Source organism: Pantoea sp. JGM49 (assembly GCF_018257655.1).
In the GTDB taxonomy this organism is placed as follows: domain Bacteria; phylum Pseudomonadota; class Gammaproteobacteria; order Enterobacterales; family Enterobacteriaceae; genus Pantoea; species Pantoea communis.
Map to the genome: position 1 here is coordinate 1 of NZ_JAERJM010000020.1, position 46,252 is coordinate 46,252.

The 46,252-nt window shown below is 50.6% G+C and carries 46 protein-coding genes; 33 read left to right on the top strand and 13 right to left on the bottom strand.

The window, feature by feature from the left end; genetic code table 11:
- The first annotated feature begins 470 nt into the window (after positions 1–470).
- From JK231_RS23520 to JK231_RS23540, 5 genes are all read left to right on the top strand, one after another.
- The gene (locus tag JK231_RS23520; RefSeq protein ID WP_097119789.1) at positions 471–1,673 is read left to right on the top strand and encodes an AAA family ATPase; all 1,203 of its coding nucleotides are present in this window, start codon (positions 471–473) and stop codon (positions 1,671–1,673) included.
- Between the two features lie 35 nt (positions 1,674–1,708).
- Positions 1,709–2,644 (top strand): ParB/RepB/Spo0J family partition protein, encoded by a 936-nt coding sequence (locus JK231_RS23525; RefSeq protein WP_211729761.1) that lies wholly within the window; start codon positions 1,709–1,711, stop codon positions 2,642–2,644.
- Positions 2,645–3,590: 946 nt separating this feature from the next.
- Positions 3,591–4,643, top strand: a complete 1,053-nt coding sequence (locus JK231_RS23530; protein WP_045816857.1) for a RepB family plasmid replication initiator protein — start codon at positions 3,591–3,593, stop codon at positions 4,641–4,643.
- A 1,283-nt stretch (positions 4,644–5,926) separates the two neighbouring features.
- Positions 5,927–7,555, top strand: coding sequence for an ABC transporter ATP-binding protein (locus JK231_RS23535; protein ID WP_211729735.1), 1,629 nt, complete (start codon positions 5,927–5,929; stop codon positions 7,553–7,555).
- 632 nt (positions 7,556–8,187) lie between these two features.
- Positions 8,188–9,549, top strand: a complete 1,362-nt coding sequence (locus JK231_RS23540; protein ID WP_349291537.1) for a sensor domain-containing diguanylate cyclase — start codon at positions 8,188–8,190, stop codon at positions 9,547–9,549.
- Positions 9,550–9,607: 58 nt separating this feature from the next.
- On the opposite strand, the gene bdcA is transcribed toward JK231_RS23540, so the two are convergent.
- On the bottom strand, positions 9,608–10,321 hold the full coding sequence (gene bdcA, locus JK231_RS23545; protein WP_097119792.1) for an SDR family oxidoreductase: 714 nt from the start codon (positions 10,319–10,321) through the stop codon (positions 9,608–9,610).
- A gap of 77 nt (positions 10,322–10,398) precedes the next feature.
- Here bdcA and JK231_RS23550 point away from each other — a divergent pair, with 77 nt between their 5' ends.
- The 3 genes from JK231_RS23550 to fos all read left to right on the top strand — a co-directional run bounded on the left by JK231_RS23550 (position 10,399) and on the right by fos (position 11,773).
- Complete coding sequence (locus JK231_RS23550; RefSeq protein WP_211729736.1) at positions 10,399–10,989, top strand: TetR/AcrR family transcriptional regulator; 591 nt, start codon at positions 10,399–10,401, stop codon at positions 10,987–10,989.
- A 99-nt stretch (positions 10,990–11,088) separates the two neighbouring features.
- On the top strand, positions 11,089–11,298 hold the full coding sequence (locus JK231_RS23555) for a hypothetical protein (protein ID WP_211729737.1): 210 nt from the start codon (positions 11,089–11,091) through the stop codon (positions 11,296–11,298).
- Between the two features lie 76 nt (positions 11,299–11,374).
- Positions 11,375–11,773: a fosfomycin resistance glutathione transferase gene (gene fos / locus JK231_RS23560; protein WP_097119795.1), complete on the top strand. Its 399-nt coding sequence runs from the start codon at positions 11,375–11,377 to the stop codon at positions 11,771–11,773.
- 20 nt (positions 11,774–11,793) lie between these two features.
- On the opposite strand, the gene JK231_RS23565 is transcribed toward fos, so the two are convergent.
- On the bottom strand, positions 11,794–13,038 hold the full coding sequence (locus tag JK231_RS23565; protein ID WP_211729738.1) for a DUF2254 domain-containing protein: 1,245 nt from the start codon (positions 13,036–13,038) through the stop codon (positions 11,794–11,796).
- Positions 13,039–13,268: 230 nt separating this feature from the next.
- On the opposite strand from JK231_RS23565, the gene JK231_RS23570 reads away from it, so the two are divergent.
- The 4 genes from JK231_RS23570 to JK231_RS23585 all read left to right on the top strand — a co-directional run bounded on the left by JK231_RS23570 (position 13,269) and on the right by JK231_RS23585 (position 14,763).
- The gene (locus tag JK231_RS23570; RefSeq protein ID WP_097119797.1) at positions 13,269–13,544 is read left to right on the top strand and encodes a hypothetical protein; all 276 of its coding nucleotides are present in this window, start codon (positions 13,269–13,271) and stop codon (positions 13,542–13,544) included.
- Positions 13,545–13,755: 211 nt separating this feature from the next.
- Positions 13,756–14,001: a regulatory protein YcgZ gene (gene ycgZ / locus JK231_RS23575; RefSeq protein ID WP_058962457.1), complete on the top strand. Its 246-nt coding sequence runs from the start codon at positions 13,756–13,758 to the stop codon at positions 13,999–14,001.
- Positions 14,002–14,118: 117 nt separating this feature from the next.
- On the top strand, positions 14,119–14,439 hold the full coding sequence (locus JK231_RS23580) for a hypothetical protein (protein ID WP_236699807.1): 321 nt from the start codon (positions 14,119–14,121) through the stop codon (positions 14,437–14,439).
- Between the two features lie 60 nt (positions 14,440–14,499).
- On the top strand, positions 14,500–14,763 hold the full coding sequence (locus JK231_RS23585) for a biofilm development regulator YmgB/AriR family protein (RefSeq protein ID WP_058962458.1): 264 nt from the start codon (positions 14,500–14,502) through the stop codon (positions 14,761–14,763).
- 28 nt (positions 14,764–14,791) lie between these two features.
- Here JK231_RS23585 and JK231_RS23590 read toward each other — a convergent pair whose 3' ends face one another.
- From JK231_RS23590 to JK231_RS23605, 4 genes are all read right to left on the bottom strand, one after another.
- Entirely contained in the window at positions 14,792–14,992 is a 201-nt protein-coding gene (locus tag JK231_RS23590; RefSeq protein WP_058962459.1) for a hypothetical protein, read from the bottom strand.
- A gap of 383 nt (positions 14,993–15,375) precedes the next feature.
- Positions 15,376–16,161 carry a TraX family protein gene (locus tag JK231_RS23595; RefSeq protein WP_211729739.1) on the bottom strand — a complete coding sequence of 262 codons (786 nt, stop codon included), beginning with the start codon at positions 16,159–16,161 and terminating at the stop codon, positions 15,376–15,378.
- A 216-nt stretch (positions 16,162–16,377) separates the two neighbouring features.
- Positions 16,378–16,776 carry an H-NS family nucleoid-associated regulatory protein gene (locus JK231_RS23600; RefSeq protein WP_211729740.1) on the bottom strand — a complete coding sequence of 133 codons (399 nt, stop codon included), beginning with the start codon at positions 16,774–16,776 and terminating at the stop codon, positions 16,378–16,380.
- Positions 16,777–17,402: 626 nt separating this feature from the next.
- Entirely contained in the window at positions 17,403–17,729 is a 327-nt protein-coding gene (locus JK231_RS23605) for a helix-turn-helix transcriptional regulator (protein ID WP_211729741.1), read from the bottom strand.
- A 380-nt stretch (positions 17,730–18,109) separates the two neighbouring features.
- Here JK231_RS23605 and JK231_RS23610 point away from each other — a divergent pair, with 380 nt between their 5' ends.
- From JK231_RS23610 to JK231_RS23630, 5 genes are all read left to right on the top strand, one after another.
- Positions 18,110–18,397, top strand: a complete 288-nt coding sequence (locus JK231_RS23610) for a damage-inducible protein J (protein WP_097119765.1) — start codon at positions 18,110–18,112, stop codon at positions 18,395–18,397.
- A gap of 223 nt (positions 18,398–18,620) precedes the next feature.
- Positions 18,621–19,850: an MFS transporter gene (locus JK231_RS23615; protein WP_211729742.1), complete on the top strand. Its 1,230-nt coding sequence runs from the start codon at positions 18,621–18,623 to the stop codon at positions 19,848–19,850.
- Between the two features lie 26 nt (positions 19,851–19,876).
- Complete coding sequence (locus tag JK231_RS23620; RefSeq protein ID WP_211729743.1) at positions 19,877–20,938, top strand: sugar phosphate isomerase/epimerase; 1,062 nt, start codon at positions 19,877–19,879, stop codon at positions 20,936–20,938.
- Positions 20,939–22,090 carry a Gfo/Idh/MocA family oxidoreductase gene (locus tag JK231_RS23625; RefSeq protein ID WP_211729744.1) on the top strand — a complete coding sequence of 384 codons (1,152 nt, stop codon included), beginning with the start codon at positions 20,939–20,941 and terminating at the stop codon, positions 22,088–22,090.
- A 119-nt stretch (positions 22,091–22,209) separates the two neighbouring features.
- Positions 22,210–23,190 (top strand): LacI family DNA-binding transcriptional regulator, encoded by a 981-nt coding sequence (locus JK231_RS23630; protein ID WP_211729745.1) that lies wholly within the window; start codon positions 22,210–22,212, stop codon positions 23,188–23,190.
- Between the two features lie 4 nt (positions 23,191–23,194).
- Here JK231_RS23630 and JK231_RS23635 read toward each other — a convergent pair whose 3' ends face one another.
- The 3 genes from JK231_RS23635 to JK231_RS23645 all read right to left on the bottom strand — a co-directional run bounded on the left by JK231_RS23635 (position 23,195) and on the right by JK231_RS23645 (position 25,321).
- The gene (locus JK231_RS23635) at positions 23,195–24,040 is read right to left on the bottom strand and encodes a sugar phosphate isomerase/epimerase (RefSeq protein ID WP_211729746.1); all 846 of its coding nucleotides are present in this window, start codon (positions 24,038–24,040) and stop codon (positions 23,195–23,197) included.
- 313 nt (positions 24,041–24,353) lie between these two features.
- The gene (locus JK231_RS23640; protein ID WP_034827637.1) at positions 24,354–24,641 is read right to left on the bottom strand and encodes a DUF1330 domain-containing protein; all 288 of its coding nucleotides are present in this window, start codon (positions 24,639–24,641) and stop codon (positions 24,354–24,356) included.
- Positions 24,641–25,321 (bottom strand): GntR family transcriptional regulator, encoded by a 681-nt coding sequence (locus JK231_RS23645; RefSeq protein ID WP_097119759.1) that lies wholly within the window; start codon positions 25,319–25,321, stop codon positions 24,641–24,643. Before JK231_RS23645 ends, JK231_RS23640 begins: the two co-directional genes overlap by 1 nt.
- A gap of 518 nt (positions 25,322–25,839) precedes the next feature.
- Here JK231_RS23645 and JK231_RS23650 point away from each other — a divergent pair.
- The 14 genes from JK231_RS23650 to JK231_RS23715 all read left to right on the top strand — a co-directional run bounded on the left by JK231_RS23650 (position 25,840) and on the right by JK231_RS23715 (position 40,402).
- Positions 25,840–26,442, top strand: coding sequence for an amino acid synthesis family protein (locus JK231_RS23650; RefSeq protein WP_034827626.1), 603 nt, complete (start codon positions 25,840–25,842; stop codon positions 26,440–26,442).
- Positions 26,414–27,241 (top strand): alpha/beta hydrolase, encoded by an 828-nt coding sequence (locus tag JK231_RS23655; protein WP_211729747.1) that lies wholly within the window; start codon positions 26,414–26,416, stop codon positions 27,239–27,241. The genes JK231_RS23650 and JK231_RS23655 overlap by 29 nt, the downstream gene beginning before the upstream one ends.
- A 3-nt stretch (positions 27,242–27,244) precedes the next feature.
- On the top strand, positions 27,245–28,186 hold the full coding sequence (locus tag JK231_RS23660; RefSeq protein ID WP_211729748.1) for a flavin reductase family protein: 942 nt from the start codon (positions 27,245–27,247) through the stop codon (positions 28,184–28,186).
- The gene (locus JK231_RS23665) at positions 28,183–29,220 is read left to right on the top strand and encodes an LLM class flavin-dependent oxidoreductase (RefSeq protein ID WP_097119756.1); all 1,038 of its coding nucleotides are present in this window, start codon (positions 28,183–28,185) and stop codon (positions 29,218–29,220) included. Before JK231_RS23660 ends, JK231_RS23665 begins: the two co-directional genes overlap by 4 nt.
- Before the next feature lie 11 nt (positions 29,221–29,231).
- The gene (locus tag JK231_RS23670; protein WP_211729749.1) at positions 29,232–30,698 is read left to right on the top strand and encodes an aldehyde dehydrogenase; all 1,467 of its coding nucleotides are present in this window, start codon (positions 29,232–29,234) and stop codon (positions 30,696–30,698) included.
- 273 nt (positions 30,699–30,971) lie between these two features.
- Positions 30,972–32,372, top strand: a complete 1,401-nt coding sequence (locus tag JK231_RS23675) for a cytosine permease (protein ID WP_176505814.1) — start codon at positions 30,972–30,974, stop codon at positions 32,370–32,372.
- An 824-nt stretch (positions 32,373–33,196) separates the two neighbouring features.
- The gene (locus JK231_RS23680) at positions 33,197–33,937 is read left to right on the top strand and encodes a YoaK family protein (RefSeq protein ID WP_211729750.1); all 741 of its coding nucleotides are present in this window, start codon (positions 33,197–33,199) and stop codon (positions 33,935–33,937) included.
- 93 nt (positions 33,938–34,030) lie between these two features.
- Positions 34,031–34,288, top strand: a complete 258-nt coding sequence (locus JK231_RS23685; RefSeq protein ID WP_211729751.1) for a hypothetical protein — start codon at positions 34,031–34,033, stop codon at positions 34,286–34,288.
- Positions 34,289–34,383: 95 nt separating this feature from the next.
- Positions 34,384–35,364, top strand: coding sequence for a LacI family DNA-binding transcriptional regulator (locus JK231_RS23690; RefSeq protein ID WP_211729752.1), 981 nt, complete (start codon positions 34,384–34,386; stop codon positions 35,362–35,364).
- A gap of 123 nt (positions 35,365–35,487) precedes the next feature.
- Complete coding sequence (locus JK231_RS23695; RefSeq protein ID WP_211729753.1) at positions 35,488–36,297, top strand: inositol monophosphatase; 810 nt, start codon at positions 35,488–35,490, stop codon at positions 36,295–36,297.
- Between the two features lie 106 nt (positions 36,298–36,403).
- Positions 36,404–37,762: an MFS transporter gene (locus JK231_RS23700; RefSeq protein ID WP_211729763.1), complete on the top strand. Its 1,359-nt coding sequence runs from the start codon at positions 36,404–36,406 to the stop codon at positions 37,760–37,762.
- A 22-nt stretch (positions 37,763–37,784) separates the two neighbouring features.
- The gene (locus JK231_RS23705) at positions 37,785–39,065 is read left to right on the top strand and encodes a histidine-type phosphatase (protein ID WP_211729754.1); all 1,281 of its coding nucleotides are present in this window, start codon (positions 37,785–37,787) and stop codon (positions 39,063–39,065) included.
- A gap of 125 nt (positions 39,066–39,190) precedes the next feature.
- A complete protein-coding gene (locus JK231_RS23710; protein WP_211729755.1) occupies positions 39,191–39,430 on the top strand; it encodes a hypothetical protein in 240 nt (79 codons plus the stop codon).
- Positions 39,431–39,805: 375 nt separating this feature from the next.
- Entirely contained in the window at positions 39,806–40,402 is a 597-nt protein-coding gene (locus JK231_RS23715) for a DUF2913 family protein (RefSeq protein WP_211729756.1), read from the top strand.
- 164 nt (positions 40,403–40,566) lie between these two features.
- Here the strand turns inward: JK231_RS23715 and JK231_RS23720 are convergent, their stop codons facing one another.
- Positions 40,567–41,355, bottom strand: a complete 789-nt coding sequence (locus tag JK231_RS23720) for a nucleotidyltransferase domain-containing protein (protein ID WP_249221817.1) — start codon at positions 41,353–41,355, stop codon at positions 40,567–40,569.
- A gap of 225 nt (positions 41,356–41,580) precedes the next feature.
- On the opposite strand from JK231_RS23720, the gene JK231_RS23725 reads away from it, so the two are divergent.
- Positions 41,581–42,039 carry a helix-turn-helix domain-containing protein gene (locus tag JK231_RS23725; protein WP_128602179.1) on the top strand — a complete coding sequence of 153 codons (459 nt, stop codon included), beginning with the start codon at positions 41,581–41,583 and terminating at the stop codon, positions 42,037–42,039.
- Positions 42,036–42,611, top strand: a complete 576-nt coding sequence (locus JK231_RS23730) for a PIN domain-containing protein (protein ID WP_211729757.1) — start codon at positions 42,036–42,038, stop codon at positions 42,609–42,611. Before JK231_RS23725 ends, JK231_RS23730 begins: the two co-directional genes overlap by 4 nt.
- 60 nt (positions 42,612–42,671) lie before the next feature.
- Here JK231_RS23730 and JK231_RS23735 read toward each other — a convergent pair whose 3' ends face one another.
- The 3 genes from JK231_RS23735 to JK231_RS23745 all read right to left on the bottom strand — a co-directional run bounded on the left by JK231_RS23735 (position 42,672) and on the right by JK231_RS23745 (position 46,170).
- Positions 42,672–43,709: a tyrosine-type recombinase/integrase gene (locus JK231_RS23735; protein WP_211729758.1), complete on the bottom strand. Its 1,038-nt coding sequence runs from the start codon at positions 43,707–43,709 to the stop codon at positions 42,672–42,674.
- A 473-nt stretch (positions 43,710–44,182) separates the two neighbouring features.
- The gene (locus JK231_RS23740) at positions 44,183–45,061 is read right to left on the bottom strand and encodes an SIR2 family protein (protein WP_211729759.1); all 879 of its coding nucleotides are present in this window, start codon (positions 45,059–45,061) and stop codon (positions 44,183–44,185) included.
- 2 nt (positions 45,062–45,063) lie between these two features.
- On the bottom strand, positions 45,064–46,170 hold the full coding sequence (locus tag JK231_RS23745) for an AAA family ATPase (protein WP_211729760.1): 1,107 nt from the start codon (positions 46,168–46,170) through the stop codon (positions 45,064–45,066).
- Between the last annotated feature and the right edge of the window lie 82 nt (positions 46,171–46,252).

Genomic DNA, 46,252 nt, shown 5'->3' on the forward strand with positions numbered 1-46,252 from the left:
ATTATAGGAAGGGAAGGGAAGGGAAGGGAAGGGAAGGCGTATTTTGTATGACAATCGCATGTGGGTGATAATACGCAAAATCACTGTAGCCTCTACAACCATTTTTATACCAAAGCTCGTGCAGCCTCATATTGTCAACTTCATCTTGCCGATGAAAACGCCGGCCAACCATTTCATCAATCAGCTTGACCATCAACCCTGTTTTTTTCAATAACTCGGCTGAACACCTTTTGTTTAAATATCGTGCTAAGTACGATAGGGTAGAGGAATTGATTGAAACATGACTTTCATGAATTGATTGGTTGGGTGAAAACCTTAACTACATAACCTATTGATTTAATTAAATAATATTTATAAAGGCGAAAATCAGTCAATCATTAAAAAATCCACTTTTATTGATTTTTACCTAAAAACTGGCATGCGGAAGCTTTTTTAGTACAATACAACAAATCATTATTATTGAGGTGCTTATGAAGCGTGATTACGGTGACGTGTTTGACATCGCCAACCGTGCGAATGGCATGCTGCACGGACTCAGCAGCCATATCGAGCAGCAGCGTCAGGAATTTAACCAGCAAGGCTACTACCATACCTTTACTCGTAATGCCGTCGCCAACTTACCGCTGTTGAGTAAACACGCGGTTGCCGCCGCCATCAGTGAGATGGAAGAGGCGGGTTATGAATTCGGCAGAAAGCAGACGGGCAGCACTTCTCAATATGCAATGAGCATTCAAAACGTCGTCGATATCTATAAGCATCGCAAGGTGCCCAAATATCGCGACAAACATAAAGATCCCTTCGTCGTTTTTGTTGTAAATCTCAAAGGTGGCGTGTCCAAAACCGTCACGACCGTTACCCTGGCACACGGTTTACGTGCTCACCCAGGCTTGCTGCATAATGATCTGCGAATTCTGGTGATTGATTTGGATCCGCAGGCCTCCAGCACCATGTTCCTCAGCCATACCAACAGTGTCGGTTCGGTGCTGGAAACGGCTGCACAGGCGATGCTGAACGATGTCAGCACTGAGCAGCTGCGTGAGCAGTTTGTGAAACCCACTGTGATGCCAGGCGTTGATGTGATGCCCGCTTCGATCGATGATGGTTTTGTCGCCAGCGACTGGGATGCACTGGTTGCTGAGAATCTACCTGGGATCGCACCCTCTGAAGTTCTGCGCCGCAACGTCATTGATCGTCTGGCTGAAGATTACGATTTCATCTTTATCGACACCGGTCCGCATCTTGATGCATTTATGCTCAATGCCATTGCCGCCAGTGACTTACTGCTTACGCCGACACCGCCAGCACAGGTTGATTTTCATTCAACGATGAAATACCTGACGCGACTGCCGGAAATGCTTGAGCGCATTGAGAACGAGGGGATAGAGCCAAGATTGAAAGCAAATATTGGCTTTATGTCGAAGATGACCACCAAACATGACCACATTACGTCTCATAGCTATGCACGTGAGGTGTTCACAAAATCGATGCTGGATGCGGTATTACCCCGTTTAGATGGTTTTGAGCGCTGTGGTGAGTCATTTGACACGGTGATCAGCGCAAATCCGACTTCGTATCCAGGCAGTGCCGATGCACTCAGAAAGGCGAAACAGGAAGCCGAGAATTTTTCACGCGCTGTATTTGACCGCATTGAATATATCAGGAGTACCAAGTGACCGAACCCAAATCACTCAAAAGAATTGGCCGCACCATGGGCCAATCCCAGATGTCGAGCTTTATCAACAGCGGCAATCAGTCACGCGTATTCACTCTGAAGTCGGGTAACACAGCGACATTCAGCCGCCAGCTCATTCCCAGCGGTGAAGTGGAAACCAAAACCTTTGTTGACGCGCAGGTGAATGGGCGAGACCAGTCAGCGCTCACTGAAGAATCAGTAAAAGACATTACGCGCACCATTGAGTTGCAGCAGTTCTTTCCGGCAATTGGCCGCCTGGTGGATGGCCGCATTGAAATTATGGATGGTTCTCGTCGTCGTGCCGCTTGTCTGTTTGCCGGTACGGGTCTCGAAGTTCTGGTGACCGAGGATGACATTGATATCAGTGATGCCCGTCAGCTGGCCGCCGATATTCAGACTGCAAAAGAACACAATCTACGTGAATTGGGTCAACGTTTCCTGATGATGGAAGCGCAGGGTATGAACAAGACCGAGATCGCGAAAGCTGAAGGGATATCGAACGCCAAAGTAACGCGTGCATTTCAGGCTGCGTGGGTTCCTGCTGAATTTATCGAGTTAATACCGGTTGTTTCCGACCTCAGCATTCCGGACTACAAATTGCTGCTGGATGTGGCAGAAGAAGCGAAAGCAGAGGGTGTGGCGGTTAAAGAGGTTGTGGCTCAGGTCAAAGCGCGAATGGATGACGATCAGGCGCTGCACAAACTGGCCTCCGATGATCAGAAAACCCGGATCCTGTCGTTTTTCACCACTGCTAAAAAGCAGCTGGTTAAGCCGGTGAAAAACAAAAGTGTCATCACTGAGAAGTTTGGCCATTTCTCAGATCGTACCGCTTACGCTAAGCGCAAAACTAACGCAGAAAAACGCCATGTGCATTATGAATTCCACCGTTTGCCTGCCAATACGCTGGAAGAGATCGATATTGCTATTAAGGCGATCCTTTCTAAGTCTTGATCCGGCTCCTTCATACAACGCAAATCCAAAATGGACGTGATTTTCACGTCCTTTTTTTTACTGTTCCCACTTTTCAGTAAGCCACGTTCGTTTGAATCTGTGCTTCTAAGCGCTTCAGCAGCGTTCTAATCCATTTAAGTTCAATTATCGTATCTGGCAAGCCTAATCCTCTCAACCCGCCAAAAAACCCTGTACAGGCTGAATTTACGAACATCTGATTGATGATTGTGTTTATACCAAAACCTGGGCTCATCCAGGCCAACAAGTTATACAAGTAGATCTTTTCTCGGGATCGACATTCAGAATTGAACGAAATCACCGTATTCCGGCTGAAACCTGCTTAACAGCCTCATTTAACGCTGATTTTTATCCCCTTTATCCACAGGGTAGATCCAATTATTCGATCATAATGAGATCCCATTGAGATCAAAGAAGATCCCGGATCGCTGCAGGCCTTGATATGACTGGTCTGAAAGGACCTTAATAACCGCTATAAGGAGTAAATTAACCGCTGTGGAGAGGAAAATAACCGATGAAATGAGTGAAACAACCGATGAAGAGAGTGACTGATAACCGCTGTAGTGAGCAGGCAAGGATGCAAGCTGTGTGTAACTGATCTCGCTGTGCATAACTTTGATTTCCAGTGACGCGATTGACTGAATTTCAGCGGCCGTTATCCCGTAAAGGTTATCCCCATTATTCACTGACCCGATCCAATAACAGATCCACATAAGATCATATAAGTTCCTAATAGATCCCCACTACGGTTAAAGCCTTGTGCCACATGCCCTGAGGAGATATCGGTAACCGCTATAATGAGTAAACTAACCGCTATAGAGAGTAAATTATCCTCTATAGAGAGTAGTCTAACCGATGAAGTGAGTGCTAGTATCCGCTATAGAGAGTAAACGCGCGATGTCCCTGTGTATAAACCGGATCCTCGAAAATGTCGGAAAATGAGCTAAAAAACAACAAGATAGTTGAAGCCTTTTCAGAAACAGATAAACGAACTGGCGAACTGGTTGTACTTACCCCCAACAGAGATAACACTGTTCAACCGGTTGCTTTAATGCGATTGGGACTGTTCGTTCCTACGTTAAAATCGACCAATAACCGTAAAAACGACACGACAGCCGTTACTGATGTCACGAACGAACTTAAGTTACTGTCGCTCGTTAAATCAGAAGGTTATGAAAGGATCAGGATCATTGGCCAGCGACTCGATATGGACAATGATTTTAAGACTTGGGTAGGGATCATTCACGCGTTTGCGAAGTATAACGTGACGAATGACAAGGTGGTTTTACCCTTCGTCGAGTTCGTCAAACTGTGCGGCATTCCTTCTTCAAGATCTTCAGCCAAGCTGAGGGAGCGACTGGAAGCTTCGCTGATCCGCATTGCATCCAATACCATCCAGTTCGGTACTGCTGACAAAGATGAACTCTATGTCACGCATCTGGTGCAATCCGCAAAATACAGTGTCAAAAAGGATACGGTCGAGCTTCAGGCCGATCCCAAGCTGTTCGAACTGTATCAGTTTGATCGCAAGGTATTGCTGCAGTTACGCGCCATAAACGCTCTGGCTCGTAAGGAGTCCGCTCAGGCGCTTTATACCTTCATCGAAAGCCTTCCTCCTAATCCGGCGCCCATCTCCATGGCGCGCCTGCGACAACGTCTGAATCTGACTTCTCGTCCCATCACGCAGAATGCGACCGTGCGCAGGGCGATGGAGCAGCTCAAAGACATTGGTTACCTTGATTACACTGAGCTAAAACGCGGTAGCTCCGTGGTATTCCACATTCACTATCGCCGGCCTAAACTCAAACCTGCAGAGCTGCCACTCAAGCTGCCGGATATTCTCGAAGATGAGCTGGAGCTGGATGATCCTATCGAGACCAATGATGTTGCTGCAGCCAGCGAACCGCAGGGTGAAATGGTGATGTTGTCAAAAGCGGAGCTGAAGATCCTCGAGGAAATCCGCAAAGGTAAAGTGAAGTAGCCTTCTAAATCAGCCCTCCGTTTGATAACCGCTGTAGAGAGCACTTACTCTCTATAGCGGTTATTTGCTGCTGCAGTCCACGTCGTTCACCTCCCACATTCACTGCTATCAAGACATTTGTGACCCAGTAACCACTATAGAGAGTAGGCTTGTACTCTCTATAGTGGTTATCTGGAAGTCGCTCACAATTTGCACCATTCTCAGCCAAAACCCGCAATGTGACTGCTTTCAGTGTGATAGAAGAGGGGGCTGCTTGTGGTGAGTCGTCATGGAATGATCCAGGATCGTCCCCAGATTTAACAACCACTATAGAGAGTAGGTATGTGCTCTCTATAGTGGTTATTCGACGGAAGTGACGTTATCACTTCTATCTTTTTGAGTTATTTGATGATTATTGAGGGATATTTGTTCAGATAACAGTGTGATTTATGTTCAATACCGCCTAAAACTCAACTCTTATTGTTTTATTATCATAGGGTTATTCTCTTTCACTGCCGGAAACTGCTTTTCCTTCTCTGTATATCCACTATAGGGAGGAGTTACTCACTACAGTGGATAGCGCTGCTGATGGCATTGATGAGTGGCTTAGCCTGAGATCCTGCTAACACGCACTCAATTGCGGGATTTTCGCATCCTGCAATAACCGCTATAGAGAGTGACTTTGCTCTCTATAGCGGTTATTTGGTTTCGTTTAATTATATTAAGTGTTTGATTTATAGGATTTATTTTTGATGTTTGATTTTTTGGCTAACCGCTATAGAGTAAACTTTTAAGCAATGCACATATCGGAAGAACTTGAAGATCCCATATCAATCGCAAGATCGTTGATTTGCAGGGCAGAGGATCAAACATCCACTATAGAGAGTAGAAGCAACCACTATAGAGAGTAACTACTCACTATAGTGGTTATGTTTAATCTACCCCCCTGGTGATTACTAACCTCGCAAGGCTTGCCAATACTGGTGTTGGTAATTACTAACATAAAGGTGATGAGCGCGAGTGCACAGGAACGGATAATTGTCATCATTGCAGCGCGTTAGGGTATGGAGGAGTGGTTTACTCTCTAAAGTGGTTGTTCCACAAGATCGACTCGCTCCACGCGATCCTGATCAGGTGTAGATCCCCTTCATTTCACGTTTGCGCTCGCTCATCATGACTGGCTGGCAATAGATAGACTCAGTGAGCGCTTTGGCCTGCGTCAATATGAGGGGGGAGTATCTCGTATTACTGCACTTATCGCCATCGTCCTTCTTTAGGGCCTGATACCGGCGCTTAATGTCTTCATGACAGGAAAGATAATTAACACACTCCATACGCTTCAAATCAATGATCATGCACTGATGTTCAGTGTTGCCATCTGGTGTCTGTCTTTGCTGGGTATTCAACTGATGACCCCGCTGGTGAATCTCATTCAGGGTGATGTGACGGAAATTTCGACCAGCCATTTCAGCGCAAATATTATGCGGAGAATGAATGAATCTTTTACTCTGAGCCTGTTTGATAACAAGGAGCGTTACGAGCAGCTGGAATTTTTGAAAAAAGAAGCAGCCTATCAACCGCTTAATTTCATCATTTGCATTATTTACGCCTTCAGAGCCGCCGTGATGGCTGGAAGCTTGCTACTGGTGCTAATAGCGTATTCAGGGATTGGGGCGGCCATTTGCGCATTGTCCGTATTACCGATGATTATCATTAATATCCATATCCAGAAAAAATATGTGCACGAGTTATTCAAAAACGCTAAGGACGCAATTGCAATGCGTTACGTCTATGGCGTCAGTATGGATAAAAGCTTTTTACAGGAAATTCGACTCTATGGGCTGGGTAGTTATCTGCTAAAAAAGTTCTCAGGGTCAGCATTTAATACCTATCAACGTATGCACCAGCAACGCGTCAGGGCGCTGATAACGCCCATTCCCGCCATGCTGCTTAGCCTGGTGATGCTATTTGCCGGGGTATATCTTTTCCTGAGCAATCTGCGCAGCAGTGATATCGCGGTGGGCGCGTTAGTGATGGTGTTTCAGTCCATTGTGATGATGAAATCGCATCTGGATGAAATTGCGAATTACGGTGCCAATCTGACATCAATGGGCAGCTTTTTTCATAGTTACCACTCCTTTATGACCGAGGAGATTGAGCCCGTTACCAACGGCCAAAAATTACTCCCCGATAACACGCCGTTCTCACTCAGTATTAAGCATCTTAGCTTTGGTTATGAAGGCCGGAGCAAGAAGGCCTTAGACGGCATTGATCTTGTGATTAGGGCAGGTGAGAAAGTGGCGATTCTGGGGGATAACGGAAGTGGTAAAACCACGCTGATTAAAATGCTGCTGCGGATGTATGCCTATGAACAGGGTGATATCAGCGTATCCGGTGTTCCACTACAAAGTCTGGAGATTGACGGTTACCGCCAGCAGGTGGCAACTGTGTTTCAGGACTACGGCAAGTATGAATTTACCGTCGGTGAGAATATCGCACTGAGTCAGTATGACACAGAAGCGCATTCCACTCAGGTTGACGATTTACTCAATAAAGTCGCGTTTCCTCATCCGCAGCAGACCCGACTGGGTAAACAGTTTGGCGGTGATGAACTTTCAATCGGGCAGTGGCAAAGGCTGGCGATCGCGCGTGCGTTATACCTTAAAGCCAATCTGTTCATCTTTGATGAGTTTTCATCCTCGCTCGATCCAGAAACTGAACATCGCCTGTTTAATGAAATCCTTTCACTCGACACGACGGTTATCGCCGTGACTCACCGTCAGGGAAATATCAAAGAGTTCGACAGAATCGTGGTCATGGCGGAGGGAAAAGTGATCGAAAACGGAAGTTTTGCTCTGTTGATGGGTAAACAGGGCAAGTTTTATAATATGTGGCACGCTCAGTTTAAATCGGTCATTGCTGAATCGGCGTAATGCAATCGTCGGGAACTGATTTGAGAGAGACGCCAGTTCATGCTGTTAATCCGCTGCGTCATTAAAATGCTTTATTCAGCAGGTTGAATAATAATGGCGCGCTGGATTAAATATTTAAAACCTGTCATCGATAGAAACTGGCCTGTCAGGCAGGTCAGTTTCAACATGGCGTCTATAAAAGAAATTTGATTATGGCATTCTAAAAATCATCACAGAAATCCATATCTTTATTCAGACGTTATTGTTTAACTCCCTTCGTTATTTTTACTAATATCAATTGGTAATCATTCCTGAGCGTTATCAACACCAGGCAGCAAGAAATATCCTATAGTTCAGCCTTTTTAGCGGGTAATGCCAGGCAAGCTTTCGCATTTCTCTTTATCTGCTTAACTGAATGCTGGATAAAGATGATGGGGATAAGGGTGGATAAAAAAGACACGCGCGAACAGGCAGGGCTCCTTTATCACTCCCTCATCAGAAGTATCACGCTTGCAGGCATTGTGCTTATTGCCGCGGTGTTAGGTATTAGCATATGGACGCTGCATCAGGACTGGAATGATACTGTCAGGCAGAGTGAAGAAACAGCGACGAACCTGGCGCTGTCGCAGGCGCGGCAGGCAGAAGATACTTTCTTGCAAACTGAGCTCGCGATGCGTGAAATGCAGCGTGACGTTGAATCGCAGCTGGTGACCGGTATCAATAGCCGCAATCTGAGTCAGACCATGCGGGAGCTTCAGGGGCGATTGCCGCAGCTGCACGGTCTTTTCTATTACGACGCCCAGGGCAAGTGGATAGCCACCTCTGCATCGCAGATACCGGCAGACATCAATAACTCCGATCGCGAGTACTTCAGGTTTCAACGCGACAATCCGCGCAACAGCATTCATCTTGGTCCGGTGATCCGTAGCCGAAGCACCGGTGATCTGGTGATCCCCGTCTCACTTCGCATCAGCGATGCGCTGCGCGGTTTTCAGGGCGTCTTGCTGGCTACGGTGAAAGTTGACTATTTCCGGCACTTTTACGCTTATTACGAGATGGGTCCTAAGGACGTGCTGGTGTTAATGCTGGCTGACAGTTCCGTGTTATACGCACGGCCGATGCCTGATAGTTTTATCGGCAAAGATCTCTCTTCCAGCCATCTGTTTCAGCAGATGCTGCAGGGCACAAACCGCGGAAGCGGGCAGTGGACCTCGGCTCTTGATGGAAAACCTCGTATTTTTGGTTTTGCACGATCGGATCGTTACCCGCTGGTGGTTGCAGCAGGGTATGACACGCATAGCCTGTTCATTAAATGGATGAAAGGACGCGTTCAGGATGTGTTGCTGAGTCTTGCACTGTTATCCGCCATCGTTGCCATGGGCGTATTCGTGCTACGTCAGGCCAGACATAGCCTGCATTATCAGCTTGAACTGACCAATCTTCGTGATGAGCTGAGTGCAGCCAACTATGCGCTGAACAGACTGGCGCATGCGGATGCGTTAACGGGGCTCGCGAACAGACGTGCATTTGATCGCTACCTTGAGGAGTGCATCCTGGCCGCAGACACGCACAACGAGCCGGTTTCGCTGGTGATGATCGATATCGATTATTTCAAACGCTATAACGACACTTACGGCCATGTGGCCGGGGACGAATGCCTGAAGCGTGTGGCGCTGGCGATAAACGCCATCTCTCTGCGCGGTACCGATTTGGTGGCACGATATGGCGGAGAAGAGTTCGCCATCGTACTTCCCGGTGCTGATATTGAACATGCGATGGCGGTGGCTGTGGCTGCTGTGCAAGCTGTACGTGAGCAGGACATCATCCATGACTCGTCTCTGTTAGCTTCCCAACGGGTGACGCTGAGCGCGGGATGTGCATCGCTGAACACTGAGAGAGAAAATCGCTCGGCTCAATTGTTGATCAGGCAGGCCGATATGGCGCTCTATTCCGCTAAGCAGGCGGGCAGAAATCAGGTGAAGAGCGATGAGTCATATCTGAACACTCACAGCTGAAAGAGCAAATGCAGCCAGGTTTATTGAGGCAACCTGGCTCAAGTTCATCGATGACATCTTACGCGCCAAATCCGCCATCAATCGTGTGCATAGCGCCTGTCACGAATGAAGCTTCCGGACCGGCAATCCAGGCAACCATACCGGCCACTTCTTCAGGTTTACCGTGACGCTGAATGGCCATAAAACTGTGCATCAGCTCCTTCATCGGGCCGTCTGCCGGATTCATATCGGTGTCGACGGGACCCGGCTGGACGACATTCACCGTAATACCACGTGGTCCAAAGTCTCGTGCCAGACCGCGCGCTAATCCCTGCAGGGCCGATTTGCTGACGGCATAGGCCGCGCCTCCTGACATTGGCATCCGGTCTCCGTTGACGGAACCGATGACGATAATGCGACCGCCTTCTGGCATCTGACGGGCGGCTTCCACCGCAGCGTGATAAGGTGCGTGAATGTTGATGCGGAATAAGTGATCTATGGCATCGCTTTCCAGCTCTAACGCATCACCAAAAATTGCCACGCCCGCATTCACCACCAGCACATCCAAAGGCCCGGAATCGCGTACCAGCTTGGTCACGGCATCGCGATCGGCGCTGTCTGCCTGAACCGCTTTACTGCCTGTGTCTTCCGCCAGTTTTTCTGCCACTTCCCGCGAGCCGGCGTAACTGAACACCACCGCAGCACCCTCGGAGGCAAAACGCCGCACGATGGCCGCACCAATGCCCCGACTACCGCCCAACACCAGTACCGATTTGTTAGTAAATACCGCCATTAGAGTGTCCTCAATTGTATTGTAGTGGTCATTACAATATTATTGAGTGAGTCAGGTTGTCAAAGGATTATGTAGTGATGACTACAAAAATTAGCCGTACGCCAGGCCGCCCACGCAAGTTCGATGCGGAACAGGCGGTATGCATTGCGCAGAATTTGTTTCACTCGAGTGGTTACGACAGGGTGAGTGTGGGGGATTTGACCAAAGCCTTTGGCATCAATCCGCCCAGCTTTTATGCCGCCTTCGGCAGCAAACTCGGGCTTTATCGGCTGGTGCTTGATCGATATGCCCAAAATGGCGCTATCAGTTTCAAAGCGCTTTTGCGTCACGATCGCCCGGTGGCGGAGTGTCTCTCTGCGGTACTGGATGAAGCTGCAAGTCGCTATGCCGCCGATCCAGAAGCCACCGGGTGTCTGGTACTTGAGGGTATTCATTGCGACGATCTCTCTGCGCGTGAGGTTGCCTGCGGTTTTCATACGGCGGCCGAGAAGATGTTTCATGCCTATATTGCCGAGCGCTATCCAGCACAGGCTGTGCGGATAACTGATTTTATGGTGACGATCATGTCGGGCCTGTCGGCTCGATCGCGGCAGGGCGCCAGCGCCGAGCGTTTGCGGGAGACATCGCGCATGGCTGGTCAGATGCTGGCGCAGTTACTTCCGGTTTGATTCGAGTTCCGATGAAGTTGCTGGCGGAATTGAGGATTGAATTTTCGCTTTTATGGCTTGGTGGTGTTTAATGCCTAAAAGTCTAAAAAGGGGTCAGTCATGTCTGAGCAAAATGAACACGCGGAAGGAAAAGCCATTTGCAATGAGATAGGCGGTGCGGTGCTGGAAGTTCTGGGCAGAAAAAGCGAGTTCGCCGTTCAGTCGCTGATTGATGTCTTGCAGGAAGCGCAAAACGATGGTCATAACTATGATGCCGAGCGTGAGCAGGGCATGGAAATGGCGATAAGAATTCTGCGGAAGTTTGCTTAGCCATTCGCGTGGTGGCCGGTTTCCATCTCATTGCCTGTGCTAAATTAACCACCCAATTTCTTTTATTGAGTTCAACATGCTGACCGGTCTGAATCACATCACTTTAGCTGTAAGTAATGTATCTGAGAGTTTCACCTTTTATGTTGAGACGCTGGGATTCACTCCCCGCGCACAATGGAAGAATGGCGCTTATCTCTCGATAGGTGAGCTTTGGCTGTGCCTCTCACTGGATGCCGTTTCCATCGGTAAAGATTACACGCACTATGCCTTCAGCATTGAAGATGAATTGTTTGAAGCTTTTGCCGAGAGGCTGAAAGCTTCAGGCGTAAAAGAATGGAAGGTCAACAAAAGTGAGGGCAAATCACTCTATTTCCTCGATCCGGACGGCCACAAGCTGGAACTCCATGCCGGTGATCTGGAAAGCAGATTACGCGCCTGTATGGCACAACCGTATGAGGACATGACGTTTTATTAGTCACTTGCCCATCCCTGACATTAAGGTTGATGAAGGCCTTTGGCCAACGTTCTGAGTCTCTCTATATCCGTCTCAATTGGTATAGCTGCACTGGCAAAGGCAATGGCTCGCTCCGCGTGACGCCTGGCGTCAGACCCATACCTGGCAGCATTAAATTGTGCCAATGCGATAAACGCTTTCTGCAGGCGAATTTGTACTTCAATCATGCCAGCACCGTCACGTGCAATAGGGGCAAACGCGTCATCGAACATATCCTGAAAGGACGGTTTTTGCAGAAAGAGACGAGGAAAGCGGGTATCGCCAATGTCAGGTTGCACGCGCAAGCAAAAGAGCCTGACCAGTCTGCCAATAATATCAATGGCAGTCCCGGGATCGTTGACTGCCGGTGAGAGTGCTCGTGACGCAATCTCAGACAAAACGCACAACCCGAAGCGCGGGTCCTGATCAAAAGAACGCTGCTGATCAACTGTGAACGCATCTTTTACCGTTTCAGCAGCAAGACTTTTTGATGTCTTAAGCCAGGCCAGGGGAGTCGAGCAATGTATGAAGGTGCCTGGTTGAACCGCAACATACAGATAGATCCCTTGAGCTTCAGCAAAATCAGACAACCTACTGAAATCAATATGTTGCAGATAACCCACTTCTTCAGCATAAACCGGTATCAATGAGTCCGGCAGTTCATCGGAGACATGCCAGGGAGAGCAGCCCATATAAGGGTCTTGTAACCGACTAACCAGCGCAGCCTGAGTGACCTCTTCGACACGTTGGGAAGTCTCTGCCATACGACCAAACTGCGCCAGATGCTGGATCCATCGCAACAACGTAATCACAATCATCACAATTACAACCAGCGTGACAAAGAACAGGATGACACGTCCTTGAGATCCGTAAGCCCCCATACTCAGTGCAACAATGCCCACCAGACTATAAAGAAAAGACCCGATGAACGTTGCCAGCACATTCTGCGTGGTCCGATCCTCTACAAGTAAACGCGTGGCGCGCGGCGTGACACTGCTGCTCGCCGTGTTATAGGCTGACACCATAATATTGAGTGAGAAGGTGGTGACCGCAAGCATGCTGGAAGCCAGAATACCCAGGATTTTATCCACGGCATCCGTGCCGATTAACCCGGTAATTCCTGAAGGGATAAAGGGTTTCATCACGATGGCGAGTAGGGCTGTCATCACCGCCAGAACAGCAAAAAGGGAACTTCTGAACCACAGTTTCCGGGTAAGCTGGCTCAGGATCCATTGTGTTTTTGTCATCGTGCTTTCCTTGTTATTGCAGGGTTCATCCACATAAACTCTTCATGGGTTTGTCAGTGTGCTCATCACTGACAGCAATGGCGTTAACGCCTGATAATGGCAAGAATATATTGCCTCTGGATAAACCCTGAATGGCGCATAAATTCTGCGCCAGGTTTAACCCAAATTTCTCATCAGCTACAATAGATCCTGAGGACTCAGCGTAAGCCTGATTCTCATGAGGTAAAACAATGGAAAATTCAGACAAAATTTTAGGCGAGGCTGCTTATCAGATTCTTGCCCGCCGTGAAAAAATCAGTGTTATTCAATTAAATCAGGAACTGCATCGCATGGCCGACGAGGCGAATGCGCCAGAGCGTAAACAAGCCGTTTTGGCTGCGATTGACTGGTTAAACGATTATCGGCAACCCTCGTCAGAAGATAAGCGCAGCAGCTCACCGTTACGGCGTCTGAGTGAAAGCTCTGACAGCATCACATTATTGCCAGTTGAAAATATTAAAAAGTAGCGAGAGTACTTAACTCAAATATTAATATCCGCTCAAAATACTTGTCGTTACAGATGATTAAGATTTTTCTGTTTGGCGAATTCCCTCTTAGCCCATAGCACTTTTTGCAAAAAAATGGGCACCTGACTTTTACTATATTCTGTACAGATTTTGCAATAACTGTACAACTTTATCAGGCCATTTGCCTGACCCAACATGAGAGGGTTAACACATGCGTCAGAATGGATACACTCCGAACTCTTCCGAAGCTATTGCACAATATTTTAATAAAGCCTCTTTGCCTTCTCAGCAAGAAACATTGGGTCAGATCGTGGTAGAAATCCTGCGAGAGGGCAAGAATCTGAACCGTAAATCACTCTGCACCAAGTTACTTCGTCGTCTGGAAATTTCCTCCAACGCTGAAGAGGAACACCACTATCATCAGCTGATTGGACTGCTTTTCGATCGGGATGAGTGATTCAGTATTCAGGCCTAAGTTGTACAACATTACCGTTCTGAATTTGCATGGTAAGAGAATGATTCCTGGCTCCGTGACAGAAATTGCAATTTGCACTCTGTTTACAGCAAAATTGCCATGCAGATGCCGTTATCAGAGAAGTATATGAACAGAAGTGAACACCAGCAGTTAGTCGATGAAATTCTCGGTGAAGCCACACTGGTTCTGCTCCAGCGAGCGGGGCCTGTTTCTTTCCGTGCACTCATCGAACAACTTCAGGTTATGGAAGACCAGTCAGATGATGCTGACAGGCGGCAATTGATCGCCCAGACAATTGTTGAAGTAAGGAAGAGCATCGCCGAAGGAGAACGAGTTAAACAGCAGAGGGCGGAGGGAATAAACTCTGTCCAGCACTTGTACACGGACTCACATCATTCAGGTAATAACAGAAAGCATTGAATATCGGCTCCATTACTATCAGTGATTAACCCCTGACACCATTTAGCTCGGAAACAAATCATGCATACATCAGAAGACATCTTTTCTGCGCTTGCCGATCAGGAACTGGCTGAACGTTTCCGCAATGCGGGTCCGGATTTGAAAGATGAGGCGAAGATTTTAGGCGTCATCATCCGTAATGTGCTGGCATCGGAAGGGCAGATAACGAATAAAGCCATTATCATCAGTTTAATCCGGGCACTTGAATCAACTCACGATGATTCTCAAGCCCAGCTCTTACGCCAGACTCTTGAAATCGTTGTGGGCGTAACACCGGATGATTAATGCCTGATTCTTTGCTAGCTCGCGCATATCAGTGCATCATTTTCGAAAGTAAGCGGATAAGCGTTTCGTATTTTTCTCTTAAAACTGAATCCGCTTCATTGTCTTTGAGTTTTTGCAGGGCTAAAGAAATTTCATGCACCTCAAAAGCTAAGCCTTCCCGGATAAACGCTGACACCGTGGAGCCTAACAACGCTAATATATCTTGTGTAATCTGGCCATCATGCTTCACCGCGACTCCACACTCTGTATAAAAATACAGTGTGTCATATCTGAACCTCTACCGATACCCTTAAATAATTGGATCTCCGGCATACCTAATTTTTAAATATAAATTTGTCCTCACACGCTATTGTAAATAAAGAGTTTAATCATAATTAACGCTGCGCTTATAAAATTTATCCTTTACGGCTCAAATTCGTGAATTTCTGGAAATTAATAGTCACTCTCTAGTCGGTGATTGGCCCCAGCCGGGAACGGCATTGGCGTTTGCAGGACATCAAGTGTTTATGGTGCAGCGGTAAGGTTAAATGATTGGGTGCTCGTGCTTTTGGGCATCGCATCCAAACCCTAAATTGTGCATCTGACAGGCCTGTAAAAGCGCTCTGATTTTGATCAAGGCCGAACGGGCATAACCGCCAGACACCCAAGCAAAACCAAATGCGCGGCGTAAGCATGATAGAAAAATCGGCGCGGCCAGATACGTAGCGAGGAAACGCCTGGCATCGCCGCAACCAAACCAATTACCAGCAGTGGCAGCACCAAAGTCGGCAGGAAATCGTAAACGATCGCATCCTCCCACCACCCGTTGAGAACAGGCGGCATGTTAAGCCATGCCATCGCGGCAAAAAGAAGGAGCAGGAACATGCCATTCTCTGCTGCTCCTGAATGATATCTGGCGATAATGCAGAGCAGGCAAAACACTAGCCCCGATACGCCGTAACTCGCCGGGGAAAGAGGCCAGGCAATCAGCAGTAATAATGCGACTCCCGCCATTGCGCCGTTAACACCCCAGCGTGCTGCCCAGCTGATTAGCTGAGTACATCCGGCATAAGCGAAGAGAATATTTAGCGCCAGCCAGGATTGGCCCTTCATCATAAAGGCCAGCCAGAATAATGGTTGAGTCACGATAGCCCAAAGCCATAATCTTCTTGCCCGCTGGCGTAAACGTATTGCATCAGCAGGTAAGTTAGCCGCCCAGAACAACGTGAACAGCGGAAATGCGATATGTCCGAATGCATATAAAAATGCACTTCGTCCACTTAATAATATGGTGTTGATGTGATCACCCAGCATCGCAACCAGTGCGATGGTTTTAATAATATCAGCCTGCAACGGACTCAGGCTTTTTACCAGGTTTAAAGGCGAGCTAAACCTGAGTAAGGCAGAAAAAAGAGTCATGGATGATCACCGACAATTGTGCGTTGTTATAGTCAGCCAGAGACAGCGATTTGAACATTACAATGACAATAGTTGATAGTAAACCCCGTCATTATCTTAATATTGGGATTCAACGAAAGGGGGAGAGGGAGAAGATATCAATCAGTGTTTAATTTTTGGTGGGCAGAGCACCCACCAAAAATGTTCGATAACTCAAATTAAACGGGGAAAGCCCGATTAGATAAGAAAATCATCGAGAGATTTGCCGGCATCAACAGCGGCTTTAATCACAGCTGGTGTACGACCCTGACCGGTCCAGTGCTTCTCAACGCCATCTTCCGTGTATTTATATTTAGCCGGACGTGGAGCACGTTTAGCACGAGTCTTACCCGTTGGCGTTAATGCGCCCAGCAGTTCGTTCGGGTCAATCCCGTCCTGCAGCAGCAGTTCACGATATTTAGCCAGTTTCTCTTCTTTTTCGCGCACGGCGGCTTCGCTGGCGTTGTTTTCTTCACGGCGCTCTGACACGACAACAGTGAATTTTTCCAGCATTTCTTCCAGATCTGCAAGCTGCACTTTACGTGCCTGCGCGCGAAGCGTACGGATATTGTTTAACGCTTTCAGTGAATCACTCATGAACTTCTCCTGAATATTTTGTCGCTGAACGAAATAAATTAAGTGGTGCAGTAGATAACAAATTAGGGATGAGTATATAGATGTTACCCTCGTTGCAGAAGTACAACACATCAGATATCAATAATAAAGCCTGCAAAGTGTCAATTTTTAGATATTTCTCAAAATTTCGGGGTAGACCAGGCGATGAGAAGTCGATAATTGCGCTTTGAACTCTATTTTAACCATCAGTGATTTTAGCGTTTGGTAATATTTTTAAGTATGTCGACGCAGAAAAACTTATGTTACCCGGTCATAATGATTGTCACGACCCACGGAGCGGAGGAAGCTAACGTTAATGGCTACTTAATTAATGACCGGCTTAAAGCGTTCCCTCGTTCAGATAACGTCACGATGCGTCACTGCGAATCGTCATAACGGTATGCAAGATAGCCATGACGGATCGTGGTTCAATTCTGCGGGATAAGGGATGACGCGTGAAATTAGGGGAGTTAATATCATGCGGATAAGATCTTTATGCTTTATACGTTTAAAAGTGCACTCACATGTTCAGTAAACGATCGAATTGATAACTTTTCACTTCAAGGCGCTGCGAAGAAGCAAAGTCAATGGCTTGCAGGCAAAAGTTTTTAAGAAGATGAATTTAGTTTTTTCAAACCACGCTTCGTTGCCCTTTGTCGGGACGGAGCATTCAGTGCCTCAACCTGCGCGATGCTCAATGCGGGTGGTGCAAACAAATTCATCATTTCTCTTTCAAGACGGAGCGCAAACACGACCTTTATAAAGTTTTCTAACGTCACCTTACCGTCATTTTCTAGTTTTTTTAGCGCTGACACTGAAATCCCTGCGTTATCAGCCAACTCTTTCTGGAGAAGATTGCGCCTAAGACGTTGCTCCTTCAGACGTTGCCCCAGTCCTGCAATCAATTGAGATTCAGTAAAGAGGTTAAGAGTCATTTTAAAAGCCCTGAATGTCATTAAAGATGAATAAGAGTTCATTATAGAGCTTTTATGAATACGGTCATAGTGTGTCGAGTGAGTGTTGCTTGAAGCTAATGAGTTCACTTTAACCGGATAAGAGAGGGGGTTGAAGAACCATTAAAATGAACACTTACAGTTCAACCCAATTGCATAAGTCGCGACATAGTGAATTAAACATCCACCACATTAAGTCTTAAACGACCATCATGGTGCTTAGGGAAAATAGGCTAAGCCTTAAATCCAGCCCGGCCAACATGTCGTTTTCACACTGTGTTAAGCAATAGAATGACAGGATGACATTCACAAAATAGCTCCCCCATAATGACAGTACAAACGACACTACGCATGAGATCAGAATGAGCAGCACCAAACATTTTCGAATTGATGATGAAACCAAAAGATTGGCTATGCAGGCTGCTGAACGGGTCAATCTCAGCCTGACTGAGCTTATGCGTCAAAGAGCTGTTGAGTTAGCTGATGAAGAACGTCGTCATCAAAATCATGAGCACGATATCTTGCTTGAACAGCAAATCACCCAAGCTTTTGAGCGACATGATTCCGACCATGGGGAGTATATCAGCCATGAGGAGGTCACTTCTCACATGGATAAATTGAGAGAGCGTGCACAGCATGGGAAATTGTGAGCGTTGAAATTGTCTGGGATAGTTCGGCGGCTGTTAACGCTCACAAGGACTCATCGTTAGGCGGCTCAATCCTTGTATGGTCTATTCGTCCCCATTCATCAGCCATTAATCCTCCGTTTCCACCTAAGTAAAAAATTTGTGATCAACCACGATGATTTCCTTTTTGTAATCGATTACTTTTATTTTCTCGCATTTTGTAATCGATTACTTTTGGGGGTTGGATATGGTTGCTGCAACACAAGGCACCGCGCAAGACCAGGCAATACAGCGCATGCTGGTCCCACGGCTGTCACTGATGATGTTTCTTCAGTTCTTTATCTGGGGCAGTTGGTCGGTCACGCTGGGATTGGTGATGACGCAGCACAACATGTACTTGCTGATTGGCGATGCTTTCTCGGCGGGCCCGATTGCTTCCATTCTTTCGCCGTTTGTTCTCGGCATGCTGGTGGACCGATTTTTCCCTTCACAAAAAGTCCTGGCGGTGATGCATCTGGCCGGTGCAGTGATTTTGTGGTTTGTGCCTCAGGCGATGATTGCCGAGAACGGCGCGCTGCTGATCGGCTTACTGTTCGGTTACACGCTGTGCTACATGCCCACGCTGGCACTGACCAATAATATTGCCTTCCACAGTCTCGCCAGCAGCGAGAAGAGTTTCCCGGTAGTGCGCGTGTTCGGCACCATTGGCTGGATTGTCGCTGGCCTGTTCATCGGGTTCACGGGAATCGCCTCCAGTGTCAGCGTCTTCACGGTGGCGGCGATTTGTTCCGTGGTGCTGGCGCTCTATAGCCTCACGCTGCCGCATACGCCCGCACCCGCTAAAGGTATGCCATTCAGACCGCGCGATCTGTTCTGTGCTGATGCGTTTGCCCTGCTGAAAATCAGTCACTTCTTCATTTTTTCGCTCTGCGCCACGCTGATTTCCATTCCGCTGGGCACTTACTACGCCTACACCGCTTCCTGGCTGGCCGACGCCGGTGTTGAAAACGTCAGCTCACTGATGTCCTTCGGCCAGATGTCTGAAATCTTCTTCATGCTGGTGATTCCGCTGCTGTTTCGCCGACTGGGCGTGAAATACATGCTGCTGGTCGGCATGTGCGCCTGGTTTGTGCGTTATGCGCTGTTTGCCATGGGCATGGGCGAGGAGGGACGCGCGCTGATTTGGCTGGGGATTCTGCTGCACGGCGTCTGTTACGACTTCTTCTTTGTCGTCGGCTTCATCTACACCGACCGCATTGCGGGAGACAAAGTCAAAGGACAAGCGCAGAGCATGATTGTGATGTTCACCTACGGTATCGGCATGCTGCTGGGATCACAGATTTCAGGTGCGCTGTATAACCATCTGGTCGCGGGTCAGGTATCGGCCGCCAGTTGGGGCATATTCTGGTGGATCCCGGCGATCGCGGCTGCCGTGATTGCCCTGTTGTTTATGTTCACATTTAAGTATCGCGATTGAGTTTTTGTTGTTACTGGAGGTGGTTTTTGAAAATGTTAAAAGGTCCGGGCATTTTCCTTTCACAGTTTATCGGCGCTGATGCCCCGTTCAATTCACTGGAAGGATTGGCGAAATGGGCATCCGCTTTGGGATTTCAGGCATTGCAGATCCCGTGCAATCACCCGGCGATATTTAATCTGCAACGCGCAGCCACCAGCCAGACTTACTGCGATGAAGTGCTGGGATTGCTGAAGCAGTATGGCCTCAGCATCAGCGAGTTATCGACGCATCTGGAAGGGCAGTTGGTTGCCGTGCATCCTGCGCATGACGCTGCCTTTGATAATTTTGCACCGGCACACCTGCGCGGCAAGCGGGAAGCGCGCACGGCCTGGGCGATCGAGCAGGTCAAACATGCCGCAGTCGCCTCCAGTAAACTTGGACTGACTGCCCATGCCACTTTCTCTGGCTCGCTCGCCTGGCCCTATGTTTACCCGTGGCCGCCGCACAACCCGCAGTTGCTGGATGAGGCCTTTAAGGAACTCGCCCGTCGCTGGCAGCCAGTGCTGGATGTGTATGATCAGCATGGCGTGGATGTGTGTTACGAATTACACCCAGGCGAGGACCTGCACGATGGCGCCACCTTTGAGCGTTTCCTTGAACAGGTGAACCACCATCCTCGTTGCAATATCCTGTTTGATCCCAGCCATCTGCATCTTCAGCACATTGATTACCTGCAGTTCATCGATATCTATCATTCGCGTATTAAAGCCTTCCACGTCAAAGATGCGGAGTATCAGCGCAACGGTCGTAGCGGGGTGTATGGCGGCTATCAAAACTGGATCGATCGCGCCGGGCGTTTCCGTTCGCCAGGCGACGGGCAGATTGATTTCAAAAGCATCTTCAGCAAACTGGCGCAGTACGATTTCAACGGCTGGGCGGTACTGGAGTGGGAATGCTGCCTAAAAGATGCGGAAACCGGTGCACGGGAAGGGGCTGAATTCATTCAACGTCACATCATTCCGGTCGCCAGTCGAGCCTTTGATGATTTTGCCGCGCAGGATGACAGCGGCAGTATCCGTGCACAGCTCGGACTTAATGAGGAGTCGTAAATGATTAATGTCGGAATTATCGGCAGCGGATTTATCGGCCCCGCGCACATTGAGGCACTACGTCGCCTCGGCAACATCAATGTCGTGGCTCTGTGCGACTCCACGCTGGAGAAAGCACAAGCCCAGGCGGCGCAATTGCACGTGCCGCACGCCTATGGTGACATTGTCACCTTTTTACAGCATCCAGAGCTGCATGCTGTGCACAATTGCACGCCCAATCACCTTCATGCTGCCATCAATAAGCAGGTTTTACTCGCCGGTAAGCACCTGTTCTCGGAAAAACCACTTTGCATGACGATGGGCGAAGCGCGTGAATTAGTGGCACTGGCAGAACAGGCAGGCGTGGTCAACGGGGTCAGCTTCGTGTACCGACAGTTTGCCATGGTCCAGCAAGCCGCGAGCATGGTGCGCAGCGGCGAAACGGGCCGCACCTTTGCCGTTCAGGGCAGCTACTTACAAGACTGGATGCTGGAAGAGACGGATTACAACTGGCGTGTGGAGGCCGACAAGGGCGGTGCATCGCGTGCAGTAGCGGATATCGGTTCTCACTGGTGCGACACCATACAGTTTGTTACAGGCCGCAAGATAGTGGCGGTGATGGCTGACCTCGCCATCGTCTGGCCCACCCGCAAAGCCAATCTGGCGGGTCAGGCCACCTTTAGCGCGCAGACACAGCAGGCTCAGTATCAGGATTGTCCGGTGAATACGGAAGATCTGGGCTTTGTGCTGCTGCGCTTCGATGATGGCAGTAAAGGCTGTCTGAGCGTGTCACAGGTGGCGGCGGGGCGCAAAAATCGCCTTTATCTGGAGGTGTGTGGCAGTCAGGCCTCGCTGGCGTGGGATCAGGAAGTGCCACAACAGTTGTGGGTCGGTCATCGTCATCAGGCCAATCAAACCCTGACGGACGATGCGTCGTTGATGAACCGCGATGTTGCCGCCCGTGCCCGTTTTCCTGGCGGGCACATCGAAGGCTGGCCCGATGCATTTCGCGCCATGATGCAGCAGTTTTATCAGGCGGTGGAGAAGGGTGAAATGCCGGCGCAAGATGAACGACACTTTGCTGACTTCAGCGACGGCGCGCAGGTGATGGCCATCGTTGAGGCGATCGTAAAAAGCCATCGCGATCAACGCTGGGTCGGCGTCAGCATTTGATACACAGGCGCGTTCCGGCGCGCTTGATCTTCCGCATAAGCCACCCCGCCTAACTTATTGTCACGCGTCGATTTATGGTAGCCTGCAATTCAGAAACTGACGCAGGAAGTTGAGTCATCATGTCCATTCAGAAAATCGCGAAGCTGGCCGGTGTTTCCGTGGCCACGGTGTCACGCGTGCTTAATAACAGTGACACCGTAAAGGATAAGAACCGGGATAAGGTGCTGGAAGCCATTAAAGCCAGCAACTACCAGCCAAATCTGTTAGCCCGTCAGCTGCGCACGGCGCGGAGCTCCATGGTGCTGGTGCTGGTTTCTGATATCTCCAACCCGTTTTGCGCTGAAATTGTGAAAGGTATCGAAGAGCAGGCCGAGCAGAATGGCTACCGCATTCTGTTGTGTAACTCCGGATCGGACATCAATCGCTCCCGCTCAAGCCTGCAACTGCTGGCAGGCAAAATGGTCGATGGGGTGATCACCATGGATGCTTTCACCACCCTGACTGAACTAACACAGCTGATCGGCAACATGCCCTGGGTGCAGTGTGCCGAATACGCCGATGCCGGCGATATCTCCTGTGTGGGTATTGATGATGTTCATGCTTCGCGCCAGCTGGTGGCGCATCTGGTGGCCAGCGGACGCAAACGCATTGCCCTGATCAATCATGATTTGAGCTATAAGTACGCCCAACTGCGTCAGCAGGGTTATCAGCAGGAACTGGAACAGCGCGGTCTGTCCTGGCAGGCGGTGAGTTACGCGAGTGAGCTGAGTTTTAACGCTGGCAAGCGCGCGATGGAAGCGTTACTCAGCGCAGATACACAGCCTGATGCGGTATTTGCCGTCTCCGACACACTGGCTGCCGGGGCGATGGCCGCTATCCAGGCCGCGGGACATCAGGTGCCGCAAGATATCGCCGTTGCAGGCTTTGACGGGTCGGAACTGGCTGAAATGATCTCTCCGCCTCTGACCACCATCGCGCAGCCATCACGCGATATCGGGCGGACCGCGTTCAGCCTACTGCTGCAGAAGATTGACGACCCGCAATCGCCAACTGAGCGCGTCATGATGGACTGGCGCCTGATCGTGCGCGCCAGTGCCTGATCGCTTAATGCGGCAGTTTTTCCAGCGCCGCACGCAGATTCTGATGTGAAGTGGTGATGATGCTCCAGGCATCCTTCGGCTTGTCGTGCTCAATGATAAACCACTTCACGCCGCTGGTTTTGGCGGCAGGCAGAATGGTTTTCCAGTCCAGCAAGCCTTCGCCCAGCGGCGCAAAATTCATCTCATCGTCGCGGATACCAATCGACGCATTATCCTTGGCGTGGATCGCATAGATCCGTCCCGGATACTCTTTCAAAAGGCGCGCCGGATCCTGACCGCCGCGTGAAACCCACGCCGCGTCCATCTCCAGTTTCAGATTTTCTGCCCGTGAGTGATTGAAGATGATCTCAAGCGCGGTCACGCCATCGTACTTTTTCATCTCGAAATTATGATTGTGGTAAGCGAGCTGCATGCCGTCTTTACGCAGTTTCGCGCCGAGTTTATCCAGGCGTTGTGCATAGTCTATCCATGCTTTGGTGCTGTCCGGGCGATCTTCCGGTTTGATCCACGGAACCACGATGGTGTGATTACCCACCGCTTTATTGAACGCCACGGTCTGCGTGTAGTCGCTCTCCAGTGCCGTTAATTGCACGTGGGATGAGGTTACGGTCAGGTGATTTTTATCCAGCAAGGGTTTCAGCTCTTTGGCTGCCAGACCCTGCGTGCCTACCAGCTCAACGTGCTCGAAGCCCGCTTTATGGGCCATGGCGAACTGTTCTGCCGGGGTGCCGACATTACGTAAGGTGTACATCTGCAGTCCAATTTCATCTTCAACACCTGCTGCTGACGCCTGCGAGGGCACAGCACTCAACATGGATAATATCCCAGCCAAAACCATCAATTTTTTCATCTTAATTCAGCTCCTTATCATAAGTAATCGATTACAAATTAACTTAAAGTAATCGATTACAAAATTATGCGTGCCGATTTTGTGATCTGTGTTCAGATTATGGGGTGATTGGCAATCTGGAGAGTTAAAGCGATTTTGGGCTGTAAAAGGTGAGGGTGCGCGCAAGGATAATGGCCTGAATCAGGCCACCCACCTAAATGCAGCCATCCAATTCTTTCACAAGGATGGTGAGCAAGTAGTCGAGATACCCTCATACCCGTCCTCTATGCTTCTCATCATTGCTGCTACTTGAGTAATATTGCTACCCAAAAACCTACGCCAGCCCATCCACAATGGTAATCATGGCCGTTGCCACGTTCTCACGCTGCTTTTTGGCTAACTGATACTCGTCAGAATGATAGCAGTCCAGCGCCGTTTGATAATCGGGGAATTCAATGATCACATGTTTCTTAAATTCATCGCCCTCAAGTGAGGTGGCATTTTCACCGCGAGCGATAAATTTCGCCTGATATTTTTTAAACGCAAGCGGTGCCAGCTCAATATAATTCTGGTACTGCTGTGCATCCTCAATATTGACGTGGGCGATCCAATAAGCAGACATTATTTTTCCTCGGCAGTCAGAATAGATTTAGCCAGCGTGGCCGCTTCTGAAAGATGCTGTTTGACGGCCTCTTTCGCGTGTTCGGCATTGTTCTCTTCAATCGCTTCATAAATTCGCGACATACGTTCAAAACCCGCCACCTGGCGCTCCGGACTGCGCAGGGTCAGTGCGCGCAGTCGACTGATACGGCTATTAAGACGCTGGACGATTTCCCACGCAATATGATGTTTTGCAATGGAAAAGAGTGCTTCATAAAAGGCCTGGGACGCTTCAACGCGTTCAATATCATCATGATCGTGCGAGGCTTTAGCAATGCGCAGGAGTTTCTTGTGCAGATTCTTTTTATCACTGCTGGTGGCTAATTTTGCGCAATCCTTCGCCGCTTCGGATTCCAGCAGGATACGAATATCGTAAATCTGCTCGGCCACTTCCCAGGTTAATATCGCCACAATCGGGCCTTTTTTCGGCAGGTTTTCAATTAAACCTTCCGCTTCCAGATAGCGAATCACTTCGCGCACCACGGTACGGCTTACACCTAATTCATCACACAGTGAGCGCTCAACCAAACGGTCGCCAGCTTTAAAGTATCCCGAGATAATGGCCTGACGAACTTTGGCCAGTGCCAGTTCACGTAACGTCACCGGCGTATTTTCAATTTTTAGGGAATGACTCGCATCCATAATCGTCTCTTCGTTGAAATTTAAAAATTCAGCCTGAAGTCAATGTCATGTCCTGCAAGCGTTTTAACTATTAGCACTGTTTCCGTTCTGAAAGCAACGCCGCCTTTACTCTCTTTGCTACCACCGCCTATCGACTTCTCACCGGCCCGCCCGTTGAAATCAGCGTTAGCTCACAGTTTCATCATGCGGTCTGAGCACGAAATAAAAATATCCTTGAGGAATAATCAAAATCTCGTGAATTCATGCCGTTATGAAACGACTGCCCGGATAATTCGTGTGATTTTTATGACCTCAATCACACTCATCTCGCTGCTCAAACCGCCGGTGACACATTGCCTTTTCGATCCTCATCCCCCCATTCATGGCGGGGTTTTGCATCGCTTAAGCATAGCAAAACCGCCGGAAAATTTAATACCGTATGATGGTATACCAACTTTTGACATGCCAGAAATCTCAGTGTTATATCACTTCCCGACACACCAGATTAACAAACCGTTAACTTGAATGAGGTTCTGACCATGCATCCAGATATACGCAAGACGTTCGTTACCACCGAGACCATTTACTCCGACGGCGGCAAAGCGGCGACGACACCGCTGGTGATGATTGCGGCGGCTGCCGTGGTGAAAAATCCGTGGGCAGGTGAGGGTTTCGTGGAAGATCTCGCCCCTAAGATTCGTGAAATGGCACCCGTATTGGGCGAGTTACTGACCGGGTTAATCGTGAAAGAAGCGGGCGGCGGTGACAAGGTTGTGGCTTATGGCAAAAGCGCCGTCGTCGGTCTGAACGGCGAACTGGAGCACGCGTCAGCGCTGATTCACACCCTGCATTTCGGCAACCATTACCGCTCAGCGGTAAAGGGTAAAACCTATCTGGCCTTTAACAACACCCGCGGTCCAGCCAATACGCCCATTCTGGTGCCGATGATGGGCACCGATGATGAAGGGACTCGCGAGCACTACCTCACCATGCAGTTCAACATCAATGATGCGCCATTCAGCGATGAGATTGTGATCGCGTTGGGCGCGGCACTGGGCGGCCGTCCGCATCATCGCATCGGCAACCGTTATCTTGACCTGAAAGAGTTAGGCCATGACCAGAAAAACCCAGCAGCTATCTGAGTTAGGTCTCCAGGTGAGTTATCTGGAGGCTGGACAAGGCACGCCGCTGGTGTTGATCCACGGCGTCGGCATGAACGCTGACGCCTGGTTCCCGCAAATGGACGTGCTGAGTCGCTATTTCCGCGTGATCGCGGTGGATATGCCGGGCCATGGCGAAAGCAGCGGTTTTCGCCATCCCGCCACCCTGAAAGATTACGTGCAGTGGCTGGCCCTGTTCCTGAAGACACAACCGGAATCCAGCTTTGCCGTGGCCGGACACTCAATGGGGGCGCTGATTACTGCAGGGATTGCCATCGATTATCCCCAGTTGGTGAATCACGCGATTGTGATGAGCGGCGTGTTCAAACGTAACGACACGGCACGCAACGCCGTGCTGCAGCGGGCACAAGAGCTGGCCAGCGGCAATGTGCGGCTCGATGCCCCGCTGGATCGCTGGTTCAGTGACGATCACCACGAACAGCCCCTGCGTAAAAAAGTGGGCGCGTGGTTGCAGCAGGTGAATCTCGACGGCTATGCCCGCGCCTATCAGGCGTTTGCGGCCGGAGATCGCTTTTATTCAGAACGCTGGAACGAAATGCAATGTCCGGTGTTGGTGATGACCGGTGAACTGGATGCCAATTCGAATCCAGACATGACGCGCCAGATGGCCCAGGCCGCGCGCCAGGGGCAGGCGGTGGTGGTCGCTAACGCTAAACACATGTTGAACCTGACGGATGCCGATCGCGTGAACGAAGAGATTTTATCGTTCCTCAATCCGGTTGCTGCCGCCGTCACGCAAAAAGAGCCTGTAAAGGAGTAACTTATGGACGCAGATAAACGCAGACAGTTACGCGACGCCTTTGGCGCCTTCATGACCGGTGTCACTGTGGTCACCACCAACGATGCGCAGGGGCAGCCGATTGGTTTTACCGCCAATTCGTTTTCTTCGGTATCGCTCGATCCCGCGCTGCTGCTGGTGAGCATCGATAAGCGCTCCGCCAATTTCGACAACTTCACTCAGTGCCCGCACTTCGCTATTAACATCCTGGCGGAGCAGCAGAAAGAGACGTCGAACATCTTCGCGCAGAAGATTGCCGATCGCTTCTCATTAGTGAAGTGGCGCAAAGGGGAGTTCAGCACGCCGCTGCTGGATGACAGCTCCGCCTGGTTTGAATGCGCGATGCATCAGGTGGTGGATGCCGGTGACCACGCGATCCTGATCGGCAAAGTTGAGCAGTTCGATTCCTGCGGCACCCCGGGGCTGGGCTACTATCGCGGCGCCTACTTCACGCCTTATCAGAATGCGGAGTCTCTGATTGCCGGTCCTAACGTGGTGGTCAGTGCGTTGATTGAATCGGCGGGCCAGGCGCTGGTGGTGAAAAAAGAGAAGGGTTACGGCCTGCCGTCGCAAACGGTGAATAACCGCAGCGTCAGTGACACCCTGAAGCAGGTGTTCGATGGACTTAACATCGAAGCCAGCCCGGGTTTTGTCTACTCCATCTGGGAAGACCGCCAGATGAAACAGCAGCATATCGTGTTCCTCTGCGCGCAACCAACCGGCAGCACCTTGCCAGCGGTGCAGCAGGGCGAATGGGTGGATGTCCACACGCTGGCACAACTGCCGGTGCCGGACAGCGCGTTGAAATCGTTGGTCGATCGGTTTATCCGCGAAAATGCCGTCGGTAATTACGGCCTTTATTACGGCGATGAAGTTGAGGGCTCAGTGCGCCACTTCTTTACTCCGTCTCATCAGGAGGTGGTATGAAACTTTCCCTGTTCCTGCATATGGAGCGCGTGTCAGCGGATGACGCGCAGGACCAGCTGTACGATGAAATGATGGAACTGTGTGAAATCGCGGATAAAGGCGGTTTGCACGCTATCTGGACCGGCGAACACCATGGTATGAACTTCACCATTGCGCCGAACCCATTTATCAATCTGGTGGATATCGCCAGCCGCACGCAAAACGTGCGTCTGGGCACTGGCACCATCATTGCGCCATTCACCCATCCGATCCGCCTGGCGGGCGAAGCGGCAATGACGGACTTGATCACCAAAGGGCGTCTGGACCTCGGGATTGCACGCGGTGCGTACTCCTATGAATACGAGCGTCTGATGCCGGGAATGGATGCCTGGGAAGCGGGCCAGCGTATGCGAGAGCTGGTTCCGGCAGTGAAAGCGTTGTGGAAAGGGGATTACGAACACAAGGGTGAGTTCTGGAATTTCCCGTCTACGACTTCATCGCCACAGCCTAAACAGCAGCCGCATCCGCCGATCTGGGTCGCCGCCCGCGATCCGAACAGTCATGAGTTTGCGGTGAAGAACGGTTGCAACGTGCAGTGTACGCCGTTGCATCAGGGGGAAGAGGAGATCACGCGCCTGATCACCACCTTTAAAGATGCCTGCCGTGAATACGCACCCGATCAGCCGCTGAAAATCATGCTGCTGCAGCATGGATTCATCGCGGAGGATGAGGCAGATGCGCAGCAAGCCGCTGTTGAGCTCAATCGTTTTTATAACTACTTCGGCGCCTGGTTTAAGAACGAGCGCCCGGTGGAGCAAGGCCTGATTAAGCCGCTGACGGAAGAAGAGATCGCGGCGAACACCTATTACAGCGTGGAAGGCATGCGGAAAAACCTGGCGATCGGTAATCCTGACCAGGTGATCGCGCGCCTGAAAAACTATGAGGCGATGGGCTACGATGAGTACGCCTTGTGGCTGGACAGCGGTATGACCTTCGGGCGCAAAAAAGCTTCGCTGGAACGCTTTATTCAAAACGTTGCACCTGCATTTCACTAAGCGGAGACGTCATGGAATCCTTCAAACTCTACATCGATGGCAAATTTGACGCGGGTGCCGCGACGTTCACCTCGCTGAACCCGGCCACCGCAGAGCCGTGGGCCAGCATTGCCGAAGCGCGCGGCGAGCAAACCGATCGCGCAGTTCAGGCTGCGGCACGTGCTTTTGAATCTGAGGCGTGGCGTGGATTAACCGCCGGTGCGCGCGGCAAATTGCTGTTGAAGCTGGCGGATTTGATTGAACGCGACGCGCCAAAACTGGCACGTCTGGAAACGCTCGATACCGGCAAAATTATCCGTGAAACCCAGGCGCAGATAGCCTACGTGGCGGAATACTATCGCTTCTATGCCGGACTGGCCGACAAGATGGACGGCGCCACGCTCAGCATCGACAAAGCCGATATGGAAACCTGGATCAAACGCGAACCGGTGGGGGTGGTTGCGGCCATTATTCCCTGGAACAGTCAGCTGTTTCTCTCCGCGGTGAAAATCGGGCCTGCCATCGCGGCCGGCTGTACGGTGGTGGTGAAAGCGGCAGAAGTTGCCCCGACGCCACTGCTGGCTTTTGCAGAGTTGGTGCATGAGGCTGGTTTTCCGGCTGGCGTGATCAACGTGATCACCGGATTTGCTGAAGGATGTGGCACGGTGCTGACACAGCATCCGCTGGTTGATCACATTGCCTTTACTGGTGGCGCAGATACGGCACGTCACATCATTCGCAACAGCGCGGAAAACCTGGCGAGTACCTCCCTGGAATTAGGCGGGAAATCCCCGTTTATCGTGTTTGCCGATGCCGATTTAGACAGTGCAGCCAATGCGCAGGTGGCGGCCATCTTCTCTGCCTCAGGACAGAGCTGTGTGGCGGGATCGCGTCTGTTGCTGGATGAGCAGATAAAAGATGCCTTTATTGAAAAGCTCACCAGCAAAGTGCGCGGGATTGTGATTGGCTGCCCGCAACAGCAGGAGACGCAGTTTGGTCCACTTTGTACCGAGCGGCAGAAAAGCAATATCGAGCAGGTAGTGAGTCGCAGCATCGAGCAGGGCGCGCGTCTGGTGATCGGCAATCAGCCGGTTGATCGCCCTGGTTTCTATTATCCGCCCACCATTCTCGATTGCAGCGCCGTACCGAATGCAGAAAGCGTGGTGCAGGAGTTGTTTGGTCCGGTGTTGTCGGTGCTGACGTTTAAAGATGAAGCCGACGCGATTCGTTTAGCCAACGGCACAGAGTATGGTCTGGCGGCAGGCGTATTCACCCAGAACCTGACTCGCGCCCATCGCGTCACGCGTAAGTTGCGCAGCGGCGTGGTCTGGCTAAATACTTATCGCGTGGTTTCACCGCTGGCGCCATTTGGCGGCTACGGTAAGTCTGGCTTTGGTCGAGAAGGCGGCATTGACGCGGCGTTGGAATACACCACCACGAAAACAATCTGGCTGCGCACCAGCGATGAGCCGATTAGCGATCCCTTTATTATGCGCTGAGGGGTTAAGGTGCGCTGACATGCGCACCTTGCGGGAATCTGGTTTGCATATATCAATGCGCGCTCTGCCAGAAATAAAGTTGGAATTTTCAGCGTCGTTATTTATGACGACCGTCACAGGTACAGTTGTTAAGCATTAAATAGCACCGGGAGTCTTACCGCCAATTCTTTAATAAGAAGACGAAAAACCATTCGTCGGGATGGCTGTGGCTTTTTTTCGCGAGGAAGGTTTTACCCACATTAAAAAACAATCCCATTTTGAGAATTGGAGGGTATGGTGAATACACAACCACGTCAGAGTCAAATTATAGAAAATAAGTCAGTGGATTATGTCCCGGAATCGGAACGCCACGGTAAATCGCACAGTTTATTTACCTTGTGGTTCTGTACCAACATTGCACCGTTGGCGGTAGTCAGCGGTGCGATTGCCACCGAAACGTTTCATCTGAATGTTATTTCCGCATTAACCGCGATTATTGCCGGTCATCTGTTTGGCGGGATCTTCCTTGCGTTAACTTCTGCGCAAGGGCCCAAAGTCGGCATTCCCCAAATGGTGCAGAGCCGCGCGCAATTTGGTCGCTACGGTTCGCTGCTGGTGATTAGCTTTACGACGGTGATTTATCTCGGGTTCTTTATCTCGAATATTTCGCTATCCGGTAAAGTCATCAACAACGTCTTTCCGTCGATGCCGGTAAGCAGTGCCACGGTCATTGGCGCTATTCTTGCCACCGCCATTGGTATCGTCGGTTATCATTTTATCCATCGCATCAATAAAGTTGGTGCATGGATCATGGGTGCGGCGCTGATTTTGGGCCTGGCGCTGATGGTGTCACAACCCTTACCCGCAGACTTTTGGTCTCGCGGCAGCATGAGTGCAGCAGGGTGGTTTGGCACTTTCTGCATAGGTGCGGTATGGCAAATCAGTTTCTCTCCCTATACCTCTGACTACTCGCGCTATCTGCCCGCCAATGTCGGTATTGCACGCCCGTTTATAGCCACTTACTTAGGCGCCTGCGGCGGTACCATTCTGGCCTTTATCTTCGGTATGATGGCCGTCAATATCGCACCGACAAGCGATGCGATGATGTCAGTGCGCCACGCCACTGGCTGGCTCGGCCCTATTCTGATGGTGCTGTTCCTGGTCAATATTATCTGCCACAACTCAATGAATCTGTATGGCGCGGTATTATCACTGATCACCGCTGTGCAGACGTTCCGTCCACACTGGACGCCGGGTGCCGCAGTGCGTTTAGTGGTCTCATCACTGGTATTAGTGGGAAGCGTGTTAGTCGCGCTGGCAGCATCACAGAACTTTGTTTCCTTCTTTATCAATTTGATTCTGGCGTTGATTGCGGTATTGATTCCATGGATTGTGATTAATCTACTGGATTTTTATTATGTCAATAAGCAGAAGTATGACGTTGAAGCGATATTTCGTGCAGACGGCGGACGTTATGGATTGCTCAATACCCAGGCATTGCTGGTCTATTTCGCTGGAATCTTAGTGCAAGTGCCCTTTGTTGAAAATGCATTCTTTTCCGGTCCCTATGCGAATTTAATTCCGGGCGTCGATATTTCATGGATTATTAGTTTCGTGGTGACGAGTATCGCGTATCCTTTACTGCATCGTAAAAGCGAGTCAGGTCTGGTCAGCACCCGGAAAAGTAAGGCTTGATTTAAGCGCGATGGCTCCTGATATTAATGGTTTTATTCAGGCCCTCTTTAATGAGGGCTCTGTTTAGGTTTTTTTCTGTTGAAACGATGTTGATTATTCGCCATCAAAATGCTCAATCCGTTTGCGAATCCTGTAGCGTTAATAACCCTACACACCTGGAAGTAGCGCCCACCAGCAGGTGAGGGGATCGCAATTCATTAGTTACAACAAACAATAAGTCATATTTTAAAACTGCACTGAGCTGAACCTCAGCTCACACGCCCCTCTCAACCCGGACCCGCGCCGAACCTGCACCCGGGTTGCCCCCACTGAATAGCGGCCGCTGCCCGGCCCGAAGGGCCGGTAAGTCTTTTAAGGCTTTGGGTTGAATGCTGTAACTACTTGGTTCTTCGTTGCTGTGAGTGGTGCCGCGGGTTTTATCTTTCGTCTCCGACCGTCTGACTTCAGTGCGCCTGAAGAGCCGCTGCTTAAACGGTGGTCGGACAGGTTGAGATTCTGCCTGTTGAGAATTTGCATCAGAGAAAGTATGGATGACGCTTTCAGCACAAACCGGCAGCAATATGAATATAAACCAGTCCTTCAGCTTGCTGCTCATTGCGTGCCGATTGAGATACCTCTCTTTAAGCAACATGGATTATTACCGCATTCTTAAGATTCTGTTAAGAACATCATGTTTTACTCGTAATCGCATTGGGCAAAAACATATTGGGGTATAGACATGCTTCCGGATTGCGATTAACCCAGCACAGGAAAGAGCTGATATTTATTCGCAAAAACAAGCATAAGACAGCACTTTTATTCAAACGGCGTGAGAGGGACGAGGCATGTTAGTGAAACTGAAACGGATTCGCAGTCACAATGAGGATAGAAAGCTGGCACTGTGTCTGGCCACCTCGGCCGGGCTGCTCAACGCGGTTGCGCTGGGCGCATTTGGTCTGTTTCCTTCACATATGTCTGGAAATGTTTCCCAACTGCCTGGCGACCTCAGCGGACACGACCTGTGGCACCTGCGTATTTTTGCTGCCATGATCGCCGTCTTTATATCTGGCTCCGTAATTGCGCGAATCGGTATCGCCGCAGGCATACGCAACGGTATCCGGACAATTTTCAGCTGCCTGTTGCTGGCTGAAGGAGGCATGCTGGTCCTTACATCTCTCTTTGAGGTATATCACTACTCGCCTGCAAACAACGCCGAAATTATCCTGCTACTGGCATTTCTGATGGGGATGCATAATTCAACCTCGACGCAGTTGTCAGATGGGCGGGTGCGTGCCACGCACATTACCGGCACCCTGACGGATGCCGGGATAGCAGCGGGTTCGCTTCTGAGTGGATGGTTGCGCCGGGAGCAACATCGAACCCTCAGCACCAGTAAACTCCAGCTCAGTACCCACCTAATCACCGCTTGTTCATTTCTGTGCGGGGGTATGGCAGGCGTGCTGCTGTACCGGACAATGGGATTCAGTGCACTGGCAGTCCCCGGGATAGTGCTGATATCCATCGCCTTGCTGTCAATAGCCTTTACCCTGTACCGTACCAGGAGGTCACGTTTCATCATGCCATAAGAGGTATAGCCTTGCATGGCAGGTTGATTTATGGCGGGATCTGTTTTTTGTGATTACGCTTCCTGCTTTAGCTATTTAAACTCCGGATAGTTTATGGCACGTGGCAAAGTTAAGAACGCGCTGAGCGTTTCTAAATTACATATTCAAACACTGGAAAGTTTTCTGCAGGAATCAGTAGTGATACTGCGCGCCCTGGAAGAACAGAAAACGGCAGCAGGGGAGGTGTTTATTCACGAAAAGCGTCTGATTGAGGCGAGGCGTGAGTACAGCCATCTGCAGGATGAACTCAGCGTTGCCCATGCTAAGCATGCCAGACTGAGACGAAATAAACTCGCTCTGCAGTCAGCCTGATCCCACTTCCTGTCAGAAATGCTTAAAAAGTTGTAGCCCTGAGGTGAGTTTTCCCTGTGTAATCAGTGCAGACGAATCGGCAGGGTGGACAACGGATGACTGAAAAAGGAAAAAGCTGGGTAAAGGCAGAGGACGTGGCGCGGCTGGCGGGGGTTTCCCGTTCTGCGGTATCCAGAACCTTTACGCCCGGCGCATCCGTTGCGGAAAAAACCCGCGCAAAGGTGATGCGTGCCGCCGAGCAGCTGGGCTATCAGGTCAATATTATTGCCCGCACCATGAACACCGGCAGCAGCAACTTTATCGGCATCGTCACCGCAGGATTCGATAACCCTTTCCGCAGCAAACTACTCGCTCCTCTGGTGCACCAACTTGCCCTGCACGGCTTCATGCCGCTGTTGATGAATGCCGACGATCCCGAACAGCTGGCGCCTTCACTGCGGCAGCTGCTCAGCTATCACGTTGCGGGCGTCATCATCACCTCCGGCGCGCCGCCGCTGTCGCTGGCCGAAGAGTATCTGGCGCGCAAAATACCGGTCACGCTGATTAACCGCCACGCAGACCTGCCGGGCTGCGATCGCGTGACCAGTGACAACGCGCAGGGCATGCAGCTGATGGCTGACTACTGCCGCCAGCAGGGCTGGCAGAATATCGGTTTTATCGGCGAACACAGCACCAATTTCAGCACGGAACAACGCCACGAGGCGCTGCTGGCCTGTGCGCCAGACCTCACCGTTAACACCCGTTTCATTGCCGGCGGCGGCTATGCCGCGGGCAGGGCGGCGGCACAGGCACTCAGCGAATGTCAGGTGCTGCTGTGCGCCACGGACATGCTGGCACTGGGCGCGATGGACGGCCTGCGTGCGCTGAACAGCAGCGGACCTCTTCCTGCGGTCATCGGTTTTGATGACATTCCGCAGGCCAGCTGGGATCCGTACCATCTCACCACCGTGCAGCAGGATACCGACGGCCTGGCGCAGCAGGCGGTCGACCTGCTGGTCACCCGTATTGAACAGTTTGACCTCCCGTCCCGCCAGCGCGCCGTACCGGTGAAATTAATCGTTCGCCAAAGCGCATAATGGAAAATTAATTTTATGCGGGTTTGCTCACAGATTAATCCTCCCAATCCAGCCAGACTCCTTTCTGCCCTGCGGGGCTAATTTTTTGCCACAAAATGCACACGTGTGCATTATCGAGAAGTTATGGCTACCCATGAAGTTGATTCGCTTCTGGCGCGTTACCGTTTCGCCTGCAGTCTTGCGGAGTCCGGGGGAAAACTGGCCTATGAGTTTTATCAGCAGCGCGACAATCTGCTCACTGAACACAAGGGGGATGACCTGCAGGACGTGGTCAGCCGCGCCGACTGCGAGGTGGAGTCTTACGTCAAATCACGCATCGCAGAAGCTTTTCCGGAAGATGGATTTCTCGGTGAAGAGAGCGGCACCGCGGATGTGCAGCAGCGCGTGCTGTGGGTCGTTGACCCGATAGACGGCACCAGCTGTTTCCTTAACGGGCTGCACACCTGGTGCCTGTCACTGGCCATCGTGGTGGACGGTGAACCGGTGATTGGCGTGGTGTACGACCCGAATCACCACGAACTCTTTCATGCTTTGCAGGGACAGGGCGCATGGCTCAATGACCGGCGGATCGCACCGCATGCGGCGGCCAGCGTGGCAGGCGGCGTCATGGGTGTCGGCACCTCGCATCGCGTGTCCTCAGCGGATTTTCTGCCGTTTCTGGATGCGCTGCTGCAGCACGGCGGCATGTTCGTCCGCAACGGTTCGGGTGCCCTGATGAGCGCCTGGGCCGCCGCCGGGCGACTGATAGGTTATTACGAACCGCATATGAATCCGTGGGACGGCCTGCCCGGCATCGTGCTGATGCGCGAGGCCGGCGGCTCCACGAATGACTACCTGGCTGACGAGGGCATCGCGCGCGGCAACCCGGTACTTCTGGCAAGTGAAACGCTTTACCCACAATTAAAACAATGGGTTAAACAACCCTTACGCTAACCTGCACGGGCAGGGCTTCTGATTCTGTACTCTACATATAATGGAACCGGCCGTCAGGGATGATACACAGCAATCAGCAACGCCTCCGCCTTTCGGAGACAATATGATGTCAGGATTACTCAGCTATTTCCGCGCCAGCCCGGAGAAACACGCCGGCGCCTTTAATGAACAGCGCTTTCGCTTCGTACGGTGGCAGACGTTTCTGGCGATGACGCTGGCGTACGTCACGTTTTACGTGTGCCGGCTGTCGTTTACCGTAGCCAAAAGCGCTCTGGTGGACCTGGGTATTTCACCTTCCGAGCTGGGCATGATCGGCTCGGCACTGTTTTTCAGCTATGCCATCGGCAAGCTGGTGAACGGATTTATCGCCGACCACGCTAACGTGGTGCGCTTTATGAGCCTTGGCCTGCTGCTCAGCGCGGGTATGAACCTGATGATGGGCATGACGACCAACGCCATGCTGCTGGCCATCTTCTGGGGCATCAACGGCTGGGCACAGTCGATGGGCGTCGGACCCTGCGCGGTGTCGCTGGCGCGCTGGTACGGCACGAAAGAGCGCGGCACCTTCTATTCGATCTGGTCGACGGCGCACAACATCGGTGAAGCCATGACCTATATGGTGATCGCTGCGGTGATTGCCGGATACGGCTGGCACATGGGCTATCTCTCCACTGCCGCGCTGGGCGCAGCAGGCGTGGTGATCATGCTGCTGTTTATGCGTGACTCGCCGCAGAGCAGCGGCTTCCCGTCCATTCATGAAATCAGCAACGAGCCCCTGGAAGAACATGAGGCGAAAAGCTCCATCCTGAAAAACCAGCTTTTCGCGCTGCGCAACCCGGCACTGTGGACGCTGGCACTGGCCTCCGCCTTTATGTACATCGATCGCTACGGCGTGAACTCCTGGGGCATTTTCTTCCTGCAGCAGGGTAAGGGCTACACCACCGTGGAGGCCTCGGCCATCATCGGCGTGAATGCCATCGCGGGCATTGTCGGCACCATCCTGGCGGGCGTGCTATCGGACCGGTTCTTTGCGAAAAATCGCAGCATTATGGCCGGCTTCATCAGCCTGATTAACACCGGTAGCTTTGCGCTGATGCTGTGGTCACCGCACAGCTACTACACCGACATCATCTCCATGGTCATTTTTGGTGCCACCATCGGTGCGCTGACCTGCTTCCTGGGCGGCCTGCTTGCCGTGGACATTTCATCCCGTAAAGCGGCGGGCGCTGCGCTGGGGACCATCGGCATCGTCAGCTACGCCGGCGCCGGGTTTGGTGAATTCCTCACCGGCATCATTATCGACAGAACGTCGGTGATTGAGAACGGCAAAAAAATCTACGATTTTCACACGTTGTCCCTGTTCTGGGTGGCAGCCGGTCTCGTTTCCGCGCTGTTGTGCTTTGTCACCGCCGTAATGGTGGCGAGACGCAACGCCAGCGAACACCGCACCCTTTCTACCTCTTAATCAGATCAGTAAGGAAGACATTATGATGCCACGCAGACATCAGGCCGCCGCACGCCTGTTCATTGCCGGTGCACTGTGGCTTTGCGCCTCTCAGGCGCAGGCGGAAGCACAGTATCAGCTGGAGAAAGTCGTCGAGCTCAGTCGTCACGGCATTCGCCCGCCCACGCCGGGCAACCGTAAGGATATTGTAGCGGCCACGCATCGTGCCTGGACAACCTGGACCACGCATGACGGTGAACTCACCGGTCACGGCTATGCCGCCGTGGCTAACAAGGGCCGCTGGGAAGGCGAGCATTACCGCGAGCTGGGCCTGCTGACCGCGGGCTGCCCGCAACCGCAGGATGTATACGTGCGGGCCAGCCCGCTGCAGCGCACCCGCGCCACGGCACAGGCGCTGGTTGACGGGGCCTTTCCCGGCTGCGGCGTCGAGGTCCATCGGGTTGAGGGAGAGGACGATCCGCTGTTTCAGACGGAAGCGTTTCCTGCCACTAATACTGACCCGGCAAAACAGCTGGCGGCAGTCAGAGCGAAGGCAGGGGATTTAGCCGCACGTCAGCAGGCATTGCAGCCGGCGGTGCAGGCACTCAAACATGCGGTGTGCAGCCCGGATGCGGACTGCTCGTACTTCGACAAGCCCTGGCAGATTAAACAAAGCAAAAGTGGTAAAGCCTCCATTGATGGCCTGAGCGTGCTGGCCAACATGGTTGAAACCCTGCGTCTTGGATGGAATGAAAACCTGCCGCTGAGCCAGCTAGCATGGGGCAACGTCACCTCATCCGCGCAGATCACGGCGGTGCTGCCGCTGCTCACCGCGAATTACGATCTGGGCAACGATGTGATGTACACCGCGCAGAAGCGCGGGTCGATCCTGCTCAACACCATGCTGCAGGGCGTTGAACAGGGTATTTCCGGGACGACGGACAAGCTGCCGGACACCCGCTGGCTGCTGCTGGTTGCGCACGATACCAATATCGCCATGGTGCGCACCCTGATGAACTTCACGTGGACACTGTCAGGCTACACGCGCGGCAACATTCCGCCGGGAAGTAGCCTGGTGTTTGAGCGCTGGCGCGAGACGAAAAGCGGCAAACGCTTCCTGCACGTCTATTTCCAGGGGCAGAGCCTGGATGACCTGCGACGCCTGCAGACGGTTGATGACCAACATCCGTTGCTGCGGGAGGAGTGGCGCCAGTCAGATTGCCGGATCACCGAAGTAGGCACGTTGTGTCCGATGAAGACGTCCCTGAAAGCGCTCGGCAGGAATCTGGATCGCGCGTCCATCACGCCGGTGACCTATCAGTAAGTCACTGACCTGTAGGGCACACAGATATCTGTGTGCCCGTACCATCCGGTACGAATGTCAGGTCTGACATTTTCAGGAAAAGCACGCAAACGTCACCAGGTGCCTGCATTTCAGCTATCTTGTTTATGTTGAAGGTCTTTTTGGAAAAGAACGGCATGATCATGAAGTTAACGGAAGCGGAGCTGGCGACACTGTTAGGCTGTCGTTTCGCATCAGCTGAAAACAATGCCGCAGCCAGCGTCACGACGGTCCTTGAAGTCAGGATCCAGAGTGGCAGGCAGCTGATTGTCCACGAGCTGTACGGCAGGCAACACAAGACACCTCTCACTGTATTTTTGCTCCGATTTCACTATGCGCTGAGCTGAAGGTAGCTGCCTTTGCGCCCGAACAAAGCTGCCGTCTGAGGCGTGATGGTCTGCGTCATTTCCATCCGGAAAATGCCGGCGGGAATACTGAAAAAAAACCGTCTTCAGACGGGTTAAATAAATCAGTACAGAAATTGTCGTTTGCAACAGCGTAGCTGTGTGTGCACCACGATATTACTCTGCTCAGGGTGGAATTTATATTTACCTTTTGTTACTGGTCATAGGAGTTTTCTATAACCCGCGCTTCCGTTTACGCCATCAGCCTCTCGCCACCTAAAGGGCCGACAGGCTCCCTGATAACCAGGGATGAAATTAAAGCCCGCGCAGGTTAGGATCGGCAATTAAATCGGCATTTCAACGAAAATTAATCAAAGTATGGATACCTCAAACCTCTACGCCGATCACCTTGCCTGGTGCGGACTTATTGCACTGAACATGGCACGTCAGGCCGGAGCCGTCATTTCCGCTGCGCAGGAAAATCTCTTTTTATGCAGATGGCTGGCGACGGCCAAGAAGAAGCGTCTGTTCCGGCGTGAACTGGCTAATGACATACGCTGGCTGCTCAGGGAGGGTCGGGAGAAAGGGCTTCGCGCGGATCTTCCAGGCAAGCTGGAATATCTCTGGCGGGCAAGCAGCGGCGATTTGCTGGCGCAGAATGATTTATTCCGCCTCCAGCACGTGATGCACGCCGTTACGCTGACGGGTATTCATTACGGCGTTCTCACGGATTCTGAATGGGAAGGGCGCAAAGCTGTAAAACTGAGTCCTAAAGTGCCGGGGGTGTTTATGAGAAAAAACGATCTGGAAAACGGATTTGGTGACGATGGTTGTCAGATTAACCCTCTCGCTGTGCGTATCACCGCCGATCTTCCTGCCGTGGATGCGCTGCTGAAGCGTGCAGGATGGCAACGTCAGGCAAGAACACCAGATCCTCTGCTGCATCATTTAATGACATGTCCTCAGGAAGGATAATGGGGAAGCGCCGGTTACGCTAAGCCGCTTTTTACGCTCCACATATAGCCTGACTGAAACTCAGCAGCTTGACGTTTCAGTCAGAACTTCATCAGGCAGTGACCTTCGTGCCCTGGTCATTCAGAACAAAGTTTTGCTACCTTGATCCGTGACCGGTCTCTGCATCATCGCTGACGCGTATGAAATTCTGCATTCAGCCAGTAGGCGAATGTCGTTATCCTGCCAGCGAATGCCATTATGTCGCCACGCGGGCGATAACTCATGGCCAGCCAGTAGTCCATCTCCTCCGCCAGTGCCGGGTACCGTTCATTAAACCACTCGCATTGTTCCTCAAGCGTGGTCGGCCAGTCCCGATCCTTATCAGCCCTCAGAATACCCGTTGACCGGATGGCCTTACGGGCCGCAGCTCTTTGCAGCCTCTGCCGTTGTGCGGGTTCTGAAGACGGCTTCATCTGTGAAGCGTAATCATTCAGCACGTTAAAAAAATCACCATTTACGGCAACGGCAATCTCCCTTGAAGGCCTGAAGGCTGCAAAACGTTCGCGTAGATCCTCGCCGTATACACAGACGCAATGGTGCTTGAGCCAGTATCCCCATCGATTGAGCTGCTGAGGATCCATCACAGTGGAGAGGGTGCCGGTGTCCAGGTCAATTTTACTGATTACCGGATGTGCCTCTTCGATCGAACTAATGACCTCAGTCATTTCAGGCGATTCAGCCCCGACGCGTTCATGACTGAAAATAACCGTGATATCCAGATCAGACACCGTCTCTACGGCGGTACCCATAGCCACGCTCCCGTAGACATAGATGCTGTGTATGTTGTCTGCCTGAGAAATGACGAAAGCTTTAACAACATCGCTAATCACATTGCTGAACTGAGGCTGCAAATTTTTTCCGTCAGGGACGGAGATAAAACCGGTTTCATCAACAGCCATTTTTCTCAGCATCATCAAGGAACATGATTACATTATGAAGGATAGGCCTGAACAGTACACCCGATCAGTTAAGCCCCTGCAGGTGAAGAGTGCCTGAAAGTACAACTTTCCCCGCGCTACAGGCACTTATTCTTCCAGAGGACCCAACCTGCAACATTAAGCTACACGCCACACCATAATGCGGTTGCATAAAACGCCATCATTTGCGAAAATTTCGAATAATAGATACAGGAGGTGTTCATGACACAGCTTCAGAATAAGCTTCCTTCACTGCAGGAAGCGGAACTTGCGCGCCTGTGCAGCCGGGAACTCTCCGCCGTGCTCGAAACACGCGCAGAGTCACAACAGGTTTCACTCACTGACAAACGTGGCCAGATACATAATGTCAGCATTCCGGTCAGCGCGCTGCGTATGCTGGTTGATGTACTCACCGAGCTGGGTGAAGGAAATGCCGTGCGCCTTGTTCCAGTCGGGGCAGAGATGACAACGCAGGAAGTGGCCGATCTGCTTAACATTTCGCGTCCAACGCTGATTCGTCTTCTGGACAATGGTGAACTGCCTTACCATCGTACGGGTAACCGTCGTAAAATCCGCTACGTGGACGCGCTTGCATACCGCAACAAACTGGTGAACCAGAGGCATGATGCGCTTGATGAGCTGGGCGCGCTCGATCAGGAACTTGGGCTGGGTTACGAATGAGTTCTGGTTATACCGTAGTATTTGACGCCTGCGTCCTCTACCCTGCACCTCTGCGCAGCTTCCTGATGTACCTTGCTGCCGGCGGGCAGTTTCGTGCGCGATGGAGTGAAGACATCCATGAAGAGTGGATCCGTAACGTGTTACTCAATCGCACCGAGCTTAACAGGGCACAGCTTGAACGTGTCCGTGCATTAATGGACCGCCACGTACCGGATGCCCTGGTAACCGGATATCAGTCTCTGATTGAATCCATCAGGGGATTGCCTGACGAAGACGACCGTCATGTCGTTGCCGCTGCGATTGTGGCCCAGGCAGAAGGTATAGTGACGTTTAATCTCAGGGATTTTCCTGATGAGGTGCTGTCGGTATGGAACCTGCGTGCTATTCATCCTGACAGCTTTATCACTGATCTTACCGACCTGGACATCACCGCGGTGATCGACGCGGCCCGGCGCCAGCGCGCCAGTCTTTTGTCTCCGCCTTTCACGCCCGATGAGTATCTTGACTGCCTGCTGCGGCAGCAGCTTCCGGAAACCGTCTCCCGGTTAAGGCCTCTGGCAGCATTGATCTGAATACACACACGTTAATGACATTCGGAGCGGGCCTGGCAGATGATTTATAAGGTGCCACCTTTAATCAGGCCAGTCGTCCGCCTCCATCAGTCCGACCATAGCACCTTTATGTGCTTCAACCATACGTATGTACCGCATGACAGTCTGGGTCTGAGTCCAGGTGCCCTCCTGCATAATTTGAGCGATTGAGATTCCTTCTCTGGCCATATCCTGTGCGGCCCCGACGCGCGCGCTGTGACCACTCCAGCTGGAATAGCGTCCCTTGTTAGTTTTAAGGGGAGTTTTCGCACCCGCCTGATGTCTTGCACGACGCCAGATGTCTTCCAGGCACGGGGCACTCATAGGCACTTCAGTGACTGACGTGATTTTGTTTGACCGGTGTACAGGGCAGAACAGTACCGCATCGGGTTCGCCCACCAGGCCAGCCGCGTTAATCCATTCCATCAGTCGTTCAGAAGAGCGGGTGCTAAGCGCCTTGACGATCCCACCAGACTGCAAGATGGTTTTTGTCCAGCCCACGTCGAGGATAATACGGCCATCGGCTGCCCGTGAAATGTCCCGCACCCGCAGACGAGATAACTCACTCATACGCAGCAACGTACCGTATGCCACGTGCATGAAGGCAAGATCCCGCAGATGCTGAAGCCGGGGTGAATGCTTCCAGGCCGCATCGAGGCGATTCAGGTCCGGCCGGCAGAAGGGCACCGCCTGCCCGGTACGCTCGCCTGAAACGATGGCCGTACGGTTAATCTTCTTTTTTGCACGGATAACGTCCGGTGAAACTGTCGGAGGCACCAGCCCGGCGTTACGGTGTAACATTGACAGGAGAGCTGCGTGCACCGCAATGGTCGAGGTTGATCGGCCAATCGCCTGAAGATGGAACAGGTAATCCTGCATATCCTCCGGCAACATCGGCAGAAATGAACGCCGGTTTTCCTGCGACCAGCGCCAGCTGATCCGCATTACGCTCAGCAACTGGCGCCACGTATTCGGAGAGAAAGCCTCGCGGTGCCGGACAAAGGCGGCCAGCTTTGCGGTGAGATCGTCATCGGCGCTGCCGCTGAGGGCCACGCCGGTAAAACCGGAGATGTCGTTCATATTTGCTCAATATTTGCCCGTTTAGCTGGAAGCATCGCTACGTGAATTCTGCAGAAAGAGCAGGGCAGATGCCCGCCAGATTTCACGTAGCGCTGCCGGAGATTTAACCGCTTTCGCCCGCTGCTTATAAGCGGGGCAGCATTCAGCTTTCGCCGGCTCGTATAAATGGTCATGTAGTTCAGGATCCGGCCCGGATCCGCATGATACAGGGGTTTCTGGCATTTGTCTGGCCTTATATAAGTATAATTATATAAGCCCAGACAAGATGATTTGATCAGAGGCTGTGATGGGTGCGGGTATAACCTACTTTCTATAACTCCCATTATATAAAGTTAGAGATTTTAAAACTCACTCGCCAATTGAGTGAGTTATATAAAGAGTTATAAATATTTAATAACAGTAAGAACCGTATAACGGCAAATTATATTTTTATAAAAAATCAATTAGAAAGTAATAAAAAATCACAAAATGATCTATATTTTAGACATAAATTTGGCAATATATTCCTTTTCCTTAACTTCAGCGTCGAGTGACATTTGCTTTATCAACTCCGTCAGTTCGGCATGCTTATTTTCAGAAGAGTATGGTATGACAATTAATTTCCTAAGTTCTCTATGTATCTTTTGTATGTTCTCGGGGATGCCTTTAGGAGTAAAAATATAATGAGGCCTAGCATTTGAGTATCTTAAAGCATACATTTCCATGATACCTAATATTGCTGGGTCATCCATAGAAAATCCAACGTATAAAAAGGTATAATTTAATAACAATGAATCGATGAAAGAAGTATAACTATCGTTACCGAAAGCCAGCTTTATATATTGAGAACGAGAAAAAACCACTTTGCTAAAATCATCAATAGAACCATGTATTTTAATTATATAAGATGTATCATGATCTTTTAAAACTTTGAAGGAATCATTATTTATTCCAGCTAATACTTTAAAGTGTCTTTCACCATTTGATAAAGAATCCGACCATGCATCTTCGATGAGTTTATCAAAATTAGTAGTAATAACGATTCGTTGTTTTAGAGAAATAAGAGCCTTATGAAGAGCAGAGGGTGAAGCAGCTCTGCCGTATTCATCTGATACTTTTTTCTCCCAACTTTCTGCATAATTAGACTGAAGTAATTCACAAGCTAACAAGTAGTCTCGATTAGTAATTAGCTCATTAACTTGGCTTCTTAGAGGCTCCTCTCTATCCTGAGCCGCCTCTATCAAGAAATCATTCCAACCTTTGAAACGGTCCTTCTCATCCAATTCGACGCTGGAAGATACACCAGATCCGAGGAACAAAACGACTTTTTTCATGGCAAGATCTTTTATCAAATCATCATTTATCTTTGCCATTATTAATTCTCTTTTTGAGCTTCAATAATATTTTCTAAGTAACGCCTAGCTATAGCTCGATAAAGTTCTCGAGCACTTTTTCTCAATCTCGTATAGTTTCCTGTTCCAGAAACAGAAATCATAGGTACATGCTGAGACTGAGATCTTGGGGCTAAACTTCCTAGATGCCTAATATCGCCTAGATGAGGTGAAAGAGTATCTGATGCATAGAGCGAGAGTAAATGTTCGTTAACTTTTTCAGGGAAAATTTCTCCGATTTCTTCATAAGCTTTTACCCTACGTTTTATCTTAAACTCTTCATCGGAGTTATCATCATGAATAGTGTCATATCCATATCTTTCTCTATGCTGTTGTGTAACGTAGCCTAAGAATTTTAGTTTCCCTTGAGGAGATAATAGAGATAATTCTGTTGGTTCTTCTGAAAGTTTTATACCGGTATCAAGTTCTTTTTTCCATACAGAGACTGTCGAACCAATATTTTTAATGGCCCACAAAGAGAATACATCGACGGACATAGGAACGACAAAGTACTCCATTGCCAAGAGGACAGCTCTATTTATAGCGCCCAAAGATGGCCCCATATCGAAGAATACAAAATCATAATTCATCTCTTTAGCTTTCTTTACCAGCTCTGCAAACACAAATGTTGTTCTGATGCCCCGCATCCCACCACCTTTCGCATCACGCCAATCTCCAGCTAAAAGATCTTCTTGAAGTGCCAGCCTTGGGTCGCCAACAATGAGATCGAATCCAAATTTTTCAATAGTTCTTATTGGAAGTGCGTTCTCATATCCTTTTCCAAGAGAGAGAGGCCTTATAACTGTAAATATGCTTTCAGGGTTGTCTGACGCATATAAACTATTAGTTTCATCATCAGATAAAACATACTGAGTCAAGTTACACTGTGGATCTGCATCTACGATAAGAACTTTAGACTTAAAGTTTAGTGCAAGTTCAGCGCCTAGATTTGCAACTAATGTGGTTTTACCTACACCACCTTTATTGTTGAAAAAGCAAGTTGTTATCGTTCCATTTATGCTTTCACGTAGGGATTTATCTTCGGCTGTTAACTCTTCTATAACTTTTCTTTTTTTACTAGCAGTAGTCATTACTCATCCTTATACACTATAGTGTAGTTAAAGCTACAATCTAGCTTTTATATATTATTTTTTCAGAAGTACATAATCATTT

What these genes read in the sequence shown, in the direction of transcription:
- JK231_RS23520 (WP_097119789.1), top strand. Translation starts at nt 471, where the DNA reads ATGAAGCGTGATTACGGTGACGTGTTTGACATCGCCAACCGTGCGAAT.
- JK231_RS23525 (WP_211729761.1), top strand. Translation starts at nt 1,709, where the DNA reads ATGGGCCAATCCCAGATGTCGAGCTTTATCAACAGCGGCAATCAGTCA.
- JK231_RS23530 (WP_045816857.1), top strand. Translation starts at nt 3,591, where the DNA reads ATGTCGGAAAATGAGCTAAAAAACAACAAGATAGTTGAAGCCTTTTCA.
- JK231_RS23535 (WP_211729735.1), top strand. Translation starts at nt 5,927, where the DNA reads ATGACAGGAAAGATAATTAACACACTCCATACGCTTCAAATCAATGAT.
- bdcA (WP_097119792.1), bottom strand. Translation starts at nt 10,321, where the DNA reads ATGGCGGTATTTACTAACAAATCGGTACTGGTGTTGGGCGGTAGTCGG.
- JK231_RS23550 (WP_211729736.1), top strand. Translation starts at nt 10,399, where the DNA reads ATGACTACAAAAATTAGCCGTACGCCAGGCCGCCCACGCAAGTTCGAT.
- JK231_RS23555 (WP_211729737.1), top strand. Translation starts at nt 11,089, where the DNA reads ATGTCTGAGCAAAATGAACACGCGGAAGGAAAAGCCATTTGCAATGAG.
- fos (WP_097119795.1), top strand. Translation starts at nt 11,375, where the DNA reads ATGCTGACCGGTCTGAATCACATCACTTTAGCTGTAAGTAATGTATCT.
- JK231_RS23565 (WP_211729738.1), bottom strand. Translation starts at nt 13,038, where the DNA reads ATGACAAAAACACAATGGATCCTGAGCCAGCTTACCCGGAAACTGTGG.
- JK231_RS23570 (WP_097119797.1), top strand. Translation starts at nt 13,269, where the DNA reads ATGGAAAATTCAGACAAAATTTTAGGCGAGGCTGCTTATCAGATTCTT.
- ycgZ (WP_058962457.1), top strand. Translation starts at nt 13,756, where the DNA reads ATGCGTCAGAATGGATACACTCCGAACTCTTCCGAAGCTATTGCACAA.
- JK231_RS23580 (WP_236699807.1), top strand. Translation starts at nt 14,119, where the DNA reads ATGCAGATGCCGTTATCAGAGAAGTATATGAACAGAAGTGAACACCAG.
- JK231_RS23585 (WP_058962458.1), top strand. Translation starts at nt 14,500, where the DNA reads ATGCATACATCAGAAGACATCTTTTCTGCGCTTGCCGATCAGGAACTG.
- JK231_RS23595 (WP_211729739.1), bottom strand. Translation starts at nt 16,161, where the DNA reads ATGACTCTTTTTTCTGCCTTACTCAGGTTTAGCTCGCCTTTAAACCTG.
- JK231_RS23600 (WP_211729740.1), bottom strand. Translation starts at nt 16,776, where the DNA reads ATGAGTGATTCACTGAAAGCGTTAAACAATATCCGTACGCTTCGCGCG.
- JK231_RS23605 (WP_211729741.1), bottom strand. Translation starts at nt 17,729, where the DNA reads ATGACTCTTAACCTCTTTACTGAATCTCAATTGATTGCAGGACTGGGG.
- JK231_RS23610 (WP_097119765.1), top strand. Translation starts at nt 18,110, where the DNA reads ATGAGCAGCACCAAACATTTTCGAATTGATGATGAAACCAAAAGATTG.
- JK231_RS23615 (WP_211729742.1), top strand. Translation starts at nt 18,621, where the DNA reads ATGGTTGCTGCAACACAAGGCACCGCGCAAGACCAGGCAATACAGCGC.
- JK231_RS23625 (WP_211729744.1), top strand. Translation starts at nt 20,939, where the DNA reads ATGATTAATGTCGGAATTATCGGCAGCGGATTTATCGGCCCCGCGCAC.
- JK231_RS23630 (WP_211729745.1), top strand. Translation starts at nt 22,210, where the DNA reads ATGTCCATTCAGAAAATCGCGAAGCTGGCCGGTGTTTCCGTGGCCACG.
- JK231_RS23635 (WP_211729746.1), bottom strand. Translation starts at nt 24,040, where the DNA reads ATGAAAAAATTGATGGTTTTGGCTGGGATATTATCCATGTTGAGTGCT.
- JK231_RS23640 (WP_034827637.1), bottom strand. Translation starts at nt 24,641, where the DNA reads ATGTCTGCTTATTGGATCGCCCACGTCAATATTGAGGATGCACAGCAG.
- JK231_RS23645 (WP_097119759.1), bottom strand. Translation starts at nt 25,321, where the DNA reads ATGGATGCGAGTCATTCCCTAAAAATTGAAAATACGCCGGTGACGTTA.
- JK231_RS23650 (WP_034827626.1), top strand. Translation starts at nt 25,840, where the DNA reads ATGCATCCAGATATACGCAAGACGTTCGTTACCACCGAGACCATTTAC.
- JK231_RS23655 (WP_211729747.1), top strand. Translation starts at nt 26,414, where the DNA reads ATGACCAGAAAAACCCAGCAGCTATCTGAGTTAGGTCTCCAGGTGAGT.
- JK231_RS23660 (WP_211729748.1), top strand. Translation starts at nt 27,245, where the DNA reads ATGGACGCAGATAAACGCAGACAGTTACGCGACGCCTTTGGCGCCTTC.
- JK231_RS23665 (WP_097119756.1), top strand. Translation starts at nt 28,183, where the DNA reads ATGAAACTTTCCCTGTTCCTGCATATGGAGCGCGTGTCAGCGGATGAC.
- JK231_RS23670 (WP_211729749.1), top strand. Translation starts at nt 29,232, where the DNA reads ATGGAATCCTTCAAACTCTACATCGATGGCAAATTTGACGCGGGTGCC.
- JK231_RS23675 (WP_176505814.1), top strand. Translation starts at nt 30,972, where the DNA reads ATGGTGAATACACAACCACGTCAGAGTCAAATTATAGAAAATAAGTCA.
- JK231_RS23680 (WP_211729750.1), top strand. Translation starts at nt 33,197, where the DNA reads ATGTTAGTGAAACTGAAACGGATTCGCAGTCACAATGAGGATAGAAAG.
- JK231_RS23685 (WP_211729751.1), top strand. Translation starts at nt 34,031, where the DNA reads ATGGCACGTGGCAAAGTTAAGAACGCGCTGAGCGTTTCTAAATTACAT.
- JK231_RS23690 (WP_211729752.1), top strand. Translation starts at nt 34,384, where the DNA reads ATGACTGAAAAAGGAAAAAGCTGGGTAAAGGCAGAGGACGTGGCGCGG.
- JK231_RS23695 (WP_211729753.1), top strand. Translation starts at nt 35,488, where the DNA reads ATGGCTACCCATGAAGTTGATTCGCTTCTGGCGCGTTACCGTTTCGCC.
- JK231_RS23700 (WP_211729763.1), top strand. Translation starts at nt 36,404, where the DNA reads ATGTCAGGATTACTCAGCTATTTCCGCGCCAGCCCGGAGAAACACGCC.
- JK231_RS23705 (WP_211729754.1), top strand. Translation starts at nt 37,785, where the DNA reads ATGATGCCACGCAGACATCAGGCCGCCGCACGCCTGTTCATTGCCGGT.
- JK231_RS23710 (WP_211729755.1), top strand. Translation starts at nt 39,191, where the DNA reads ATGTTGAAGGTCTTTTTGGAAAAGAACGGCATGATCATGAAGTTAACG.
- JK231_RS23715 (WP_211729756.1), top strand. Translation starts at nt 39,806, where the DNA reads ATGGATACCTCAAACCTCTACGCCGATCACCTTGCCTGGTGCGGACTT.
- JK231_RS23720 (WP_249221817.1), bottom strand. Translation starts at nt 41,355, where the DNA reads ATGATGCTGAGAAAAATGGCTGTTGATGAAACCGGTTTTATCTCCGTC.
- JK231_RS23725 (WP_128602179.1), top strand. Translation starts at nt 41,581, where the DNA reads ATGACACAGCTTCAGAATAAGCTTCCTTCACTGCAGGAAGCGGAACTT.
- JK231_RS23730 (WP_211729757.1), top strand. Translation starts at nt 42,036, where the DNA reads ATGAGTTCTGGTTATACCGTAGTATTTGACGCCTGCGTCCTCTACCCT.
- JK231_RS23735 (WP_211729758.1), bottom strand. Translation starts at nt 43,709, where the DNA reads ATGAACGACATCTCCGGTTTTACCGGCGTGGCCCTCAGCGGCAGCGCC.
- JK231_RS23740 (WP_211729759.1), bottom strand. Translation starts at nt 45,061, where the DNA reads ATGGCAAAGATAAATGATGATTTGATAAAAGATCTTGCCATGAAAAAA.
- JK231_RS23745 (WP_211729760.1), bottom strand. Translation starts at nt 46,170, where the DNA reads ATGACTACTGCTAGTAAAAAAAGAAAAGTTATAGAAGAGTTAACAGCC.